Genomic DNA, 57,671 nt, shown 5'->3' with positions numbered 1-57,671 from the left:
GTAACCTGTAAACTCGCAACTTGTAATTATGTGCAGTATGTTTATTTTATTAATTAATATATTTTCAAATAGATGGAAGAAATCAAAAAGTACGTGGAAGAGAACAAGGAACGTTTCCTGAACGAGTTATTCGAGTTGATTCGCATTCCTTCAATCTCTTCATTGTCTGAGCATAAGCCAGATATGTATCGTTGTGCCGAACAATGGACGAAAATCATGTTAGCTGCCGGAGCTGACCGGGCAGAAGTGTATGAAACAGAGGGTAATCCGGTTGCTTACGGGGAGAAGATCATTGATCCGGCTCTTCCTACGGTGTTGGTGTACGGGCATATGGATGTGATGCCGGTTGACCCGATCGAGTTGTGGAACACGAAACCTTTTGAGCCGGTTATTAAAGATGGCAAAATCTGGGCTCGCGGGGCTGACGATGATAAAGGACAGGCTTTCATGCACGCGAAAGCGTTTGAATATTTAATGAAATCCGGGAAATTGAACTGTAACGTGAAGTTCATGATCGAGGGAGAAGAGGAAATCGGTTCCCCGAGTCTTCCCAAGTTCTGCCGGGATCATAAGGATATGTTGAAAGCTGATGTGATTTTGGTTTCCGATACCAGTATGATTGGCCGTGATATTCCTTCAATTACCACGGGATTGAGAGGTTTGGCTTACTGGCAGGTTGAAGTTACCGGTCCGAACGCTGATTTGCATTCCGGTATTTTCGGGGGAGCGGTGGCAAATCCGATTAACGTGTTGTGTAAGTTGATTGCCGATATGCAAGACGAGAAGGGACATATCACGATCCCCGGTTTCTATGATGACGTGTTGGAAGTAACTGCCGAGGAACGTGCGAAGATGGCCAAGGCTCCTTTCAATTTAGAAAATTACAAGAAGTCTTTAGATATTAAAGAGGTGAAAGGCGAAGAGGGATTCACGACTAATGAACGTACGGGCATTCGTCCGACATTCGATGTTTGTGGAATCTGGGGTGGTTACACGGGCGAAGGTGCCAAGACCGTATTGCCTTCTAAAGCATACGCCAAGATTAGCTGCCGTTTGGTTCCGAACCAGAAACACGAGAAGATTGCGAAATTGTTCAAGGAATATTTCGAGTCTATTGCTCCGGATTACGTGAAGGTGAAAGTGGATTACCTGCATGGCGGACCTTCTTACGTGTGTCCGATTGATCTCCCGGCTTACAAGGCTGCCGAGAAAGCATACGAGGAAGTGTATGGAAAACAACCCGTTCCGGTTCGTTCCGGTGGTAGTATTCCAATTATTGCCACTTTCGAGGAAGTGCTAGGAATCAAGTCCGTACTGATGGGCTTTGGTTTGGGTTCCGATGCGATCCACTCTCCGAACGAGAATTACCCGTTGGAGCAATTCTTTAACGGAATAACGACAATTCCATTATTCTACAAGTATTTCGGAGAGATCATGAAGAAATAAATTTTGTAGTCAATAATTTAGACTCCCCTCATTTTACGCTCGTAAGGTGAGGGGTGTTTTATTATTGTCTGGAATCCATTGTTTGGAAGACGTGAAAACGGGTTTTACGTCCTCCGCCTTCGATGGAGAATTGTTCGGTGTGCTGGGAGCCGTTTCGGGCATTTAGACGAAGTGTTAGAGTATTAGTTCCGGCTGATAAGGGCAGTCGGGTGTAGGAAATCGAGTAAGGTAGTGTTTGCCAGTTGCGGGTATCGGCTTTTTCAGTGAGGCTGTTAGCGATACCGACGGCAAAGCCTAGCCATTCGTTTTGCTTACGGGCAGAATATTCCAATCCTTTTTTGGCTGCAACCCGAAGAAGAGAATTTGAAAATTCCCGTACCATTCGGTCCCGTAAGGTTTTGAATGCAATTTCATTGATGTTTTCGGCAAGTTCTAGCGGGTACGAGTGATTGTCCGTCACGAGAGTTCCCGTGGCATAAAGCGGGGGACGTTCCATGTATTTGGGGAATGCAACACGCAGGGTTTGCAGATCGGCAATGCTTTGTTTTTCGTCGTCACTGTATCCCGAACCGAAGAAGAAAGGGAAGGTAAGCCCGAGGGATTCGTTGTGGAATACAATCGCTCCGTCTCCTCTTTTTTGTTTGATAAAATTGATGCTCCATTCTGCCTTTACCGGACCCATGCCGTTTAGCCAGAAAAACACGAGTTGCCCGTCCGCGGGTGTCGGGGTGTGGGCGTATGTCGTGTTGAACTCTTTCTCGTATTGTTTTAATTCCGTCATGAAGCCACAGTTATAAGCGGTACGCATCAAGTCCTGTTTCAATTGCTCCGGGGCTTTCACTCCGAAGTTCTTGATGTAGTCGGATTGATAGACCTCGTAGGCATTTCGGTAGGCTATAAAAGCGTTGTTGTCGTCCCCCGTGGCATCGTAGATCAAGCCCATTAGCAGATGGGCAAAAGCATCTCGTTGATAGCGATTTTTATTATCGGGATACTTGTCGTTTAGCTGGTTGAGTTTGATATTGATTTTGCGAACCTCGACCAGGGCGCCTTCCATGTCATTCAGGTCGATGTAGTTCAAGGCCTTGTAGAAGTTAATCATGATGACCTCGAAATCTTCTGGTCGGTAGGGACGGGCTTCCGGGTTGGTCACCAATGCCGCGGCTTCAGCCCCGACATTACTGTGATACTCGTCAATCAAGTTCTCGGCGGTCTCGAAGTATTGATTGCTGTTGGTGGGATTGCCGAGCATGAATTCCACGTATCCTTTGTTGAGATAATAGAGGATACGGTTTTTACCCGTGGCTTGTTTTTTATCTTTATCTAGGAGTTTGTTTGCTTTCTCGAAATTTCCCGTGTTGACGGCTGCTTGGAAATCTGCCGTTCGCTGGTACCAAGTGGCGCATCCGGAGAAAAGAAAAACGAGAAGAAGTCCTAGGAGTTTATAAGGTTTATAAAGTTTATAAGGTCCATAAGGTTTATGAATCCCGATTTTATTTCTTTTAAAGTATGGATAATGAATATTTATCATTTCTTTTTAAAATCTTAAACTTTTGGGGAAGTTACTTTATAAACCTTATAAACTTTACAAACTGATTAAAGAACCCGGTCGCTGATTTGTTTTTTGATCTTCTTGTCACCCATCCAGACAACCTCGTTGGTCTCGATGTTCGTGAGTTGCAGGTCGATCTGGTAAGTCACGACTTTTTGTTTTTTGTACGAGTCAACGATGCTGTTGATTGTCCCTTGCAAGATGAAATCGGCACCCAGTTCTTTTCCCCACTTTTTGGTGGTTTCCGGTGACGCGTAATCTTGTTGCTCGGCTCTTTCTTTTCGAAGCTCATTCCGCTTCTCTCCGGCAACAACCAAACGGATGTTACCATCCCGGATAATTGCTTTTTCTACGTCCTTAATAAAGGTTTCCGAGTTGATATGCTCATGACTTTTGTTCTCCACGAGGCCGACAACCACCACGGGGCGTTTGTCGTTTGCTTTCAAGTATCTTGGAATCCAGGCTGAAGTAAGCAGGTCTCCGATCATTTCTTCGGAAACAAGCCGTGAGTCACTATCATTCCAACGTCCGCTAAGGTCGATGGTTTCATTCGGGTCTACCCGTGTGATTTTCCGGTTAGCACATCCGTTAATTAAAGCAATGGTTAACACAACAAGTGTTCCGATAAATATTCTTCTCATATTCCGTTGTTTTAGGTTTCTATTCAATTTCCACGATCACATTTTGTGTTCTTGTAAAAGTTTATAACAATAATTCTACCAAATATACGTATTGCGCAGTTTTATGGATGTTAATTAGATTTAAAATTGATGAGACGACCGATCATTATGCCGGAATGTGACGTGATTCGTTGTAAGTAATCGGGGAGTGTTTCTGTCGTGACGGACACTTTTTTGTCGGAAACCGAGGCGTGGAGCAGGTATATTTGTCCCTCATTTTCAATGGCAATGCCCACGTGAGCCGTGTCGAGTCCTTTTTTCTTCGTGGTGATCAGTATAATATCCCCGGTTTTGATTTGTCCCGCGAAAGGGAGTACTTTTTCTTTCGGGATATAGTAATATGCCCTGCCGTTAATAGTCTTTTCAATATCAATTATTTTTGTAATGAGGGTGGAATCCTGTATTAGAGCCGGGTACTTTTTCCAGTTTTGGGAGATGAAAGATACTTTGTTGGGGAAAGGGATACCTCCTTTTTCTTTCGTGATGTCTTCCAGAAGGTTCAGGCAGGTCATCTCGTATAGCCAGTCGGAAGAGTAATGCAGGCGTGACGTGTAGTCTGCTATCTTCCCGTTCCGGTACCGAATCTCTTGTAAATTCTTTTGGAATTGGGGAATACTTTGTTCTTCGTATTTATCTAGGCGTGCCAGGGCGATGACATTATCGACGAAAGTCACGCAGTCAAATTCTCGCAGGTTGACAACCAGCTTCTCTTGGGGATTGATGTCCAATGTCCCTCCCACGTAAGGCGTTTCGAGAAAATAGCGTCCGATGGCGACAACTTTCTCGTTGATCGGGAGTTTGGCTATTTCCTTTTTATTGGCGTATTCAAAGAAATGTTTTAGCAAAGTTTGATCTTTCCGGTACACGGAATCAGCGGGAGAGTAAGCGAAAGCCCCGAATGAAAAGGTGATCAGGAATAGAAGGACTAAATTCTTCATAGCAACCGGTGTTTGAGAATAAAAAATGAGGAGTCGTGTGACCGACATCCTCATCTCTCTTGTGTTGTGTTTATATATTATTTGCCTGCGGCCGAAAACTGTTCAAGGAAACGGATGTCGTTTTCGAAAAAGAGGCGTATATCCTTAATGCCGTATTTTAGCATGGTGATACGCTCGATACCCATACCGAGTGCGAACCCAGTATATTTTTCCTTGTCTATACCATTTAATTCCAAAACATTGGGGTCAACCATTCCACACCCGAGGATTTCCAACCATCCGGTTCCTTTACAAACATTGCAACCTTTTCCGTGACATAGTGTACACGATACGTCCATTTCTGCCGATGGTTCCGTGAAGGGGAAGTATGACGGACGAAGACGAATTTGCGTGTCCGGTCCGAATAGTTCTTTCGCGAAATAGGTCAAGGTTTGCTTTAAGTCGGCGAAGGAGACGTTCTCGTCGATGTAAAGAGCTTCGATTTGGTGGAAGATACAATGTGCCCGGGCCGAGATAGCCTCGTTACGGAACACTCTTCCGGGAGTAACTAGCCGAATAGGGGGACGATGAGCCTCCATGTCTCGTACTTGCACGGATGAGGTATGCGTGTGTAGCACGATGTCCGGGTTCTTACTGATAAAGAACGTATCCTGCATATCACGTGCCGGGTGTTCTTCCGGGAAGTTCAATGCGGAGAAGTTATGCCAGTCGTCCTCGATTTCCGGTCCCTCGGAAATAGTGAATCCAAGTTTATTGAAGATGGCCAGAATCTCGTTTTTCACGATAGCTAACGGGTGACGGGTTCCTAGTTTTAAAGGATCTCCCGGCATCGTCAAGTCAATACCGCTTAAATCTTCTTCCGCATTAGAAAGTAACTCTTTCAACTCGTTGATTTTTGCCAGAGCCGTGTTCTTCAATTCATTTAATTCCTGTCCCATGGCTTTTTTCTGATCCGCGGGAACGGTTTTAAAATCATCAAAGAGAGCAGCGATCGTTCCTTTCTTGCTTAAATGCTTGATCCTGAACTGTTCTACTTCTTCTAGGCTTTTCGCCTGGAAACCGGCTATTTCAGCACTGAGTTGTTTAATCTTGTCTAACATCTTCTCAAAATTTGAAATCTTTGGTGGACAAAGTTAATAAAAAAGTCTCATACATTTCAACTCTTTTGAGAACTTCATTTTTCATCCCAAATATTTTTCATCGTATACGGTCCGTCGGGGAAAATCCAAGCCGAGCCGTCGGTCATTCGGGTGTGTGAGTTGAGGGTGGCAATTTTGGTCATATCCTCTGGCGAAATGTTGATGTCCAGTGATTTAATGTTTTCTTTGATTCGCTCCGGGTGAACTGATTTTGGGATAATTACGATCCCTCGTTGTACTCCCCAAGCAATGATAACTTGTGCCGGAGTGCAATTATATTTTTTTGCCAAATCGGTAATAATCGGTTCATTGGTCAGCCCGGGCTTGTTTTTGATGGGCAAATTACGTCCGAGAGGGGAATAAGCCGTCAAGTAAATTCCCTCGGACTGACAGAATCGGAATAATTCATTTTGTTGCAAGTAAGGATGCATTTCTACCTGGTTCATTTCGGGCTTGTTTTTCGCCACGGCGATCAGTTCTTTCAATTTCGGGATGCTGAAATTCGAAACCCCGATATGCCTGCACAGCCCTTTTGCTTGCATTTGTTCCATCGCTTTCCAAGTCTCCGTGAGGGGACATTCTTCGAGGGAAAGTAAATCGGATGCTTGTCGCGGGTATTCGATGTCATGTTTCAGCGCTATCGGCCAGTGAATCAGGTACAGGTCCAAGTAGTCCAGCCGGAGATCGTGCAACGTCTTTCGAAGAGCTTCTTCCACGTGTTCCGGGGCGTGGTTATTATTCCATAATTTGGACGTGATGAAAAGTTTTTCCCGTTTCACGAGTCCGGACGTGAATGTTTCTTGCAGGGCAGCCCCGATGATTTCTTCATTTTTATAATAGGCGGCACAGTCAATCAGCCTGTACCCGTCTTTCAGCGCGCTAATGATGGCGTCGTGTAGTTCGTTTGCCTTGGATTGATAGGTTCCTAACCCGAAGAGGGGCATGGGGTCCCCGTTTCTAAATGTAATTGTTTTCATATTTATGAATCTTTATATTCCATTTTAGTGAACGAGATTTCCCCCGGGGTGGTTATACTTCTTTCCGGCTTTTTAGTTTCTTGTATAGATAATCAACAAGCTTGTCTTTCTGTTTTTTCGCCGTGGGATATAGCAGGCAACCAGCCACTCCCCCGAGAACGTCGGCAAACAGATCCCACCAGTCTCCGCCCCGGTTGAAATATTTGAATTGCAGGACTTCGATAAGTCCCCCGTAGATGAAACTGAACCCGATGGCGATCAGGTAGATTTTTTGTAGAGACAATCGAGTCTGATAGCGGAGTTCGCTGCACAGGAATATCGACATGATAAAGAACATTCCGAAATGTACCACCTTGTCAAGGTGGGGGATATTTAATTTCGGATCAGGGATCGAGTCGGATGGAATAGCGCATAAGAAAAAGATTACTCCTGCCCAGATGATATTCCTCCATAATAAAGAGTATTTGCGTGGAATCATGTTATTCTATTATTTTTACACTGATTATTCTGACGTCTTTGAACGGGCGGTCCTGCCTGTCCGTGGGAAGAGCGGCAATTTTATCCAGAACCTCGAAACCTTCGATCAGTTCTCCGAAAACCGTGTACTCTTTATCCAAATGGTGGACCCCGCCTATCGTGGTGTATGCCTTTCTTTTTTCATCATCCATGTAGAGCTTGTCCGTGTTGTTTTCCCATTCGAAATTGATGTCCGATTTGATCTTTTCCGCGATAGCCCGGAACTCAGGTACTTTCTTTTGCGCCCTCAAAGTGTCAAGAATGGCTTTTTTTTCGGGGGTATAATATTTCTTCTGGATGGCTTTTTTAATCGGGTTGTTTATTGATTTCTCGATTTTGTCCAGTTCTTCCGGCGTGTATTTTTTACCGATCACGAAATAGAATTGGGCGATATCCGATTCTTTGAAAACATTTACCCGGTCCGGTTGGCGGGGAGCGGCTAGGGCTCCTTTTTTGTGATAATGGTGTGGTTTGATCTCTGCGTCAATCGTGACCCCTTTACCGTAGCCGATAGCTTGTCCGGCAATAGCATTTCGACTGTCGGAAGAGCCTCCCTGTACCACGAAATTTTTAACAACACGATAGAATAATGTCCCGTTATAGTGGCCGGATTTTGCCAACCGGATAAAGTTATCCCGGTGCAAGGGTGTATCGTTGTATAGTTTTGCTTTTAAGTTTCCCATATTTGTTTCGATTAAAACAACAGGCTCTTTCTCCTGACTTTTCGAGGTCAAGGGGAGTAGGGTGAGCGTTAGGGATAAAAGTGAGAGCGTTAAAAGTTTATACATAGCGTGATCCTTATTTATGATTTGACGATTTTGTTCACGAGGTATTTTACCGGGAAATGCGAGGCTAGGTAACCGATGGCAATCACCGTGATCATGATAATCAGAATATCCGATGCGATGACTTTCACCGGGTAAGCGCTGACGATGTAGCTCCCGTTGCCGAGAGTGATGAACCCGTAGTATTCTTGTAGCAGGCATAATATGGTCCCTAATGCCAGACCGATCAATGCCCCGAATCCGGTAATCAGGTTGCCTTCCAGCTTGAAAATCGAGATTATTTTTTCTTTGGTCATCCCTAGAGCTTGATAAATCCCGATGTCTTCTTTTTTGTCAATAATTAGCATCGATACGGAACCGATGATATTGAAGGAGGCGATTAACAGGATAAATAACAAGATCAGGAAGACGGCCAGTTTTTCCGATTTCATCATGGCATAAAAGGAACGGTTCAAGTCATATTTATTCTCGACTTTGTATGTCGGTTGTATTTGGACGGATAGTTTTTCTTTTAATGATTCTATCTGATTGGGGTCTTTTAATTTTATCTCTATTTTGGAGATTTGTCCCGGAACCCCGAACAACTCCCTTGCTGTTTCTATTCCGGTGATCACGTATTTACCGTCAATGTCTTGTTGTGCGGAAAATATCCCGAGCGGGTATATTTGCTGGCTGTTTAGTGCCGAGCTTGATGCGGAAGACGCTTTTCGATCCGGGTAATAGAACGTGACGGGAGAAAGCGTTCCTAATCTGATTTTTAAGGCAGCCGCGATGCCATAGCCCATGACGACGGCAGGTTTACCGTCCTTTTCGAGCGAGTAGATGCCACTAACAATGGAAGGGAGTATATTCACGTGTTCGGCATAAGTCGAGTCTACCCCCTTCACGACCACCGGGATTAATTTATCCCCGAATTTCACGAGGGAATTTTCTTCCACGACGGGATCACAGGAGGCGACTTCCGGCATTTGGGTCAGTTGGTCGATCAAAATGGAGTCTTTCGTGATGAATTTTCCTTTTGTCGGGGAAATCGTGAGATCCGGGGTGAAGCTGTCCGTTGCTTCCGTGAGGAGCGTGTCGATTCCGTTGAACACGGAGAGTACGACAATAAGAGCCGTAGTGCCAATCGCTACACCGACCATGCTAATGATGGAAATGATGTTTATGGCATTCTGTTTCTTTTTTGAAAACAGGTATCTCCGTGCAATGAATATCGACAGATTCATCGTGGATACGGGCTATTGTTTCAACAGGGAATCGATTTTGTCGATGTAATCGAGGCTGTCATCCACGAAAAATTTAAGCTCCGGAATGATTCGTGTCTGTTTGCCGATCTTTTTTCCGAGGATAAAACGGATGCTTTTGTTTTTTTCTGCCAAGCTCTCCAGTACCTTTTCCGTCAGGTTCGAAGGGAAGATACTGAGGTAAACTCTGGCGTATGACATATCCGGACTAACTCGCACTGCAGTAACGGATAACATGGCACCTGCGGTGAATTCTTTACACTCTTTCTGAAACATTTCGCTTAGGTCTCGTTGGATTAAGCGGCCAACCTTATTTTGTCTAATTGAGTCCATTCTGAAGAAAAATATTTTATACAATAAAATTTTTTACAAATATAGTGATTATAATTGATACTTTTATTATCTTTGCCCTCGCAAAACGGAAACGAGATGTAGCGCAGTTGGTAGCGCGCCACGTTCGGGACGTGGAGGCCGCTGGTTCAAGTCCAGTCATCTCGACCAAAAACAAACGCTCTGATATTCAGAGCGTTTGTTGTAAAAATAGACATAGCCTGCGAAAAGTAGACAAAAATAGACATTGGTCGTGAAATGATGGAATCTTTTACGTCGGGGGGCGTTAAAAAAGACAAAAGTCATGGAACGGATAAAAATGATAATTTTACCACAACTTAATGATTGTGCGGGGGATATAACTAAAAATTGGTTCGTGTATTATTCTGTTAGAGATCCACGAACTAATAGGATGGAACGCTTTAAAACTTATAAAGGCATAAATAAGTTTAAAAATCCTGAGCGAAGATACGCTAAAAGCGAGGAAATAATCGGAGAGATTTCTAAAAAATTGAAGGAAGGTTGGACGCCTTTTAAAGATGATTCCAAGATTATTTATGCAGATCAACTGCGATATAAAAATATTGTTGAAATCTACGGGGAGATGCGGGCTTCAAACACGAGCTTCAGGTTTTATTCTAACAAGTATCTTGAAACGCTAACGAAAGCTAGTGATGGGACTTTAGGGACATATCGATCGAAGTTGCGTATATTCTCGGAGTGGATAGAGGCTAATTACGGTGAAGTTGATATTTCAGCGGTGACGAATAGCGTTGTGTTGAAATTTTTTTCGGAACATCTTATTGGTAAGAAGAAATTGGCAGATAAAACGATTCGTTGTTTTAAACAAAATATTAGTAACGTGTTCGATTACGTGGTGGAGGTGGGGAGAGTCATGAAAAACCCTGTTTATAATATTCCCCAAGGCTATGATAAAGATGAAGCTCCACGCCCGGTTGCGGAGTTTGATATCCAAAAATTTAGAGATTTGATCAGCCGAAGGGATCCGCAGTTGTGGATGGCGATAGAGTTCGAGACGTATTGTTTCCTTCGACCAGGTAAAGAATTGCGTTTGTTGAAGATCCGGGATATTGATTTCGCCCGTGGTTTGATCAACGTGGACCGCTTCCGTTCAAAAACTAACCGGGACAGATTTGCGACAATTCCCGATCATTTCCTGATCAAGATCCGGGAGGTCTATAACTTGCACAAGTGTAACCGGGATTTTTACGTTTTTGGTAAGGGGTACAAGCCGGGGCCCGAGTGTTTGGGAAAGAATAACCTGAAGAATCGTTTTAACTCGTTCCGGGAAATCTTGAACATGCCCAGCGAGTACAAGTTGTACTCCTGGAAACATACCGGGAACTCGTTGGCGTTAGATAATAATATAAGTATGTACGCGCTGCGGGACCAGAACGGTCATAGTTCGGTTCAAGTCACGGAGATATACACGAAAAACAAGGTGGGAACAATTTCCCGGGAAATCAGGGATAAGTTTCCGGATCTTGATAACTTGTAAAAAAGAACCCGTGGCCAGATTGTCACGGGTTTTTTCAAGTATGTACAGGTGTTCAATTAAAAGCTCTTTTTAAAACTGTACGGTACTCAGTTTCTTTATTATATCATTAAATCTATTTTGTATAATAACCTTTTGTTTGTCTCCAGCGAAGGCTAATCTCTCTTTATACTTGCGCATGAGAGAGGGGTTAATCCCAACTTCCTTGGCAAAGGCCGAGACGTTGATAAACGGGAAACTTTTGAAAAAAGCCGATAGATCATATTTGTATTCAAACGTGATCTCTCCCGTTAAAGGTTCCGGGATTTCTTTGCCGGTTTCATCGAAATATTCAAGTTGGCTATCCAATGCCTCTTGAAGACTCTCTTTCGCTTCATCTTCTGTTAGGCCATAACCAAACAATCCATTCACGCTAGGGGTGTGTATCCCGTAGCCCCCGTCTTCTGATTTCTCGATAATAGCGATAATTTTTCCCATAGTTTATAATTTTAATTCGTTCAATTATGTACCACCCCGGGGGGTGGTACTTGCTACTTCTTCTTGATTCCAGCTTGTTTCATCATCTCGTTTAAAGTTCCCTTGGGAATTTCTTTCGATGGATGGCGTCCAACTGGAATAGAGTACTCGTAGTCGGGATGAACATACTTGTAATGTTTTTTCCCTTTGCTGAGTGTCCACCCTGCGGCTTCGATCAGCTTGTAAAACTCCGAAAACTTCATATCAAAGAGCGTTATAATTGAACAATACAAATGTAACAAATATGTTCCTTGTTTCAAAATATTTTGGAACAAAATTGTTCCTTTTTTTATCGTGGCTATAAAATGAAATTAATTTATCATGTGGATTGCGTTATTTTTCATGACCTACTGACCTACCTCGATTGCATGAATCTTTTTGCAATCAAGGACTATATTTAAATTATAAAGGAATCACATGTATTTGGCATATAGGACTATTGGCGGTATGTGATGACGTGTTAAAGACCTCTCCCTCCCTTCATATTTCCTACGCCACGAGGCGAAAAGTTGCGTTGCTGGATAGGGCGGGGCTCTGGGGTTAAGTTGCTGTCAAAACGGGAATTTCCCGTTTTGATAGGTGTCAATAGCTTGATATTTACGTGATTAATTAAAAATAAACCGTATTGAGGTGCTAATTTATAATGATTCTAAGATTGTGACTTTATTACAGGCAATTCCCGTAAGGATCTCGCAATTTCATGACTGAAAAAAGTAATTTTTTTCACGAGGGTAGAACGACTTTAATTGATCTTATTCGTTATTTCAAAAAGGTAAAGGTTCAAAGTATGTGTAAAAAGCCATATTTATTACACGTTGAAGCTCAGGATAATCTTCTCCCAATTTTCCATTTTTGAAAAGATATAGAATCTCCTGTAATCCCGGGATAATTGGTGTAGAGAAACGATGCTCTAATCCATGCAAACCTCGTAATCCCAAAGTTCCCATCATTTGCAATAAACGCACTAATACGATGGGATAGTACAATTCCCGGAATCCGGTAACTTCCCCCGGGGCATAGTGACCAAGTTCTTCGATATAATATTCAAGCAACTCTTCTTTTTGTTCATTCGGAATTTGTACCATTATATCATACAGTAACGAGGCTACATCGTATTGTAACGGTCCCCGACAGCCTTTCTGGTAATTGATGAAATATACCTCTCCATCCTGAATTATAATATTCCTTGGTTGAAAATCTCGGAACATAAAATAATTCATGTTTGTGCGCAATATTCTACCTACTAACCGATCGAAATCGTTCTCTAACTTATTCTCGTCCGTGTCAATTCCTGCTAATCGCAGGAAACAATATTTAAAGTAATTCAAGTCTCACCGAATGTAGCGCTCGTCAAAAGCCTGACGCTGCAAACAACATGAATAATCCAATCCCTCATGTCCAAGCACTTGGAAACGTACCAATTCTTTTAACGCCTTTTGGTACAAGTCATTCACTTGCTCTTTATCTTCGGGAAAAGGCTTCAGAACCTTCTTTATTTAAAGGCGTTTACGAATATGTTTGTGTGGTTGCATCCACTTTTGACATTTGGCACACCACTCGTCGGCATAAGGTTTTCCCGTGTAATTGGGAGTCCAGTATATCTCATCTGTATACTGTGGATTGCTGTTCCGATTTTGATTACTTCCGGGATTGCCTCCCTTTTCTGCTCTTTTAGCCTTGAGGTATGCCTCGGCTTCTCCCGGGGCAAAGTATTTAGACATGGTTTGTTGTCCTTTCCCTTGACAATATTTACATACTTTGGAGCCCATGCAGCTAGGACAGGGATTCCACGTTTTAAAATAAGCGTGCCAGTATTGCCCGGCACCATTGCAAACAGAACATCGTCCGCTACTATAACATAGGCGACATGGTGTTTCAGTTATTGTGGTCCCGGAGCCATCAGGGTATATACGCATTTTCATGGTTCCTCCCATGTATGGGAGGTTGTATTCCGTGTATTTTTCGTTGTTTCTCAAGTTATTGTTCGTGGCTAGTTGTTGGTTTGAGCCCGTGTTTGGGGTGGAAAAGTTAAAACCACCTCCGATGTAGACAATATTTCTCTGATTGTCCCATCCTTCCGAGATACAAGTTCCGGGATCGTCTGGTGAAATGTTGTAGGATTGCATGGGAGCTTTCCCGTTTTTGTAAGTACAACCAATTATAAAGTACTGTCCATTGGCGAATTCTATTAATTGAAGACAATATCCGTTTGCCCACTGCTCTTCCAGTTTGCTTTTTAATTCTGATTCCGTGGCGAAACAATAAGTCTGCTGGTCTATACCGGAGTTTTTACTCATAACGATATCCCATCCGGAAGTATGCCGGGCAGCGTGTGTAATGCGAAAGTCCTCGTTCCAGTATTTCTTTATCCATTGACTCATTTGATCCCAATCCCCGCAATTATTTATCTGGTCCGTGTATCCGGTACCTTCTGATACCACGATAAACCATTTATTGGCACTCATGCCAATAGACGTGATGTAGCGGTTATTCTTGCGATGTTCGGCGAGCCAATCGGTAGGCCAGTTGCTATCATAATGACAAGCTTGCCATGTTAATCCCGAGTTTTTGGCCATCGTGACGAACCATCCGTTAGAGGTATAAGCGGCAGACGTGATACGTCGTCCTTCGTTCCAGTGTTTTTCAATTAATTTCAAGTCGAGTTCGTTCCCAAGTCCACAATAAAACCATGTTTGTGACGAGAATCCGGTTTGCTCTTCCATTAATAATATCAGTTTGTCCTGGGCTTGTAAGGAGCCGCAGTACATTAGTAGCATGATTGATAGAAGAAACTTCACCTCGCGAATGTTTCGTTTCAGAAACGAGATCCGTTTACTTTTGACAATATTCATGATAATAACGTTTAATAGTATTTCACGTGAATTTTATTATGCAAAGTTATAGAAAAAAATATCCACTAGCATTGGAAGTTATAGATTATATTTTTATGATTTAGGCTGTGGAAGGGGATCTAAATTATTGTTGCTCGGATGTCACGTATTGGTATAATTGTAAATGTGAGAATTTACGTGATCTTTCTTGTGAGGTTTGTGATAAATTGTGTTCGATATAAATAATTTGGAGAATCTTTTCTGTATAATAATGAGCTTACAATTATTTGTTTCTGCTTGTGAAGTGTGTTGATAGTTCGTCAGCCGAATAAAAGCCTGTGTGGCGGAAGAACTCTTTGCCCTTTTTGTCAAGTAATACTTGGGTGGGAATTGTGGCGACTCCGTAGTATTCGAAGAATCTTTTGCTCTCTGGTTCCATTAAGTTCATAAAAACTACATTGACTTTCCCCTTGTATTCGGTTTTTATTTTCTCCATGACTTCTTCCATTTGGCGACAAGAGTGACAGCCTGTGGAGCCAAATTCAATGAACGTGTAATCGTAAGTTTTCCCGTTATGATGATAGTTGTATTTTTGGGCAATCGAGTCGCTGATACTTTTTTGGGAGTTGGCAGATAATTGTTCAATCTTACTTTGTGAGATGTAGGTGGCAATGTCTTTGTGAAAGATCATGAGAGAAAAAAACATCAAGATGATAAGTGCGACCGGTACGTATGTTTTGTATTCTTTCATGATTATATTTTTTTAAAGATTCTATAATGGAGACTGTCTATTCGTAAATTTACGAATAATATTCATGCGAGTCAAATGTTATTGAAATATTTTTTATGGAATGATGGGGTGTGTATTGACAACGAGGAACGGGGAAGTAAACGTTCTTTGAACGGGGATAACCACTGAACCCTTTGTTTTATGAAGAGAAAGAATTCAGTGATTGTATCTTGTCAGTTATTATTTTAAGCTTTTTGAAGCTGCACGTTTGGCTAATTTAAAACGGATGGCTTTTCTTTCCGGGAGTTGGACAACTATTTTTGAAGCTGGATTATAGCCTTTGCGTGGTTTGTAAGTTTTTACGGTAAAGCTGCCAAAGTTCATTAACCGTACCGATTCTTCTTTTTCCAGACTTTCTAAAATAGTCTCGAAAATGGAAGAAAATACTTTTGCCGTGTCTTTTCGTGATATGCCGGTTTTCTCTGTCACGGCTTTAATTATTTGTTGCCTATTCATGCTCTTTTATTTTAGATTTATAGTGTAACAAAGTTATGTATTAAAAAAACAGGAAACAAATAATTCAGTATGAATTATACCTAAATAGATAGATTAATGAATAATTGTACGGAGTGGTTCGAAATTATAGAATATTCTTCTGCAAGAAGGAATTCTTTTAGCTTGGAGTACTTTGTTTTCATTATACTTTTTTTCGTATCTTGCGTTGTGATTTTATGATATGATAGATATTCAGGTTAAGTTGCATGATCGGTACTCCGTGGAATGTAAGGTTGGCTACCATGTCGACCGGGACACGGGGGAGAACGAGTTCAGAATGAACACGTGGTTTTTCGTGCCTCATAGTTTGGATATTAATGCCTCGACTTATCCCAAGGAGGCTTTCTACCGGGATGTGAAGTCCAACGTGCGTTTGATCACCCCGATTTACACGTTGGAGGAGATTGCGAGTGGCGAATGGACGCCTTTCGTTTTCTTGGAGGATGCGTTCCAGCATTTGGTGGCGGATGGGACGAGGGATGCGTTAGCCTCTTACGAGTACCAGATCAAGATGTTTACATCCATTTTTAAAAGTGCCCTTCGGGGGATGGCGGGAGAGACGATTCATCATGAGGTGGAAAGTGGTGAACGGGAAGGGATGGTCAATCGGTATGTTGAATACGTGCAATTGATCGTGAAACGGTATCGGGATTTGAAGACCATTATTAACGTGCCGGGTATTCCCCGGGAGGCGTTGAATTATTTCTCTTTCGGGGATGAGTATCTTTCCAATCTGGTGGAATTTCATACGTTCAAGTTACTGGACGGCTTGAAGACGACGGATCCGGGATGTTATGATCGGATGGTGAAGTTATTGTTGTCTTTGGTACATTCGGAGATTGATTACAAGAAACAGAACGGTTATCTCGTGGCAGATCCGGAGAGTAAGGATCGGAATCGGACGGTGATCTATCGGCGGGGGATGCTGAAGAAATACGCGGAGAGTGATTTGTTCTTAAAGGCATCGAAGAAAAAGGATGGAGTACTGGTGGAGCAGATATATTATAGTATTGCGGCAGGACTCTCCATGATATTTGCCACGGTGGTAGCTTTTTCATTTCAGAAAAAATACGGGAATTTCACGATGCCGTTGTTCGTGGCTTTGGTGGTGAGCTATATGTTGAAGGACCGGATTAAGGAGTTGATGCGTTTTTATTTTGCCCATCGGCTGGGGAAGAATTATTTTGACCGGAAGACAACGATCAGTATGAACGAGAGAGTGGTCGGGTGGATCAAGGACGGGGTGGATTTTATCTCGGAAAGGAAAGTCCCGGAGGAGATTATCGAGCGAAGAGCCCGTCCGGATTTGTTGGAGGCGGACAATCGGAATGGCGGGGAGAAAATTATTCTTTACCGGAAATGGGTACAGCTCGATCCGGAGGCGCTAGGCGAATATAGCCAGTACGATATTGCCGGGGTGAACGAGATATTGCGTTTTAACGTGGGGAGTTTCGTTCAGAAAATGGATGAGCGGGACTACGAGTTATACGTGCCGAGGGGAGAGGCGGATTATGGCCCGATCATGGGAGACAAGATATATTACCTTAATTTCTTGATACAATTGCTACATGGGGAGCAGGTCGAGTACAAGCGTTACCGTTTGGTGATAGATCGGGACGGTATTCAGGAGATCCAGAAAATGTGAGGTCGTTTGACGGGAGTGTTATTCTGCCTGGCATGATGCCGGGGAGCATGAAATCTAATGGCTAAAATCGTGAAATCCTAGGCGATTAAGCGTATAATATTGAAAATATATTGTAGCTTTGCGGGACAATCAATCTTAATGAGCTTATAGAATAAAAATGAGAAAATGGAGTATTGACGATTCAGCAGAACTGTACAATATTAACGGTTGGGGGCTGAACTATTTTTCGATTAACGAGAAGGGACACGTTACAGTAACGCCGAAAGTCGGAGGACCGAAAATTGACATCAAGGAATTGATGGAGGAACTTCAGGTGCGGGATGTATCGGCTCCCGTGTTGTTAAGGTTCCCGGACATCCTTGATAACCGGATCGAGAAAATCTCTAGTTGTTTTCAAGCTGCGGCAACGGAATATGGTTACACGGGGAAAAATTTTATCATTTATCCTATTAAAGTGAACCAGATGCGCCCGGTGGTGGAAGAGATTGTCAGTCACGGGACCAAGTATAACATTGGTCTTGAGGCAGGCTCGAAACCGGAATTACACGCGGTGTTGTCGATTGATATTGACGACGATGCGATGATCATCTGTAACGGTTACAAGGACGAGAATTATATCGAGTTGGCTCTTTTGGCCCAGAAAATGGGACGGAATATATACTTGGTTGTAGAGAAACTGAACGAATTGAGAAATATCGCGACAATCTCCAAACGCTTGAAAATTCGCCCGAATATAGGAATTCGTATAAAATTGGCTAGTTCCGGGAGTGGCAAGTGGGAAGAGTCCGGAGGAGATGTCAGTAAGTTCGGGGTAAATTCGAGCGAGTTGCTGGAAGCCATGGACATTCTGGAAAAGAACAAGATGACGGATTGCTTGAAGTTAATCCATTTCCATATCGGTAGTCAGGTGACCAATATACGGCGTATCAAGACGGCGTTGAAGGAAGCCTCTCAGTTCTACGTGCAATTGAAGAATTTAGGATACAATATACATTTCGTGGATATTGGCGGGGGCTTGGGTGTAGACTACGATGGAACACGCTCGGCCACGAGCGGGAACAGCATGAACTACTCGATTCAGGAGTACGTGAATGATGCCGTGTCTGCGTTAGTAGATGCTTGCGAAAAGAATAATCTGGAGCAACCGAATATTATCACCGAGTCGGGACGTTCTCTGACGGCACATCACTCCGTGTTGATTTTCGAGGCACTTGCCAGTACAAGTTTGCCCGCTTTCGATGAAAACGAGGAAATCGACGAGAATGCTCACGAGCTGGTGAAAGAGTTGTATGATTTATGGGAGAACCTGAATCAGCCCCGGTTGATCGAGACATGGCATGATGCTATGCAGATTCGGGAGGATGCTCTCGGTTTGTTTAATCTTGGCTTGATTGATTTGTTCACCCGTGCGCAAGTGGAACGGTTGTTCTGGTCCGTGGCTAGAGACGTGTACGACATGGCAGTGGCCACGAAACATGCTCCGGACGAGTTGAAGAAAATCTCCAAAATGTTGCCGGATAAATATTTCTGTAATTTCTCGTTATTCCAGTCTTTGCCTGATTCATGGGCGATCGACCAGATATTCCCGATTATACCGATTTCTCGTTTGAATGAGCAACCAACTAAATCGGCAACAATTCAGGATATTACCTGTGATTCTGACGGGAAGATTGATAATTTTATCTCGACGCGTAATTTCTCGTACCATCTTCCGGTACACGAGTTAAATAATAAAGAACCGTATTATTTAGGGGTATTCCTCGTGGGTGCCTACCAAGAGATTCTTGGTGACCTGCATAACCTGTTCGGGGACACGAATGCCGTCCACATCAAAGTGAAAGGTGATGATTACGTGATCGACAAGGTGATTGAAGGAGAGACGGTGGCTGACGTGTTGGAGTACGTTCAATTTATGCCGAAAAGAATGGCTCGTACGGTAGAGGTATGGGTAACTTCTTCCGTGAAAAAGGGAATTATCTCGGCAGAAGAAGGACGGGAATTCTTGTCTAATTACCGTTCCGGACTGTACGGGTATACCTATTTGGAATAATTCGATAGATAATAACAAAATAAAGAGGTCGTGCCGAATTTGTTAAAATGAATCAGGCACGATCTTTTTTTTTGTAAATTTCCTGTCGTGCAAATGTTAACGTGATTTTTACTTGACCAGGTAATCAGCGTGTTAATAAAAATCTGATTTTTAACACTATTAAATTTTACGCAAATGTTTGCGGGTAAAAAAAGATTTGCTAGTTTAGCATCGGTGAAAGAAAAAAAGCCTCGTGCTGTCACAGCAGGAGGCAACCAATAACAAATTTATGAAAAAAAATTGAAGTCTTTTCTTGAAATCCGATACAAAGGTATCGGCTTTTCTTTATATACAAAAAAATTAGTAGTTAAATTTCTGTTATATCGATTAATTTTCGATACACACTTTTATATACGAATACAAGGAGACAAAAGTTAGGATTTATACTAAAATAAAAATGGTCCGCGCTGTCTCAGCGGGGACCCAAAATACCAATAACAAATTTATGAAAAAAAATCGAAGTCTCTTTTGAAATCCGATACAAAGGTATCGTTTTGTCATCGTAATCTTGTCACTTATGTATTAAGTTTCGGTTACACTATGATTACATTCAAAATATATGCCTATATACGGCACATGAACGTAAAGGTTTCATAATTAATCAAAATTAATTCTTAATTGTAAAGGGCCATCGGTGGTTAATTCTTCGAAAGGGTTTGATACAGAGAGACCTAGTAGGCGTATTCTAAATTGCGTAAGTTCTAAATCTTTGAGTAATTTTTTGGCTAGGGGAAGAATATCCTGTTTTGTTCGTAACTCGTGTGCCATAGTGACACTACGTGTCTTTTGGGTGAAATCGTGGAATTTGATTTTCAAGGTTAGGGTATGTCCTTTGAAATCAGACTTTTCTAGTCGGAGAATTAATTCCGTTGTCACGTGGTATAGTTCTATGATGACAGCGATATAGTTCGTCAAGTCATTCTCGAAGGTACTTTCACAGCCTACGGATTTACGGATTCGTTCGGGGGTAACCATTCTGGGATCGATGCCGTTGGCAAAATCGTGATACAAGGTACCGGCTTTCCCGAAATTGCGGGTAAGGAATGTCAGTGTACATTCCTTGAGGTCAGCCCCCGTGTGTATACCTAGTGAGTGCATTTTACGAGCCGTGACTTTGCCGATACCCCAGAATGCTTCGATCGGGAGTTTGGAGATAAAAGCGGGGGCCCGGTCAGGATGTATGGTGTAAAGCCCGTCGGGTTTCTTGTAATCGGATGCGATCTTGGCGAGGAATTTATTGTAAGAGATCCCGGCTGAGGCCACGAGTCCTAGTTTTTCTTTAATCTCTTTCTTGATTTCTCTGGCGACATCGACGGCTAACGGGATGTTTTTTTTGTTCTCGGTCACGTCTAGGAATGCCTCATCGAGAGCTAGGGGTTCGATCATGTCCGTGTATTCGTGGAATATTTCGTGAATCTGCATGGATACCGATTTATAGTATTCCATGTGAGAACCAACGAAAATGAGGTCGGGACAAAGCTGTTTGGCTTTCATGGACGACATGGCAGAACGTATGCCATAACGGCGAGCCTCGTAGCTGGCGGCAGCCACGACCCCGCGTTTCTCCGGACGCCCCACGACAAGCGGTTTTCCCCTGTATTCCGGGTGATCCCGTTGTTCGATAGAGGCGTAGAACGCGTCCATGTCGATATGAATAATTTTTCTGTTTTCCATCTCCCGTTTCGATGAGTAAATATACAACTTTCTCTTGAATTTTGATGTATATTTGCGGCCCCGAATACGAGGGGAAAATTAGGGTAGATAGTTAAATAATATGGAAAGAAAGGTTGATATTCAGGAACTCTCGAATTTCTTGATGGATTACACCACGAGTATGATGGGAGTCGGGGTACACACGGCGAGAGCCGTGAGGAGTGTTTCCCGTATTGCCGAGTCGTTGGGTATGGGATTGACGTGACGATTTTTCAGAAAAATATTACCATGACAATCAAGCATCCGGAAGATTATTCTATCCGGCGAACTTACGTGCGGAAGATTCCTGCCTTGGCGATTAACTTTCAAGTGATTTCTGAGTTAAGTGCCTTGAGCTGGGAGGCTTACGATCATCATCTGTCGTTGGGCGAGTTAACGGCTCATTACCATGAGGTGATGAACGAACCCCGCATTTCCCGTTGGGTGGTGCTGGTTTTGGTTTCCTTGGCCAACGCGGCATTCTGTCGCTTGTTCGGGGGAGACGGGATTGCCATGATGCTGGTTTGTGCTGCGACTTGCGTGGGTTTTTGGGTACGGCAGGAGATGATGAATCGCCACGTGAATCATATGGTCGTTTTCGTTGTATCGGCTTTTATTGCCTCGTTTATTGCCTCGGTCGGGACCTATTTCGGCTGGGGTAAGACCCCGGATATAGCTTTGGCTTCCAGTGTCCTTTATCTGATCCCCGGGGTACCTTTGATTAATTCGATTATTGATATTTTGGGAGGTCATGTGCTGATAGGTATGTCTCGTGCGGTGAATGCGGCGATACTTATAATTTGTATCGCATTGGGGTTGTCGGTAACATTATTAATTTTAGGATTGGATACGCTATGAACTGGGATTTAGTATTATCTGTATTGCTTGATGGAATTTTTGCGGCGATAGCGGCTATTGGTTTTGCCGTGATTTCCAATCCCCCGAGGAAAGCGATTCTTATTTCGGCTTTGTTGGCTGCCGTGGGCCACGCTCTTCGATTTTACTTGTTGAATCACACGGCCTTGGGTTTAATCCCCTCCACGTTATGTGCCTCGTTCACGATCGGTTTGTTCAGTATTTATTTTGCCCGGTTGATTCATTGCCCGGCAGAGGTTTTTTCTTTCCCTTCATTGCTACCCATGATTCCCGGAATGTATGCTTACAAGACAATCTTGGCATTGATCCGTTTCATGAGAACGGAGGATGAGGAAATTCTCCCCAACTTGATTGTAGAGATTTTCCGCAACGGATTGACAACCGCTTTTGTTTTGGCTGTGTTGGCTATCGGGGTGTCATTGCCGCTATTCATTTTCCATAAGCAAGCGATTTCAATGACTCGTTTCCTGCGAAGGAGGAAAGAGTAGAAATGCAGTGAGGTAATGACGGTTACTTGAATCGGGGTTTCTTGTGTGTCTCGTTAGTAAGTTAACGGGAAGTCAACGGATGGGATTGGTTCATTTGTGGGGATGAATCATGAATTCACGATTCAGATATTAACGAGAGTATAGTGCATTCCCGAGGCAAGTTACTGGTAATATACCTGTTTGTCGGTAAAGAGGGGAAAAAGAAAGAGGGAAACTTTCGTTTCCCTCGTGTCGTAATTATTTTTGGAATAATTTGTTCCAGTTTTTGTATTCTCTCTCTTTCCAAGGTCCGTTGTGGTAAACGTAGCTTGCGATAGCGGGAATAACGGTGGTTCCTTCAGCGTAAACCATTTGTTCGTAGGTAACGTCAACTTTACCCCAAGAGCAAGCCTCTTTCAAGGTAGAAGAAGAGCAAGCCCCGTCGCGAACATCGGCCACGGTGATCTGGATGGCGTATTTGTGCATCGGTACGTCGAATCCGAGGATTTCAGCACAAACAACAGTGTCTTGAGCGAAGTTCTTCGGGGTTCCGCCACCTACCATGAACAAGCCGGTTGTTCCTGCCTTGATCTTGATCTGGGTCAATTCGATAAAGTCTTTTACAGAGTCGATCGACACGTGTTTGTCGGGGTGTTCCCATTGGTGTTTACCAATTCCGAATCCTGCACTACAATCAGAGAATGCGGGGCAGAAGATGGGTACTCCACATTCGTAGCAAGTCTGGATCAAGCTGTCTTTCTTCACGGCGTGTCCTTCGTGTAACCATTTACCGATTTCCCAGATAAATTCACGTGATGAATAGGGACGCGGCTCCAAATTGTTAGCGATCTCGTAAGTTGTGTGGTCGCAAGCCTGTAATTCTTCTTCATCGATGAACGTATCGTAAATACGGTCAATGTAAAGTTCTCTTAATTGCATGTCAGGCACATCCTGATGTCCCTTGTAATGTTTGTAGCCAAGGGCCTCGAACAAGTCCATATCGATGATAGACGCACCGGTAGAAACTACCACGTCAACCATTTTGTTACGAACCATATCCACGTAAACCTGCATACATCCGGCAGCACTGGTACTTCCGGCAATGGTAAGAATATTAGTACACTCTTTCTCTCCGACCATCATCATCAGAATATCGGTTGCTCTGGCCGTGTCGCGAGAGGTGAATGACATATCGCGCATCGCGTCGATCAATTGGGTTGAGTCATACGACTTGATGTCGATGTGTTTGATAGTGTCTTTTAATAAATCTTTCTTTTCCATTCTATTTATCTTAAAAATATAAGGTACAATTATGAGGACCTTATTGACTCAATTTCGTCATTTAAAATTATTTCATTGGTTTTGATATTTTATGCTCAATATCTGGTAGATTAGTTTGCTAGCCAAAAAGTCAGATGATTTGTTGACTTCGTTGGGGCAAAGTTCTACCACGTCCAAACCGACAATGTTGTGACGTTCGTTGATCAATTTCAGGAAGTTCAGCACTTCTCTGTAATAGAGTCCGTCCGGTTCCGGGGTTCCTGTAGCCGGAAGGATAGCCGGGTCGAAAACGTCAAGGTCAATCGTGATATACACGTTGTCATGTAATTTTTGGGACACCATGTACATCCAGTTGTTACCTTCTTTGGCATCATGTAAATCGTGAGCATAGAAAATACGGTCCGGCATGATGTTCTCTTTTTCCTCGATAGCGGAGCTTCTGATTCCTACCTGAGCCACGGTTGCCACTTCTTTGGCACGTGCCATGACACAAGCGTGGTTGTGGGTCGATCCTTCGTATTCGCTACGCATATCGGAATGTGCATCCAACTGCAGGACAGAGAACTTTTCATAGTGTTTGGCGAAAGCCCGGAATGCACCGATACTAACGGAATGCTCTCCTCCCAGGATCACCGGGAACTTTTTGTCGGTTAATATCTTGTCAACTTGTTTTTCAACTTCCTGAGACATGGCTTCCGGAGATGAGGCCTCTGTCACCGGTTCCAAGGTTGCGATACCATGAGTATATACTTCGGAATCCGTTTCAATATCGTAGAGTTCCATGTTAGCCGATGCTTCAAGAATTGCATCGGGACCTTTATCTGCCCCTTTCAACCACGTGCTTGTCCCGTCATAAGGTACAGGTAATACTACAATCTCGGCAGTTTCGTATGCCGTAAACTCGCTGTCGAGTCCTCCATAATTTTTATTTTCCATATCTAATTGGGTTTATAGTATTTATAAACTCCTTTCTTTGTAAAAAGGTTTGCAAAACTAACGAATATAATTGAGAATTGAAAATGGAAATTCGAAAATGAAAGACTCATTTCCATGTCATCATTTTCGGTTGTCAATCTGGCTGTTAACGATGTGTTTCATGGACTCCATGGTTTCCGTTTTATTGATATTCATAAGCTCCCGGTTGCGCATAATCCATTTCCCGTTTACCATGCTGGAACGGATGTTTTTGCTGTTGGATGCATAAACGATGGCTGAATACACGTCGTAGATCGGGAGCATATTGCTGGCATCGGCATGAATCACGATCAAGTCGGCTCGTTTCCCGACCTCGAGAGAACCCGTGAGGTGATGAATACCGAGGGCTTTTGCCCCGTTGATCGTGGCCATTCGTAATGCCGTTCGGGCGTTGACGGCTTCCGGGTTGTGGAGGGAGCCTTTGGGAAGGAGGGCCGCGAAGCGCATTTCTTCCACCATATCCAGCGTGTTGTTGCTTGCCGTGCCATCGGTACCGATGCTGACGTTAATGCCCGCTTTCATGTATGTATCCGTGTCGGCGATACCACTGGCCAGTTTTAGATTACTTTTCGGACAGTGGGCAACAGACGTGCGGGTCCGGGCGTATAATTCAATTTCTTTCAGGTTCAGCCAGACGGAATGGGCTGCGATCACGTTCCTGTCCAGTAACCCGATCGAGTAAAGGTATTCGGCCGGGGCCATACCGGTTTGACTCGTGAGGTCTTCCACTTCTTTACGGGTTTCTGCCACGTGGATGTGGAGGGGAATGTTGTATTTTTCAGAGAGTATTTTGGCTTTTTGTAGCGTCTCTTTTGAACAGGTATAGGGAGAATGGGCGCAAATGGTAGGATGAATCAAGCTGTCCCCGTACCATTGTTGAACGAGAGATTCACAGCGAGCTACCCCTTCGTCGACCGTGTGAAAACTCGGTGTCGGAAAGTCGATCAGGGACTCCCCCACGACGGCCCGGATACCCGCTTTCTTGGCTTCCGAGGCGATGATGTCTTCAAAGAAGTACATGTCGTTGAAACACGTGGTTCCCGACTTGATCATCTCGATAAAAGCAAAGCGGGCGGCAACTGCCACGTTTTCCGGGGTCACCATGCGTGCCTCTGCCGGGAAAATATGTTCGTTTAGCCAAGTGTGGAGAGGGAGATCATCGGCATACCCGCGTAACATGGTCATGGGGACGTGAGTATGTGTGTTGATAAATCCGGGCATCACGATCATGCCTTCTGCATCGAAATACTCCGCGTCAGGAGATTCGATTTTTCCTTCTCGAATTTCTTTTATCTGGTTGTCTTCCACCCGGATGGAACCGTTTTTGATCACCTCCATGCCTTCATTCATGGTAATGATACAAGCGTTGAATATAATTGTAGTTGCCATAGTCTTGTTTTTATGCCAAAGTTAGTGATATTTCCGGTTTCGAGGGACAATATGACTGTTTTTCCTGGTATGGCATTTCATTTGTAATAGTGAAATCAAGAGTGATAGCTATAGGTGAGATGGATAGGAGTTTAACTTTAAAATGTGAGATATTATGAAACGTGTAAGTTTAATTTTTCTTTTGCTAGCGGGAGCGTTGTTCTGCGGGTGTAAGGATAAGGTGAAAACAAGTGATTCTGGGGTTGTTGAGGCGAAGTCCACAACAATTGCTGAATCGAGTTCTGTGGATACTTTACGTCATCCCTGTCGGGGATGTCTGGATACGATTACTGAAATCCCGTATGATATTCCGGCACAGCGATTCGATGAAACGGCACAGGCTTTGGCTCATGCCACGGGATGTTTTATCGAGACGGATTTGGCAAAGACGGGTAGCGTGAAAGTAAATGCCGTGAAAGGTAAAATGAGTATCCGGGATGCGATTCGCGTAGCAATTAAAGGTACGAAACTGCAAATCACGGAAGAAAAACCGGATCGTCTGAAAGTAGAGATTGTTGAAGAATAGGCGTTGCAAAAATCATCAGCTCCTTGTTGGGGTTCTCCGGGAGAGCTGATGAAGTCAATCAAAATTATCTTTTACCATTTGTTCTCCGAATAGCCGGACTCGTACTTCCCGGATGCGCTGGTCATAATGTGCGTGGGGGAGTCCTCCTTTTATAGCCATCTGTTTCATCGCCGAGTATTGCTTTATTTCTATTTCTCCCACCCGGCAATCCTGTAAGCTGAATCCTTCTTTTGTTGCTCTTTGGACAAACATTTTATGGGCTCTTTCGAGACAGGCAATCGCCTCGGTACATTGCTGCTGGATGGGGAACCCATCTTTTTCCAAGGTTTCGATCTCTACCAATAGATCGTGCATCCGTTGTTTGTTCTCTTCTTCTGTCATGGTGTGATATTTAATTATTCCTCAGAAAACGGTGTAAACGCTCTTGATAAGAACGCTTGTGTATTTGCTTTCCCGTTTCTATACTTTTGATGATCTGCGGACTCAAACCGGTATAATCTGCCAAATCCTGTTGAGTCAGACCAAGTAAAGCACGACGGTTCTTTAATAAGTTGATAGAAATCCATAGTGCAATATATTTCCCTTTTAGTGCAAATTTACGATAAAAACGGGATAATTCAAATGTTTTTGGACAACCCCAATTTATATCCTAATCTAACCCAGATAAAGTGGTAATCTAATCGAGATAATCTCACTTAACCAGAGCTTATTCGAAGCTTTCACAGAGCTTAAATATTGTGGAATGTGGGAGCTACGTGTAAGCTTCGAGGGTTCTTCGAATAAGTGGGATTATTTGGGAAACTTCTCCTTAGGTTCTCTTTAGATTCTCTACCCCTGCCTAATTAGAGTTTTAACCTCGTAATAACATTGTGATAATACTGTAATAATCTCACGGGACCGTTATACCGTCCTTTCAGCACCATTTCCTGTATATTGGGAATGGGTTATGAAAGGACGATGAAAGAAAGAGGAAAGGTCCAAGGGAGATTATAACTATAGTAAAAGGGGGGCTTATCCCTATTTTATCCCTGTTGATGTTTTCTAATAATAAAAACGGATGAATCATTGATTTTTGTTCACTAATTAGTTATCTTTGTAAAAGCGAAAATACTTGTTATGGCAGAAAAAAGAGAATAAAATGATGAGTAATGATGAATTGAAAGCAATAGGATGTACTCCGATTGAGGATTTAATCACGGAAGATTTTGGTGCTATCGGGACGGAAGAACGTAATGAATTTGAAAATGGTTGTGAGGCATTCATTATAGGGGAACAATTAAAAGCGGAGCGTTTGAAAGCGGGTATGACGCAGGAGCAACTTGCAGCTAAAATAGGAACAAAAAAAAGTTATATTTCCCGTATCGAAAATGGACATGCAGATATTCAGCTTTCCACGTTGTTTAAGATATTTCAAGGGCTTGGACGTAAAATTAGTTTTACTATAATGTAATTTCATAAATTCCTTGTTCCCAAACGAGGTGAGTAGTTTATTACTTCACCATATGCTTCCATAAAATAAGAATCGCCTCCCGGCGTTTGTTATAGACGGTTTGGAGGGCGAGGCCCAAAAGTATATTATCTGGTCCAAGAAAGTCTATCAATGAGCCTCTCTTTCACAACTAGATATGCCTCTTGGGGGTTGAATGAAATCTCCGGTCGCAGTAATAATTGTGAGTCACCAAGGAAATCTGGATCTTGTATTTTCTCCTCCATGTTGAGAATAAATTGTTTGTAGGTGGGTGGCTGTTGTACTGTAAACCTCATATACTTGTGATAGCAGCGAATCACGTCATCTGGATTTACATCCGTTTGTTTTAATGCAACGTACAGATCAAATAAATCACGCCCTTTTTTTCGTTGATAGAGCGCACGTAATTTCGTCCCCAATAATTCAGCAAATTGGTAGGTAGTAATCTTACAGGAACCGGAAAACCATTTATTTCCGACCGAGAAAGGAACTTCTACCAGGCCCATTTCAGTGAAATGCTCAAAGCAGTTTATCTCCAGTTTCAAACGAATCGGCATGACGGGAGGTATTTCGGATTCCATACGAAATAGCATGGTGTTATTATATCGTTTCTGTTTTGTTACTTTATTTGGCATAAAATCAAGAACTTCGCCTAGTCGGGACATGATGGATTTTATGGGGCCGGCAGTTATTTGTACCAGATCAATATCTTCACTATATCGAGGCTGGGGGGAAAGATATAATTTATGAAGAGCCGTACCTCCACGGAAAGCCAGTTGATTTCGCAGAAAGTTATCGTTAAAAATAGCCACGAGGCAACGTGAAATCAGTAAATCCTGTTCCACTTGAGCATTGTCCGTCCAAGGTACTTGTGCACCCCATTCTTGTATCGCTGATCTGTTTATCATATATCGTCTATTTCTATTGTTTGATTAATAATAATTTTCCATTTGTTGTTTCGTTTGTTTCCACGGATGGGCAGACAATGTGCAAGAGGTGTATAGCCGAGCTTTTTGTTTAGTAGACATAATTGCTGATACAGCATCTCGGCCTGTTTTGTCTCTTCCAGTATATAATCCAATATATATCCGAGTCGTTGAATCGATGTTAATGAGGCTGTCTGAAATAAAGTATTTGAGTTTTTGGAGAAGTCGATAGTTTCTACTAATTCAGAAAGAACTGTGGCGGCAACGGACAATCCTCCTACCTGATGCTCGAATTGTACGAGGTCAACAGCTGTCAATTCAGCTGATGAATAATGAATTATCCCGGTTTCGGAATTCTTGCTGCAAAGTAAATTTTCGGGAATATCTTTTCTATAATTCCAAACGATAAGGTTGTTTTTCCGTGCAGATGTTGTTACCACGGGGCGTAAAGTCGTGACAGAGAAACGTTGAGGGCGCTGGTGGGCTGCACCATGAATCTCCGCTGCACTGAGTAAACTGATATAATAAGGTTTAGCGAGATATTCCATCAGTTGGTCGATATAATAAGTGGGGGGGACGATACCACGAACTGAATATTGTATCGGAATCACGGTATAAAAGCTTTTGTAAACTGATTGGATAATTTTTTGCCTTGACAGACGGTACAACTCGTTCATGATATGTTGTTCGGGCATGTCACTAAAATTGACTTTTACATCTCGATATGAGAATGTGGGCTTACCAAGGCTTTCTTGTTGTTTTATCCAATTTCTTATAGTCATATCAATATAATTTGTTGTAAAGATAATCATTTTTTGATTAGGGTTGCAATAAATTATGGACAATTACTTCACCATATGTTTCCGTAAAATAAGAATCGCCTCCCGGCGTTTGTTGTAGACGGTTTGGAGGGCGAGGCCCAGTTTCGTGGCGATCTCTTCGGGTTTCCAGCCTTCGAGGTACATGCGGATAACCGTGGCGTGATCATCGGGCAGGAATTTTAGTGATTCATACAAGGAATGGAATAGTTCCACTTGCTCGATGTCTTCCGAAAATTCGTTTTCGACTTTACTCTCCAGTTCGAAACGTTGCTGGTATCCCAGATGCTTGATTTTATTCTTGTAGGCATTCTTCAACGCGATAAAACAGAATGTTTTGATGTAAGGGAGTGACGGGAATTGAACGGATTCCCGGAGCCATATATCGGTGAAAATATCTTGGATAACGTCTTCTGCCGGAAGATTCAACGGGTTGAAAATGTGGGTCGCGTATAGGTATAATTCTCTATATATCATTCGATAAACGATACTAAACGCTTTCGGGTTTCGCCGATTAAAAGATTCCAAAAGGATAATATCGTTCTGTTTTGACATACATCCAATATAGGTTTATTTGTGCAAATGTAAATCTTTTTTGAAAAAAATCACTTTTCTACGGTAGTTTTTCCTGTTTCAGTTTATATATGTGTAAAAAGATATAGACATGAAGACTGAAAAAGATATAGAAGAAATGCTGGATAACGTGAAAATCCCTTCGGATGAAGAGGTTGAGGCCGCAGGGGTGCGATTCGATCGGCGGCTGCGTCGTGTGAGAATGCGCCGTCGGATCATTTGGAGCGGGAGTTCCGTGGCGGCGGTGTTGTGTTGTGGGTTCGTGTTCGCCTCGTTGTGGGTACATGAAAAGGAAGAAATGCCTGAGGCGACAAAAGTAGTCAGCGTGATCAAGATGGATCACGAGTTTGCCGTGCCGACATTGATTCTGGCGGACGGGAACAGTTTGAACCTGAAAGAGAAAAAGATGGACTCCATCGTTCAGAAATCGAATATTCAAATCGCGAATAACCATATCATGTATGATACGGCAAGGACGGCTCGCGAAATTGCGTACAACACTCTGATCATTCCTGCCGGGTTCACGTATAACGTGACGCTTGCTGATGGGACAGAGGTAACGTTGAATGCCGGGAGTCGCTTGAAATACCCGGAAGAGTTTGTCGGGGATTTGCGGGAGGTGGAATTGTCGGGGGAGGCTTATTTTAACGTGACGAAGTCGGGGCAACCGTTCGAGGTCAATATTGATGGTTCTAAAATCCGGGTTTACGGGACCCGGTTTAACGTGAAGGGACGCCAGCAAAAGACGGTCGAGACCGTGTTGATCGAGGGGAAGATTGGTTTTAAATCTCCCGGTCGTGACGAGATTCAAGTTGTTCCCGGAGAGCAGGTCGCTTATAACGTGGGGTCCGGTGATATTAAAGTGGAACGTGTGGACGTGCAATATGCCACGGCGTGGCTGGATAACGTGTTCCGCTATCGGGACAAGCCTTTGGATCTCGTGCTGGAAGATATTTCAACTTGGTACGGGGTCGAGTTCGAGACCCGGACGGAATTAGCCCGGATTGAAGTAACCATGAATTTGAGTAAAGAAACTCCGATTGACGAGGTGATTCAATTCCTTGAAGAAATGACGGATTGTAAATTTATAAAAGAAAGGGGGCATTACATCGTGAAGTAAAAAACAACAAGTAAAAAAATTATCCCGCTAGGCAGGATAATTTAGGGTAAAATCGCTATCGTATAAAATTGAGCCTTTATCCATAGCGACCATCAAACAGTAAAGTGAATTTACTATTTAATTAAATTAGTACGACAAATTTATGCAAAAAAATCACATGGGCGGTATCTCTATCGCTAAAAAAATTGTGTTGTATATATTCTTGGTATTTACGACACTAGGAGCTATACCTAGGGACACGTACGGGGCGACATCTTGTGTGTTTCAGGTCATCCAGAAGAAAGTAACCATTTCGATGAAAAATGCCACGCTGGAAACCATTCTGGTCGAAATCAACCGGCAATCGGGTATTGATTACGGCTTCCAAAGCAACGGGGTGGTGGATAAAAACCGACGTTTCACGTTGGAGGTAAAAGATGTTACCGTGGACGAGGCCTTGAAGATATTGTTGAAAGACAGTCCTTATGATTATGTACTCGAAAAGAATCGGGTCGTGATCGTAGAGAGAAAGGTCAAACCGGTACAATTGATTGCCGTGACCGGGCGAGTTGTAGATGAAAAAGGAAATCCCATTCCCGGGGCTACGGTATTGATTCAGGGAACTACTCAGGGTGTGGCCACGGATACCGAGGGACGTTACATGATTAACTCGCGGCCGGAAGATGCCTTGCGTTTCTCGTTCATCGGTTACAAAACGGAAGTGGTGCCGCTTAAAGGAAAAACGAAATTAAACGTCCGTTTGAATCCCACGGCGGAGAATATCGAGGAGGTAACCGTCGTTGCTTTCGGTGAACAGAAAAAGGAAAGCGTGGTATCAGCGATTACTACCGTAGATGCAAAAACCTTGAAATCTTCAAGTAGTGACCTGACCTCTCAATTTGCCGGAAAAATTGCCGGTATTGTGGGATGGCAGACGGGGGGTATTCCCGGTGCGTTGACGGAAGAGGAAATGAATACCAAATTCTACATCCGGGGTATTACCTCTTTCCAGACCAATGCCAACATTGACCCTTTAATCCTGATTGACGGGGTGGAGTCATCCAAGTTGGACCTTTCCCGCATGACACCGGAGGACATTGAAACCTTCAGTGTAATGAAAGATGCATCGGCAACTGCCATGTATGGAGCCCGCGGTGCGAACGGGGTTATCCTGATCACCACGAAAAAAGGACAGGAAGGTAGCGTGTATACATCCGTTCGTTACGAGGCGGTGTTAAGTATGCCGACAAAAGAAATCGAGGTGGTGGATCCTATCAATTACATGAAGATGTACAACCAGGCGTTGTTGGCTCGTAATCCGGATGCCACTCCGCAGTATAGCGTGGAGCGTATCGAGCGTACAGGGTCAGATAAATATCCCTCTTGGGTATATCCGGCGAATGACTGGTATGATATTATGTTCCATGATTATTCCATCAACCACCGTGCCGGGTTAAATATCCGGGGAGGTTCCCGTTTGGTACAATATTACACATCCGTGAATTACGTGCGTGACGAGGGTATGTTGAAAACCGATCGTCTGAACCAGTTTAAATGTAATATTGAAAATAGTACTTTCTCTTTCCGTACAAATTTGAATATCGATTTGAGTGCTGGGATTCGTTTGAATATTAATACTTCGGCGAATTTGGATAAATACCGGGGGCCTTATGCCGATGTGTCCAGGGCTTATTACTTGGCTTTTAATGCCTCTCCGGTAGATTTTGCACCGACTTATCCGGCGGACGAGGCTTCGAATTGGCCGCATATCCGTTTCGGCGGGGTGAACACGGAAACGGTTAACCCTTATATGACATTACATCAAGGGTACAAGGACCGTCGTCGTTACTCGGCTGTTGCCCGTGCGGAGTATATACACAACCTTTCAACCCTTCTTAAAGGGCTGGAGTTACGGGCTTCCGTTTCCATGAACCAGACAGGGTATTACGTGAATGCTTATAAAACAACGCCTTACATGTATGCCTTGAAAGATTATGATTTTGAAACCGGAGTACATCAATTGGATGCCCTGAACAGCAACAAGGCTTCAAGAACATTGGAAAAGGATAACGATGAATCCAAAGCTTCGCAATCCACACAAATGAGTTACGAGGTGAGGGGATTGCACGTAGCGGCATGGGGAGAACATCAGACCAGTTTGACGCTTGTGCTTAACGCTCAGGAGACAACCACGTCTGCAACAGCCACCGTGTTGGATGGTATTCCGAATAGGAACTTGGGCTTGTCCATGCGTGGGACCTACGGGTTTAGGGACAAATATTTTGCGGAGGCCAGTTTCGGGTATAACGGGTCTGAACGTTTTGCTAAAGATCACCAATTCGGTTTTTTCCCCGCATTAGGTGGTGCTTGGATTGCTTCCAAGGAGAGATTTCTTGCCGATCATACAGCACATTGGCTTTCTTTCTTGAAATTCCGTTTCTCATGGGGTAAGGTCGGGAATGACGGTGTTATTAAGAATCCGCGTTTCACCCATCTGCCATTATTGGATTATGATAGTACGGTAGACCCGTCTCCAAGTGGACAATCCTTGACAAGGCCTTTTGTGGCTTCTTATCCTAACGAGAAACTCACGTGGGAAATTGCCGAACAGAGTAATATTGGTATTGAAACCAGATTTTTCGGTGGTATCGTGGAGATCAATGCCGATATCTATCAGGAAGTCCGACATAATATTTTGGATTACCGTTACACGATGCCATCGACTACCGGTTTGGAGAAACCGCAAATTGGAAACGTGGGTAAGGCCCGTTCTCGCGGTATCGACCTTTCGGGTAAGATACAACACGCCTTTACCCCGGATTTGTGGATGATTCTGAACGGAACTTTCACGTATAGCAAGGCAACTTATAGGAAGATTGAGGAAGCCACGAGCAAACCGGTATGGCAGCGGAGAGAAGGGCATGAATTATCACAGCAAATCGGTTATATTGCCGAAGGCCTTTTCCGCGATCAGGCGGAAATCGACAACTCCCCTACCCAAGGAGGAGATATTATGCCGGGAGACATCCGTTATCGCGATATAAACGGTGATGGTGTGATTGACGTGAATGATGCCACGTACATCGGGTTCCCGACGACTCCCCGTGTGATTTATGGATTCAGCGGTTTCTTTAATTTCAAGAATATCGAGTTCAGTTTCGCTTTCCAAGGATCCGGGAAACGGGCTTTCTTTATGAACCCCACGAGTATCAGTCCTTTTGTGAATAACCGGGCGATGCTGAAAGCCATTTATGACGATCATTGGAGTTCCGATAATATGACGGAACGTCCTTTCTGGCCTCGTCTTTCCACGCAATCTATCTCCGTACACAACCCGCAGGAAGCATGGAGTGGAGCGGAAGAACGCAGATCGACTTATTTTATGCGCGAATGTAGTTTCTTGCGTTGTACTTCCATCGAATTGGCTTACAATCTTCCGCGGGAGTTTTTGCAAAGGCTGAAGATGCAGACTGTAAAATTTTACGCTCGTGTCAATAATCCCTTCCTGATCACGAACTTCAAGGTATGGGACGTGGAATTGGGGGATAACGGTTTTAACTACCCGATCCAGCGTACCTGGTCGATAGGCTTGAACGTGAGTTTCTAATTTAAACCTATATATAACAATGAAAAAATATTTATTATCAATACTTTGTGGTATTCTTCTGCTCCCCGGGTGTAACTACCTCGATATGGTGCCGGAGAAAGACATTGAAACGATAGAATCGATTTTTGAACAACGTACGAAAGTCGAGAGTTGGTGGAAAGGGCTTTATGGCCAATTGAATTTGTTGTTTTCCGGTTTTGAGGATAATATTGCTTATTTGGGAGCGGATGAGTTTGTTACCTGTCAGGAATTGTATTCTTCGACTCTCTATCATCTTGATGGGTTAAAGGTGGCTGACGGTCTTCAGATGTCTCAAAATCCTTACGGTTCAATATGGTACAAAATGTATGTTATCATCCGGAATTGTAACATATTTCTTGAGAACATAGACCATACCTACAATATGAGTGACGACGACCGGAATTGGTGGAAGGCTGATGTGAAAGCAATAAAAGCCTATATTTATTTTGAACTGGTACGCCATTATGGACCCATTTGTCTGATTCCCCAGAATATGCCGGTGAATTTACCGGTGAAAGATTATCAGTTACCTCGCCAGCATGTGGATACCTGTTTTAAGGAAATCATTAATTTACTGGACGAAGCGATGGAATATGTGCCTAAACGCGGTCAGAGAATATCCAATTACGAGCATACGTTCTGCCTCGAAGCGCTGTATGCACTAAAAGCTAAAACGTTGCTTTATGCTGCTTCTCCTCTTTTCAACGGGAATGCATTTTATTCCGACTTTAAAAATAAAGACGGAGAGTTATTGTTTAACGCCACTTATGACAAAAACAAATGGTTATTGGCCGCCGAGGCTGCCGACAAAGCGGCGGAAATGTGTGTCGAGGGCGGTTTGACCTTAATCTCGGGTGCATCTGGGAAAAGTACCAAACTGTTGAATACGATGTTGGATATCGAGAATATGACATTTTCTCGCTTTAACAACGATGAGTACCTGTTAGAATGGAAATATACGACTTCGCATTATAAATATTTTCTGCCGCGTTTGATTGGCGATGAGGATAATTACGATTCTCAGGCGTTAGGTTGTCTTTCACCCTCCATGAAGATGGTGGAGATGTACTACACGGAAAACGGATTGCCCATAGATGCTGATATTACATGGAACTATGCTAATCGTTACAAATTAGGTTCCGAAAGTAGCCCGGCGTATGAAGGGGTGATCCCGATGAATACCGCGGTGGTGAATCTTCATCTTCGTCGCGAACCTCGTTTCTATGCCTCCATTGCGGGAGACCGAATGTACTGGCAGCGTGGAACCAACACGGCGAATAAAGACTACAACCTGCTTGTGAAAGCCCATAAAGGAGAAGAGCCGTGGGGTACGCAATATGATTTCATTGTCAGCAATTCATGGCAGAATATTAACGGATACTGGTTGAAGAAGCATTTATTCTCATGGTTTAATACTCTAGGATATGCCAATAACCTGCAAAATAACGAAACGGCAGCCATTATTCGCCTTGCCGAAGTATATCTTATGCAAGCGGAGGCGTGGAACGAGTATCTTGATGCTCCGGACAGCCGGGTGTACGACCCGCTTGACAAGGTGCGCGAACGTGCCGGGATTCTGCCCGTAAGGGAAGCTTGGGGAAGTTATTCCAATAATCCGACTAAGGTGACCACGAAAGTCGGCATGCGGGATATTATCCGTCAGGAGTATAATGTAGAATTTGCTTTCGAGGGACATCGCTATTGGAATCTTCGCCGCTGGTTGATTGCCCACCAGACGATGAATGAAAAACAATACGGTTGGAATGTTATCGGGACGACGGACCAGGCATTCTATAACTATGAAACCGGGCCGGTTGTCGTGTGGAGCAGTAATAAGTTTGTTGCCCCGCGGGATTATCTAGCTCCTTTCGATGCAGAAGAAATACTGATTTCCGGTATGGTTCAGAATCCGGGATGGGGTGGTAAGTAAATGATGGATTTACGATTATGGATTGTAAATTTTAATCTTTAAAAAGACAGAACGATGAAAAATACGATTTTCTTATTATTATTTGTATTCGGCTTGTTTGCCTGTGAGGACGATGATTCGATTTTCGAATTATCCACGGACGGGTTGGAGGTCAAATTCACTCCGGTAGCCGGAGGGGCGATGATGTATTATAAATTGCCGAATAACAGCGATATCTTTGCCGTGAATGTCCGTTATAAAAACTGGCAGGGACAGGATGTATTAAAAACCAGTGGTTATAGCGGAGACTCGCTCCTGCTGGATGGGTTTACCCGAGGTCTGGAAGGGATAAATGCCCGGATTTCTTTTGTCAATCATCACAACGAAGAATCGGAGGCATTGGACTACCAGTTTACGACGTTGGACAGTGCGCCTTGGTCTTTCTTTGACGATCTGATCGTCAGATCATCGTGGAACGGTTTTCAAGTGATTTACAAAAGTCCTTCGGTGGTTACCGGGATGGTACATATCTTTTATTTAGGAATTAATCCGTTGACACAGAAAGAGGATACGATCCTAATGCAGAGCTTGCCATTGTCTCAGCAGGGGGATACTCTTAATTTTATACAACAACAGGAAAGATCGAGTAATACGATTATTGTCCGTACGGAGGATTTTCAAGGCTACCGTGTAAGACAGGAAATTTACCCGGACATCGATGCCTTCCGGGCAGAGCAGTGGCCGATGTCTGCAAGTGACTTTAATGACTTCGGTATGTCGAGGGACAGTGATAAGGCTAAGACTGGAGTGGAATATCTGTTTGATGGGGAGTTGAAAGGATTGGAACGCTTGATCGCCTCTGCTTATGAAGACAAGGATGCACGTACAGGGACGGAAGTTTATGGAGCTTATCTTGCCGGTCCTTATTCTTACGGAAAACCGATTATTCTTGATATGAGGGAACAGAAGACTCCCGCTTGGATTCGTTTGTATTGTCTCTATCCGATACGTGCCAATCATGCCGTTTATCCTGCAACATGGGGAAATGTGTGGGTCGGTTCTTATGAAGACAAAGTGCCGTGCAGGGTGGCTGTATATGGAAACAGCACTTCCGATGATCCGGACAACGAAGGATGGGTATACTTGGGAGAGTTGAATCAGAAGCCCGAGCGTAAGTACGTGACTGAAAGATGGTCATATCTTACGACAGACTTCTACTCAGCCCCGAAAGATGTGAATGAGCTGGAAACGAAAGATCCGATTTACGTGGATATTCTGTTTCCTCCCGAGAACAACACGTATCGTTACCTGAAGGTGTTGGTGCTCGACACGTTCGACACATCGAAAACGGACGATATAAATCGTAATCTGCAGGAATATTTTACGTTACAGGAACTAGAAGTTTATGTGAAAAAGAATTAAGTTATGAGAAAGAGAAAGTATATCATAAACCTATTTGCGGCAGCAGCGTTGTTGGTGGGGTGTGGAGAAAGCCTTGAAGACACGTATAGCGATTATGCCGGAGACGGAAAAATCCGTTACGTGGCAAAATGTACTGAATTTCATGCCACTCCCGGTTGGGAACGTTTGCTTCTGGAATGGACAAACGGCACGGATGCGACCGTTGATAAGATTAAAATGATCTGGTCGTGTGAAGATTTAAAAGATTCTGTTTTACTCCCCGGTACGGCGGAGTCCTATGAGTTGGTAAACTTGGTGAACGGCACGTATCGTTTCGACGTGAGTGCCGTGGATGCTGCGGGGAACGAGTCTTTGGTGGAAACCACCTATGGGCGTCCTTACACGAGGGAACATGAGATTATGTTGGCATTTACCAGAGGGGTCGTGAAACCGTATTTCCTGAACAACAAATTGATTTTCTTTTCCGACCAGTGGAATGAGAATATCGATGAGATTAAACTGCAATACAAAAATACACAGGGTGAAACTCAGTATTACACGTTTGAAAAGGAGACGAGTTACAGTTCTTTTATTACGATTGATGATGTGAGTATGAATCCGACGGACACGATCTATATACTTCGGAAAGGAAGAATTGAAGGGTGTCCGGATTTGATAGAGTTTGACCCGTTAGCATTGAGTCGTACGAAGATTTTTAGTTCCGGTTTCGTGAATGCCATTGAGCGGCGTTATGGTTACTCTACCAATTCGAAAGAGCAAGAGGCGGAATTCGAAACGTTTGTAGAAAATGTGACAGAATTGGAATTTGATTACGACTTGGAAACTTTCGAAGATGTACTGTACTGCCCGAAGTTGAAAAAACTGATATTTGCTAAGAATCGTTATCTGGACTCGAAGTACCAGAATACAACGGAAAATGATGTCCCCGTGTTACGGAGTGACATAGATAGAAATCTTACCGTTTTGGATAAGGCAAGCGAACAAGATGTGTTGGGGTTGGAAATAGATTGGTACGGTAATAAGTGGAATAATCGTCCTTATCTCGTGGATGATACTGACTATATGAATTATAAGGGATTTTCACCCCTTCCCGAAATGGAGATTATTCAACCGGAAGCATTGAAAACTTATGATAACGGTTTTAAGGTGAATTGTTCGCCTACGGACCTTTATGCTAAATTGGATGCTTTGTTGGATGATAATTACCAGACCACGTGGACAACGACGTCCAATACGTTACCCCGTACCTATGAAATGTCGATGGAATTGTTGGAGGAAGCGGAGATTAGCGGGATAAAAGTGACTCAACCCCTGTTTAACCCGATGGGAGACAGACGTACGCAATATTTGGTTCCTTCCCAAATTACCATACAGGTATCCACGGACGGAGGTAACTGGCAGAACGTGACTTATTTTGAAACGAATGAACTGGGACGGGGTTCAGGTGAATCTACCTTATTGAAATTCCCGGAAGGTTCCCGGCGGGTACGTTATATCAAGTTTACTTTGAAGGACGGAACGGATCCGGGAGGGAATAGTGCGATCTCTTTGGGTGATATTGTTCTTTTTAAATTGAAATAAAGAAAGGTATCTCGATATGCTCGCTTGAGCAACTTTGATGAGTAATTAAAAAGGGGGAGTCTGGAAAGTTGTTTTTTAACTCCCTCCCCCCTTCGGGGTACTCCCTCTATAAACAGAGGGAGAGTTGGGTTACTTACCGTCTTTGGTAAGAGTTACCAGCTCCTCCTCTGTTTATAGAGGAGGTGGCCGAAGGCCGGAGGAGTTCGTTTCGTGACAGATAGAACTTTTTGGATGGCCCCTACAAATAGATCGATATGCTAAAAATCAATCATTTTACCAAACTCTTTTTTAGCGGGATACTCTTATTGTGTTTTTCCGGGGCTTTCGCTCAAGAGCAGGAGGATCGTCTCCTGCAACTGATGAAACGGGAGCTGGCGTATAGCATGGAGCAACTGAAAAAACAGGAAAGTGTTCCCTATTACATGAACTTGCGGGCGATGGACGACCGCACGATAACGGTCGTGAGTTCATTCGGGGCCGTGACTACCTCTAACGAGAATCGTATGAGGACGTTGGTGCCACAAGTCCGGTTGGGCAGTCCGGATTTGGATAATTTCAAGTATAATATGCAAGGAGGGTTTGCCGGACCTAACGCACAAGGAGCGCGAGGGGTTGTTTTGCCCTTGGATGATGATGCCACGGAGGCAATTCGGGAAGTGATTTGGCGGGAAACGTTGAAACGTTACGAGTTCGCCCGTAATATGTACGATCAGGCGAAAACCCGGGCCACGGTGAGCGTGGCGGACGAGGATAAAGCCCCGTGTTTCTCTGATGCTCCCGTGGAACATTACTACGAGGCTCCCTTGGCTGCCGGGAGGCAGAAAATGGATATTAAACGGGCTTGGGAACAGCGTTTGAACGAGGTTTCCGCTGTATTCAAGGCTTGCCCCGAGTTAAGCGAGGGATCAGCCAGTTTTAGTTTTCAAGTATTGCGCACCTATTTTGTGAATAGCGAGGGGAGCGTGGTGGTGCAGAACCGGATTGCTACCCGGGTGATGTTGATGGCCTCCCTGAAAGCGGTTGACGGGATGGAACTGCCCTTGAACAGAGACTATTTTGCTTACACGCCCGATGACTTACCGGATAATGATCGGATGATCGCGGATGCACGGGACATGATCAAACGCTTGCTGGCGTTGCGTGATGCCCCGGTGGCCGATCCTTACACGGGTCCCGCCGTCCTGTCCGGCCCTGCCAGTGGGGTGTTTTTTCACGAGATCTTTGGTCACCGTCTGGAAGGCCATCGCTTGAAATCGGGCGGTCAAACCTTCAAGAAGATGGTGGGAGAGCAAGTGTTGCCTGTTGAATTTCAAGTGTATTGTGCGCCTTTGTTGAAAAGCTATGCCGATACCGATTTGTATGGTCATTACGTGTATGATGACGAGGGAGTGAAAGCTCGCCGGGTAGATAACGTGGTGAATGGTGTGTTGAAAGAGTTCTTGATGAGTCGGGTTCCGCTGGATGGTTTCCCGTCAAGTAACGGCCACGGTCGTACTTCCGGCGGGGGAGACCCTGTTTCCCGGCAATCCAACCTGATCATAGAGACCACTCACCCTTACACGGAGGATGAACTTCGAGCCATGTTGGTGGCAGAGGCTCAAAAGCAGGGAAAGGAGTACGGTTACTATTTCCGGACCGTGACAAGCGGTTTCACGTACACGGGTGAGGGCGGAAGTCTGAACTCCTTCAACGTGACTCCCTTGGAAGTGTACCGGGTGTTCGTGGACGGTCGGCCGGACCAGTTGGTGCGGGGTGTGGATTTGATCGGTACCCCGTTGTCCATGTTCTCCAATATCGCGGCTGCCGGAGACAAGCCCAGCGTTTTCACGGGTGTTTGCGGTGCGGAGTCGGGATGGGTACCCGTAACGGCATCTTCTCCCACGATATTCGTGAGCAAGATCGAAACGCAACGTCGGGCGCAGGCTCGTGATATTGCCCCGATCCTGCCTTCCCCGAAACCGGAAGTGGTGAAAGAGAATAATCCGGATGATGTTATTTTTGCCGCGATGCGCTCCGAACAGGAACGTAACAAGGCGGCTTTAGTTCTTCCTAACGGGCCGAAACCTTATTATATCTCGTACACGATAGCCCGCTATCGTCATTTTCAAATAGCGGCCTCGTTGGGAGGGTTAATGCTTTCGAACGTGTCCCCGTGGCAAATGAGTGGCGGTACGCAGGTGTTGCTTGGTGATTACCAGAGAAACAGTGACGTGCAGTATCAGGAACAGATCGCTCCCATACAATTACCCTCAGAGGTGGACTATGACGTGATTCGCCGCGGGTTGTGGGAATCGTCCGATATGATGTACAAGTACGCCTTGGGTATGATGGCGCAGAAAATGAATTACCTGCAACAGAACCCACTTCCCTCGGAAGAGGCGGCGTTGGCAGATATGCAACCGCTCCCGGCGGTTACCCGTGTACAAGAGCGTCCGGAGGCCTACAAGATTGATCAGGGTGTTTTGGAACGGCTTGTGACCGAGGTGTCTGCCGTGTTCAACGAGTACAAGGAGATTTATAATTCCAGCGTGGCGATCAACGGGATGGAGATGGATATGTACCGACTGACGACGGAAGGGGTACAATTGAAAGAGCCGGGTGGTTATGTGAGTGTCATGGTTTCAGCCGAAGTCCGAGGTGACGACGGTTCGAACTTGGGTGATTCGTTCTCTCTTTCCCTGTTGAATCCGGCAGAGATTCCTTCAGTGGAGGAGTTGAAAGAGCGGGTGAAAGCGTTTGCCGAGGGATTGATGCAGTTGAAAGCGGCTCCTCCCGTGGCGGAATATTACAATGGCCCGATCATGTTCGAGGGAGGTGCCGTGGCAACCATCCTAGCCAATAACTTGCTTTATCGTGGCGGGTTGATTGCGGCCCGTTCTCTCATGCCTATGGGGCGGGGATTGGCGGATCAGTTCGGCCAGAAGATCATGGACGAGCGCCTGACGGTGAAGAACTACACGAACAAGAAGGAATATAACGGAACCCCGCTATACGGTTATTACGAGATGGACGGGGACGGTGTCACGCCGGAAGCGGAAATGGTGTTGGTGGAAAAGGGCGTGTTTAAGAAAATGCTGAACGGGCGTGTTCCGGCATTGAAAGCCCCGGAGACCACGGGTAGTTCTCGTTTCATGATGTCACCACAAAGCCCGACGTTAGTGACGGGTACGGGAACGATCCACGTGCAGGCGGAGAAGGGCATTGCTCACGAGAAGATGAAGAAGTTGCTGATCAAGACGGCGAAAGGGGCCGGGCAATCCTGTGCCTACATCGTGAGAGGTATTGCCGGGTCGGCACTTGTCGTGTACCGGGTGGACTTGAAGGACGGGAAAGAGACCCGTGTCCGTACCACGGGTTTCCACATGCCGGAGTTGACAAAATTGTTGAAGTTGGTTGCCATATCCTCGAAGGAGGAGGTGATGAATTACTTGCCGAACGCTTATCCAGCCTCGATGATTTATCCTGCGGGGATGATCGTGGACGGCATGGTGATCGAGAAGGCTAACCCGAAGACGGAGAAGGAACCGGCGTTGAAACTCCCGAGACAACGGGATTAGAACATGAATATCGGAAGTGCTGGAAAGTCCCGTTTGTCACGGCGAACGGGCTTTCAGCCACTTCTCTTGAATAAAAAGTGAAAAAGATGAAAAGGATTTTATTTACAGTATGTATGTTGTTAGGTTGTGTCCTCTTCACGATGGCACAGGATAAGGGCTACAAAATTGAGGGACGTTTGGCCAACACGGTTAATGGTAAGTTGCTGTTGGTTGTCAAAATGGATAAAGGAACGATTGATATTAGCGAAGCTGATGTTACGAACGGGGTTTTCGAATTTACAGGTCGGATGCCTGAGATGACATTGGTTTATCTGATGCCGGTAAAAAAGAATGCCGTGTTGGCTTCTTTCATGCTGGAAAATGCCAACTACACGATCACGATGGGCGCAAACGAATTGATCGTGGAGAGCGATGGGGAGGCGCAGAAAGTATGGAAGGAATTTTATGATTTGGACAAGTACCTGCAACAAAGCCAACAACAGTTGGATATGCAAGCCCGGGCAAATCCCCCTCAATTACAGAGATTGCAACAGGAGTTTAAGAAAATAGCGGTGAAAGTCGAGGCTGACGAGTTGGCCTTAATAAAGAAGCATAACGACTCTCCCGTGTCTGCATTTGTAATCGCTTCGAAGTTGCCGCAGAGTCTGGACGAGGTGAAATTAGCCGAACGTTACGATGCTCTGAGTGAAAAGGCGAAAGCAACTTCCTACGGTAAACAGATTGCAGCTGATCTGGAAATGATGAAAAAAGTCGCTGTGGGGGAAATCGCTCCCAACTTCAGCGCCCCGTTGGCGGATGGCGGTGTGCTTTCTCTGCACGAGACGAAAGCCAAAGTGAAAGTCGTTGACTTTTGGGCTTCTTGGTGTGGTCCCTGCCGGGCGGAGAACGTGAACCTGATAAAAATCTATAAGCGTTATCGCCCGAAAGGGTTGGAGATCATCAGTGTTTCCATTGATGATAACAGGCAGGCTTGGTTGTCGGCAATCGGTCAGGATGGCAGCGATTGGAAAAACGTGTCCGACTTGAAAGGCGGACAATCTGAGATTGCTACTGCGTATAGCGTGAAGGGAATTCCCTGCACCTTTATCCTCGATGACGAAAACCGTATTGTGGCTAAAAATCTCCGGGGCAAAGACTTGGAGAAGAAGATCGACGAGATGCTGAAAAAGAAGAAATAGCAAGTGTGAGGAGTACGTTGAACCGGGACCGCCTCTAAACTCATCCAAGGGGCGGTCCTTTTTTTATAATCTAAATACATATAAACTTATGAAAACAAAATTATTTAGAGACATTGGTTATTTAGTATTCATCCTATTAGCACTTAGTAGTTGTGTCAACGAGATGGATATGGTAGAAGACGAACAAGAATTGGAAACGGGCATTAGCCGGTCGTATCCGGCAGACACTTGGACAAAGTATCTCATAAATTACGAGGGATCTACACAAGACAAGTATGCTCTTGCTAAGGTCGAGAACTGTCTTGAATATCTATATCGTTTTATCCCCGACATACAATACGTTGTTGATCATTTAATAACGAGAGGGTTAAAAGTTCGCATAAAAGTAAGTAATGTTCCTGGAGGTTCAAACGAATCTTGGTATAATCCTTCCTATCCTCCCGAAATCGGATTTAATGGAGAAATAAATATTACAATGGGAAGAGTGTTACACGAGTTATTACATATGTTTTCTTTCAATACATATGATTCATATCGACAAGAATTAGATCTTGCTTGTGAAGAATACGAGATAAGAGTTTTAACAGATTTATATATGCGTCGTTATTTTAGGAGTTACAGCCATAAATATCAAGGAATGCATTCATTAAATCATGATTATAATTCTTATATAGCTTGGTTAGATGAGATTATTAATGATAGTGATTATAGTGTTGATAATTTTGTTCCTAAATTTAAAGAATTTGGGGTATCCTGGATACTTGATCTTAAGGATGCAAAAATGCATCTTGTAGATGTACTAGGATATAAACCGCTGTTGGTACGTACATTATGGTTTTATAAAGAAAAAAAATAATAGGATTTTAATTATATTCATCTAAAATAATAAGAAAAATGAAAAAAATAATTTTAACACTATACGTATGTTTATCATGTATCATGATAGCAAATGCACGATGGAATCCAAGTGTTGTGGATACGTTATCGAAAAGAGTCATTAGTGGCTTGGAAGTGATTCCAATAAGAACGACTTACGAGTCGGGAGGGGTTTATTGGAAATTGAGAGCCTCTGATTTCAAGGACTATTTTGTACGATTTGAAAGTAAATACCCGGGAGCAATTAATTACAATCTAAATTCTGATAAAGTGAACGAGGTTATTGCTGATTGGGAGGATGAAATTTGGGAGACAATAGTTCCTGCCGAGATAAAAGCTTTAGAGGAGTTTGATGTTGGGCTTTTTATTGATAAAGATGGACGAGTTTTCACGGCTGAATTTTCTATGCCGGATGAAACGTTTCAGAAATTAGAAAAACTCTCGAAAAACACACTGAAAAACCTTTACCGTAATTTGATAAAAGAAAGATGTAAAGCAATTAAGGAGGTAGATTTCCAAATTTTGGATACAGATAGTGATTTTGACAGGCGGATTCTTTTAGATGTATGTGGTTCGTTTGGAATTGGAAATGAGTACACAACTATTTTTTTGAATAAGACTGGTTATGATATGTTCGGTACATTTAGCCCATGGAGATTGCCGAAAGACGAGTTTAATAGATTACTCAAAAAGAATGAGGCAGAGATGAACAGCCGGAAGCAAGACGAGTAAATAAGTAAACGAGAGAAACGTATGGAATGGGGACCGCCTTTTGGATGAGTTTAGGGGGCGGTCCAATCTTTTATCTTTTAAAATTTGCGGTATGATGAAAAAATTGAAGTTTGTTTCATGGATATTTTTAGCTTGTTTTCGTGTTTTTGTTCCGATGGAAGTTTCCGGGCAGAGCATGGTACTTATCGAGAGGGATACTTTCCGGATGTATTCCAATCCTTTAAACGCAGATTCAACATTGGCGACCAAGGTGTACGATCGGGTGTATTCTCCTCCTTATATTCGGGATGTGTCAGCGTATTATGGGTGGTGGCGTTTACAGGGGGATTCCTTATTTTTGGAGAAGATCGAAGATACCTATGGTACGATGCGTTCATGTTGATTTGGAATAGTTTTAAGTGACACGTTGACTTGGACAATGTCTGTTTGGTCTTTTGTTTTCCGGGTTTATTCGCGAATGTCAATAATCGCTACAGCCGCCGGGGCAGATTTTACGAGGTGTAAAATCAATCATTTATGGAAAACAAAAAGACCAACACGTTAATACATTCAAGCGAACCCCGTTACGGCGAGGGACATATATTTCTTTGGTGGGAGAATTATTGCCGGCGGCTTTTGTACGCTGACATTCTTTACGTCGAGGGATCGGGCAGTTATAGCGAGTTTCACGCGATCGACGGGAGTCGAGTGACGATTTCTTATCGTTTGGGGGTGATGGAACGCTCTTTGCCGGACGATACGTTTATCCGGGTACACCAGAGTTTCATCTTGAACTGGCATTATATCGATACATTTGTAGGCAACAGCGTTAAAATCGGTGACCGATGGTTCCCGATCGGGCGGGCCTATCGTCCCCGCCTACTGCAAGTGCTACACTTCCCGGAACTTCCCCGGCAAAATAGTAAACAGGAGTTATAATTATCATCTTTAATCATCAATCGGCCTGGTGAATCGGCCATCGGCGGCTTTATTAGTGGATATTTTTGTAGTATATTATCCAATATAGTGAAATATAAGATCATTTTTTACTGCTTAGGATAGATAAAAATATTATATTTGTATTTATTCAAATAATTGAAAATGAATATAAATAATTTCGGTGTAATAAAATCGTTGATAACCGGTTTGGAAAGTTCTCAGATTGAATTTAAGGAAACTACAGGACAATTGGAACGTGGGATGGAAACAATTTGTGCCTTTCTCAATGGAGAAGGTGGTACAGTTCTATTTGGTGTTACTGATAAAGGGAAAGTTATCGGGCAAGATATAGCAGATAATACTAAAAGAAATATAGCAGAAGCTATTAATCGATTGGAACCATTGGCTGAAGTTCAGTTATCCTATGTGGCAATCCCTGGTAGTGATAAAAAGGTCATAGCACTTCATGTGGAGGATTCGAGATTTGAACGCCCTTTTACATATAAGGGCCGTCCTTATTATCGTGTAGAGAGTATGACAACCACGATGCCTCAATCTATATACAATGAATTTTTAATGTTTCGTGATGGTTCAAAATATCGTTGGGAGTTATTTGAGAATGGAGATATTTCTTTACAGGATATAGATGATAATGAAGTTTTAAAAACAGTACGACTTGGAATTGAGTGTGGTCGTTTGCCGGAAAATATAGGAAATAATATTCCTATGATTTTGGAAAAATTTGGCCTTATTAGGAATGGAATACTTAATCATGCAGCTGCTATTTTGTTTGCAAATAAAGAACTTGTAGAATATCCGCAATGTTTGTTAAGATTGGCGCGTTTTAGAGGAACGGATAAGATGGAATTTTTAGATAATCAGCGAATACAAGGTAATATTTTTAAATTACTTGATGCCGCAATGGCTTTTATATTCAAACATCTTTCTCTATCGGGTAAAATCGAGGGTTTAGAAAGAGAGGAACAATTGACTATTCCATATAAAGCGGTACGGGAGGGAATTATTAATAGCCTATGCCATAGACAATACCGTACGATTAGAGGATCTGTCGGAATTGCGATATATGATGATCGAGTGGAAATAGAGAATCCTGGGGTATTTCCTCCCGCTTGGGATTTGGAAAAAATGAAGTCAGAGCATCGTTCTGAACCACAAAATCCATTGATTGCCAATGTCCTTTATAAACGTAAATTACTGGAAAGTTGGGGGCGTGGTATTATTTTAATGATTGAAGAATGTAAAAAAGCTAATTTGCAGGAGCCAGAATATAAATCGGAAGATGGTTTTATTGTTCTTACATTTAGGTATGAACCAGTTGCAGGACAAGTAACAGGACAAGTAACAGGGCAAGTAATGGGACAAGTAACAGGACAAGTAAGGATGCTCGTGTCATGTTTGGATAGGCAAGAATTATCGGTGAAAGAGATTATGGAAGTATTGTCTTTGAAGGGGAGAGATAATTTTCTTAATGGGTATTTGAATCCTGCAATGAAGGATGGATTTGTGGAACAAACTCATCCTGAAAATTCTAGGCATAGAAATCAAAAGTATCGTTTAACCGAGAAAGGTCGATTGCTATTATCTTCTATTTCTAATATTTCAATGTAATGGTTCCAGTTTAATTGTCCAGACAGTGTTTAGATGAAAAGTTTAATAGAATTAGACGTATTAGGACTGCTGTATGACTATGAATTACGTAGTGTAACTTTATTTTGGACTTTGGCAAAAATTCTTTTGTAATAATCGCATCTAGATTATAATGTTTGGTTTTTTTTTGATTGTTGGTATTTATAGCTTTATCTCTAGAAATTTCGTTTGGGTATCTTTTTAATCTAGGTATGTTGCTTGATATTCTATCGGGCAATATCCATTCTTCTTCCGTTGAGAATCCAATGTAGTTAGGGATTAATGACGTATCATTTTCGAATCAAAGACGAATCAAAGACGTTCAGCGGGTGTCTTTGATGTGGGAGAAAGGGGAGATTGTCTCCTCTTTACCGGGGATGTTTTTCGGTTGTTCATTGCTTTGTTCTACGGTCTGTTTAGGGATTTTCTTTTATCGGGAGAGTTGTGTGTTCACGAGTGAGGGATTTGGATTTATGGCAAATATGAAACGTAAAAGGTTATTTGTGAAAACATCCTGTCGCTTGTGAATTAGAGTTTTATGTCGAAGATGCAGGCTCTATCTTTGCATCAGAAAACAAAGAAAAACTTTAAAAACGAACGAGTGATGGCAATAACAGAAGAGAATATTCGAGGAAAGATCGGGAATTCGATTTTCTACCGGGTGGGATCGGTGACACGGGTGAGGAGTGTGGCGGCACAGTATGCGGATGCGAACACGTCAAAACAACGGGAAAGCCGTTCCCGCTTGAGGGTGGCAATACGTTTTTACCGACGTTTGGCGGAGACGGAATTACGAAAGGTGTGGTATTTAGCAGCAAAGGGAACGGGGAAAAGCGGGTATAATTTATTTTTGAAGTTGAACATGATGATTTTTAAGCCTGACGGGAAGATTGGGGATTTTGCCCGGTTGCAGTTGACGGTCGGTCGGTTACAAAAAGTGAATCATCTCGTGGTGCGTGTTGATGAGGGGGATGTGGTTTCTGTGGCGTGGGAACGGGAGGAAGATCTTCCTTCCGCGGGAAAAGAGGATAAGTTCATGGTTGCCGTGCTTTATGCCGATCGTTCGTTTTCCCCGGAGTTTGTCAAGACGAGCGGGGAGACAAGGGGTGACGGGAAAGCCACTTTCCGTTTGCAGCGTAAACGGGGAACGGCAGCCCATTTGTATTGTTTCTTTCGGGAAAAGGATGGGAAGGCTTATTCGCCGAGCCAACACGTAAGAATTTAATGATTTTAGATTTATGATTTTAGATTCCAGCCGCACGGGGCCTTACTGATTTTAGATTTTAAATTTTAGATTTAAAAATTCAGGGATTGGGTGATTTCCGGTTGAAGGATTACTTTATGAACCTTATAAACTTTCGAACTTTATAAACTAACAAAAGACGAGGCGTTTAGCTGTTCCGGGCGTGTCGTTACGGGGAGGTGTGTGGGGGGAAAGGGAACGGGGTAACTTTAATAATAAAAACATGGCAAGAAAAGAGACAAGTAAAAGGGAAGAAACGGCGAACGTGTCCGTGCAAGTACTTGAGGAGTTAAAAGAATTACGCCAAGAGGTAGGGTTGGCGATCGAGGCGGCATCAAACGCTTCCTACAGGTTGATGGATGCCGAGGAGTTGTGCCGGGCTATGCAAATATCCAGGCAGACATTACGGCGTTACGAGAAACAACTCCTTATCCCGGAGAGGAAGGTGGGTAACAAGAAGTTTTACCTTGCGGCAGAGGTGAAGAATTGTATCGTCACGGCTTTACGACTTTGGAAGGAGTGAAGAACGTGGTCGGGGCGGTTGGCGAGGTGATCGACCGCCTGACGCTCCCGGTGAGGGAGAAGCGACAACTGGAAGTGGACCTGCTGGGATTGCTGGCAGAACACGAGAAAGAGATGGCCCGCTCTCGCTCGGCAGCCGTGGTGGAGGAGGCCCGGGGGAACTGGTTGCAGCGATCGTGGCGGCCGCTGGTGATGCTGGTGTTCGCCTTGATCGTCCTCGTGGGGACGTTCACGACGCTACCCATCCTTTCCGATACTTCCCGCTTTTGGGATTTGCTGGAAATCGGCCTGGGCGGTTACGTGGTGGGGCGGAGTGGGGAAAAAATGGCGGAGGCGATTTTTAAGGTAAAAGCTAAAAAGTAAAAACTAAAAGTTGGAAAAAGTAAAAGGTAAAAACTTGATTAATTAAATTTTTATTCATGGGAATTTCAATTTTCAATTCTCCATTTTCAATTGTCAACCATCGTTTGATGGGTGGCGGGGTGGTTCACCTGGTGAGCGCAAAGAACGCCCGGCGTTTGGAGGGGCCGGACATGATCGTGCTGCACTACACGGCGGGAACGAGTGCCGAGAGTTCCGCACTTTTCCTGACCCGCCCGGACGTTTCGGCCTCGGCTCACGTGGTGATCGGTCGGGAGGGGGAGGTGTTCCAGCTGGTTCCTTTCAACATCGAGGCGTGGCACGCGGGGAAGAGCTGGTATGCCGGGCGTGGCGGGTTGAACCGTTACTCGATCGGGATAGAGCTGGATAACCTCGGGAAACTCCGGTTCTCGGGCGGGTTGTTTATCGCGGAGTGCGGGCGGGTGGTATCGCCGGAGGAGGTGTACACGGACTGTTCCGGCGATCGCCCGACGTACTGGCATCGCTACACGGCAAGGCAGGTCCGGGTGTTACGGGAGATCTGTACCCTACTGGAAGAGACCTACCCGATCCGTGACGTGGTGGGTCACTCGGTGATCACGCCGAGAAAGATCGACCCGGGGCCGGCGTTGGAATTCGCCTTTAGCGAATTTCAAGATAGGAACTAGAAGTTAGAAACTAAAAATTTACCTTCTTGGGGCAGGGCCCGCCCCGGGCATGTAAAGTTCATTTTCAATTTTCAATTTTCAATTTTTAATTTTTAATTTTTAATTGTAAAGTTATGGCAGAATTTAACTCGTATTTACTGGGAAAAGCAAGAAAATCAGTGGGAAACATCACGTTGTGTTACACGAGAGGGAAGAACATCGCCAAGGCGAAGGTGTTTTCCCGGAAGGACAACCCGACGCCGGAAATCCTGGCCCAACGGGCGAGAATGAAAGCGCTGGTACAGTTATCCCGGCAGTTGTTACCGGTGATCCGGAAAGGTTTTGCCGGGATCGGTAAAGGTTCGGCGGCGAACGCTTTCGTGAAGGTGAACATGTCCCGGATATCGGTGGACGAGGCGAACGTGGCGACGGTGGATCTCGACCGTTTGCTTTGTGCTTCCGGGATGTTGTACCCGCCGAAAGTGGAAGTAACTTACTCGGAAGAGAACAAGATGTATTCTTTCATGCAGGAGATGCAGGACGAGGAGAACGGTTACGCCTTCAGCGACGATCAGGTGTATGCGGTGTTATACGAGAGCGTGCTTGGGCGAGCCCGTCTAGTGACGTTGCGAGTCCGTGGGGAGAACGGTAACACGAGCTACGCTCTCCCGGAGGAGTGGAGTCACGAGAACGTGAAACTGTATTGTTTCGCCACGTTGAAGAACGGGAAGAGCGCTTCGGATAGCTGGGTGATGACGCTGTAAATTTTATGGTTCCTGATCGAGTGATTTCGCGAGAGGAACGAGTTCTCACGTCTCCGGCAGAGGATCCATGCCGGGGATGTGAATCCCATTCTAAATTCTAAACTTTAAATTTTAAATTATCAAAATGGGTAATTATTTTTTGATCGGTATGTTTTCGACGTTGAGTTTTAACGCCGTGTTGTCGCAGATGGCGGACAACTTGTTGGCAGGAGTTTTTAGTATCGTTGGTGGGGTGATTAGTTCGCTGGCGGTGGCGTGGGTGAAACGACGGTGGGAGAGGAGGGGATAGGGAGCTGTCCAAAAAAGTCTTATCCAGTATCTATAAACTACCCCCTCCAGCTCCCCCTTACACAGGGGGAGGGCTGATTACCAAGCGGTTTCTCCCCCTGTGTAAGGGGGAGTTAGAGGGGGTAGTTGTTTAAAATAGACTTTTGGCAGCCCTCTCACTTTTGGGATATTAAATGTTTTATTATATATTGATTTCCAGTTACAAATATATTAAATTGTTTCAAAACCTAAGCAAGTTGATTTTGTATGTACCAGCATTGCAAAGCGGGGAAAGTTGTGATTTTTTGGGTATTTACCTAACCGTGTAATTTTTCAATAATCTAGGAAAGAATCAAAATTTTTGAGTAAATTCGCCTAAATAATCTTATGAAAATGAAAGTATTTGGCGGGATGTTATGTTTCCTGTTTGTTTTATCCTTAAACGTGAAGGCACAGGATTCGGTGAGGGTGGCGCTTGTACAGGCGCACTTGATATGGGGGGATGTGAAATCCAATCTATGGGCTTTTGATAAGCGGGTGCCTTTGTGTAAGGGTGCCGATGTGATTGTATTTCCGGAGCTTTTCACTTCCGGGTGTGAGATGAAGAAACGGGATAAAGAAGAGGCAATGCGTTCGAAAGATGAGGTGGCTTCCTATTACCCGACAGTGATCAAGCGGATGAAGAAATGGGCGAGACGCTCCGGGGCATTGGTGATCGGTTCCACGATTTACAAAGAGAACGGGAAATATTATAACCGGTTATTGGCTGTTTATCCGGATGGGAAATACGAATATTACGACAAGCATAATTGTTTTAAAAAAGGTAGTTTCTCGCCCGGAGGCCGTCATCTGACACTGGAATGGAAAGGGATACGTTTCTCAACTTATATCTGTTATGATTTGCGCTTCCCGGAGTGGAGTAGGAATCAGGGTGAATATGATGTTGCCATTTACATTGCGAACTGGCCGGAATCCCGACGGGACGATTGGAATCAACTTCTACGGGAACGAGCTATTGAAAACGAGGCGTACGTTGTGGCCGTTAATTGTGCCGGGACAGACTTAACAGGACTTGTTTACCGGGGAGAGAGTTGCGTGATCGCTCCTGACGGGGAAGTAAGGGCGAAATGCAGGGATTATTGGGATGACGTTGTGGTTCATAAGGTTTGTAAAGTTCATAAGGTTATAAAGTAGCTTAAGGGGCATACAAATAAAGCGTCCTTGGGGGACGCTTACTTTATAAACTTTACAAACCTTACAAACTTTATGAACTAATCCAATTTCAGCACGGCAAGGAATGCTTTTTGCGGGACTTCAACGTTCCCGATTTGTTTCATTCGTTTCTTTCCTTTTTTCTGTTTTTCCAGTAGTTTACGTTTACGGGAAATATCACCACCGTAACATTTTGCGGTTACATCCTTGCGAACAGCTTTGATGGTTTCGCGGGAAATAATCTTCGCACCGATGGCAGCTTGGATTGCAATGTCGAATTGCTGACGGGGAATCAGTTCTTTTAATTTTTCGCAAATGCGTTTCCCGAAAGAATAAGCGTTATCAAAGTGAATTAAAGCAGAGAGGGCATCCACGGATTCGCCATTCAGCAGTATATCCAATTTCACAAGATTTGCCCGACGATAACCGATCTGGAAATAGTCAAAAGAGGCATATCCCTTCGTGATACTCTTTAATTTGTCGTAGAAGTCAAACACGATTTCGGCCAGTGGCATCTCGTAGTTCAACTCGATCCGGTTTCCTGTCAGGTAGTGTTGCTTTATCAGTACGCCTCGCTTGCCGAGACAGAGGGTCATGATCTGACCGATGTAGTCGGTAGGCGTGATGATCTGTGCTTTTATATAAGGCTCCTCGATATAGTCCATTACCGTGGGAGAGGGCATATCGGAGGGGTTGTGCATTTCGAAAACTTCGCCTTTCGTGGTGTGGGCGATGTACATAACGTTGGGAACGGTGGTGATCACGTTCATGTCGAACTCCCGATCCAGACGTTCCTGCACGATTTCCATATGGAGCATTCCGAGGAACCCGCAGCGGAATCCAAATCCGAGGGCGGCTGAAGATTCCGGCTCGAAGGTTAGGGAGGCATCGTTTAGCTGTAATTTCTCGATGGAGGTACGCAGGTCCTCGTAATCCTCCGAATCAATCGGGTAGATTCCGGCAAAGACCATGGGTTTTACTTCCTCGAATCCCTCGATGGCGGCGGCGCATGGACGTTCCACGTGCGTGATCGTATCCCCGACTTTTACCTCGGATGAAGTTTTAATACCGGAAATAATGTAGCCCACATCTCCCGTTTTCAGTTCGTTGCGGGGTTCTTGTTCTAGGCGTAATACTCCAATTTCATCTGCATCGTATTCCTTGCCCGTGCTCACGAATTTCACGATGTCACCTTTTTTCAGACTACCGTTCATGATACGGCAATAGGTGATGATTCCGCGGAAAGAGTTAAATTCCGAGTCGAACACCAAAGCCTGAAGTGGCGCATCGGGATCACCCGTAGGTGCGGGAATTCGTTCTACAACCGCTTCCAGTATTTTATCCACGCCCAAACCAGTTTTTCCACTGGCTTCAATAATATCATCCCGCTCGCATCCGATCAGTTCTTCAATCTGGTCCTTCACTTCCTCAGGCATGGCATTGGGCATATCCATCTTGTTCAAAACGGGAATGATTTCCAAGTTATTGTCAATGGCAAGATAAAGGTTCGAGATGGTTTGTGCCTGAATACCTTGCGTGGCATCGACAATCAGTAGCGCACCCTCGCAGGCAGCAATGGAACGTGATACCTCGTACGAGAAATCCACGTGTCCCGGGGTGTCTATCAAGTTTAGAACATATTTCTCTCCCTTGTAATGATAATCCATCTGTATGGCGTGACTCTTGATCGTGATGCCTCGCTCTCGTTCCAGATCCATATCGTCAAGCACCTGTGCTTGTAAATCTTTCCCTACTACAGTTCCGGTCGTTTCCAGTAAACGGTCGGCAAGTGTACTCTTACCGTGGTCAATATGTGCGATTATACAGAAATTCCTAATGTTCTTCATCTACGAAATTTTAGATTTAAGTTGCAAAAATATGGATAAAGCGGAAAATTTCAAACGAAAAGGAACTGTTTGTTTAATAATTCATTCCGAAATGCCAGAGCGGGATAATATTGGCATATCCACTTTCGATGTCATCTTTTACAATATATCCTTTTGGGAGACCTTCTATTTGTTTTTGTCCTTTGTTTTTCCCTCCTATTTCAAATGTTCTTTCTCCTATCTGAAAATCTGAAATTTTTGAGGATGTGATTTCTTGTTTCACGCGCATCTGGTTGTAAAAGAATGTTTCACGAATGTTTCCTATATTTGGACTTTCTCGTCCTAAAGCATAAATGAGGTTCGTATTATCTATATATATTTTTTCTACTTTGCCTAATCCCCTGATCCCCCCTGTATCATCACGAAGTTGAGCTATCATGCCTGCTTTTTCAATGTAAAGTAGGTAATCGGCTAAATAATTCCGACTTACACCAATCATATCTGCCAGTTTTTGTAGGACTGGCTTAAATGGAACACTTTGAGAAATGATCATTAGAAGTTGTTTTAATTTGCGTCCAGTGGAGACATTCATGTTTGCATATTGTGGGATATCGATCTCCATGGTCTGGTTTATCACTTGGTCCAATTCAATCTCGAAAGTTTTGTCTTTACCAAACGGGTAATAGCCTTGCTGAAGGTACTCTATGAAGAGGGGGAGAGGATGCGTTATTTGGGGTATTTCTACTTTGTGTTCTAATATTTCATCTATTGTATAAACAGGAATATTCATGTGATGAAACATGTTTAAATATTCGCGGAAAGAGAGGCCTTGCATATCGTAGATAGGAGCTCGTCGGCTTAGGTCTGCAGTTCCTTTATAGATGTCTAGAATGGATGATCCGGTAAATCGTATCTGCACATCTGGATAGGTGTCGTATATTTGTTTTAATTCACGTGACCAATTAGGGTATTTATGTATTTCGTCGATAAACAAGTGTTTCCCTCCTTGTTTACTAAATTTGTCTGTTAGATCGATCAAAGAATTCTCTGTAAAATATATGTTGTCTGCTGAAACATACAACGTATCTTTCGGGTGTAGGTTTTGTTTAATATGTTGGAGAAACATTGTTGTTTTACCAATACCCCGTGGACCAACAAGTCCTAACATATGGCTGTCCCAATTAATTTCGGCATATTTATAGCGAATAAAATCGGTGTTTGTAATTTTTAATAGTTTGTTGAAACTTTCGTAAAGTTTATCCATGATTAGTATGTATTTCTGCAAATATACGCAAATTGCACTATAAAAGTGCAGAAAATTGCTGTTTTCTGCACTTTTATAGTGCAATTTGGAGTTTGTAGTTTTTTGAATAATGTGTATACTTGATTATTTCAACACGGGTTGCCCGTTGTAAGTGACTGATTTTAGTAACGCTTTTGCATTTTTTACTGCCTTTTCCGGGAGCGGGGAGTAGTTTACTTTTGTGGTTAAGGCTTGGGCCTCTGCGTCCAGCATCCAGTTCAATAGTTTCAATGTTTCTTCGGCTTGAGCTTGATTTCTATCGGCATAGGCTTGCTCTTTGTATAAGATGATCCATGTGAAACAACTGATCGGGTATGCATCCGGAGCGGCCGAGTTGGTGATCATTGTACGGGTATCGGCGGGCATATCTCCTTTCGCTGCGGCTGAGATGCTTTCCGTGTTTGGGGTAATAAAGTTACCGGCCACATTTTTCATCTGGGCGAATTGGATTTTCATGGCAA

54 protein-coding genes, 1 tRNA gene and 1 pseudogene (1 of these 56 running past the window's edge) are annotated in these 57,671 nt (G+C 43.9%); 28 read left to right on the top strand and 28 right to left on the bottom strand.

What is annotated here, in order from left to right:
* The first annotated feature begins 72 nt into the window (after positions 1–72).
* Complete coding sequence (locus F1644_RS11690) at positions 73–1,446, top strand: dipeptidase (protein ID WP_118304581.1); 1,374 nt, start codon at positions 73–75, stop codon at positions 1,444–1,446.
* Between the two features lie 61 nt (positions 1,447–1,507).
* On the opposite strand, the gene F1644_RS11685 is transcribed toward F1644_RS11690, so the two are convergent.
* From F1644_RS11685 to rbfA, 9 genes are all read right to left on the bottom strand, one after another.
* Complete coding sequence (locus F1644_RS11685) at positions 1,508–2,977, bottom strand: COG3014 family protein (RefSeq protein ID WP_118304580.1); 1,470 nt, start codon at positions 2,975–2,977, stop codon at positions 1,508–1,510.
* 65 nt (positions 2,978–3,042) lie between these two features.
* Entirely contained in the window at positions 3,043–3,639 is a 597-nt protein-coding gene (locus F1644_RS11680) for a penicillin-binding protein activator LpoB (protein WP_087419101.1), read from the bottom strand.
* A 110-nt stretch (positions 3,640–3,749) separates the two neighbouring features.
* Positions 3,750–4,616, bottom strand: a complete 867-nt coding sequence (locus F1644_RS11675; RefSeq protein ID WP_118304579.1) for an N-acetylmuramoyl-L-alanine amidase-like domain-containing protein — start codon at positions 4,614–4,616, stop codon at positions 3,750–3,752.
* Between the two features lie 77 nt (positions 4,617–4,693).
* Positions 4,694–5,716, bottom strand: a complete 1,023-nt coding sequence (gene pheS / locus F1644_RS11670) for a phenylalanine--tRNA ligase subunit alpha (protein ID WP_027201321.1) — start codon at positions 5,714–5,716, stop codon at positions 4,694–4,696.
* Positions 5,717–5,790: 74 nt separating this feature from the next.
* Positions 5,791–6,732, bottom strand: a complete 942-nt coding sequence (locus tag F1644_RS11665) for an aldo/keto reductase (RefSeq protein WP_118304578.1) — start codon at positions 6,730–6,732, stop codon at positions 5,791–5,793.
* Between the two features lie 52 nt (positions 6,733–6,784).
* Entirely contained in the window at positions 6,785–7,210 is a 426-nt protein-coding gene (locus F1644_RS11660; RefSeq protein ID WP_118304577.1) for a VanZ family protein, read from the bottom strand.
* Position 7,211: 1 nt separating this feature from the next.
* Positions 7,212–8,036: a peptidylprolyl isomerase gene (locus F1644_RS11655; RefSeq protein ID WP_118304576.1), complete on the bottom strand. Its 825-nt coding sequence runs from the start codon at positions 8,034–8,036 to the stop codon at positions 7,212–7,214.
* Positions 8,037–8,050: 14 nt separating this feature from the next.
* Positions 8,051–9,259, bottom strand: a complete 1,209-nt coding sequence (locus tag F1644_RS11650; RefSeq protein WP_118304575.1) for an ABC transporter permease — start codon at positions 9,257–9,259, stop codon at positions 8,051–8,053.
* 12 nt (positions 9,260–9,271) lie between these two features.
* A complete protein-coding gene (gene rbfA, locus F1644_RS11645; protein ID WP_087419095.1) occupies positions 9,272–9,610 on the bottom strand; it encodes a 30S ribosome-binding factor RbfA in 339 nt (112 codons plus the stop codon).
* Positions 9,611–9,702: 92 nt separating this feature from the next.
* Here rbfA and F1644_RS11640 point away from each other — a divergent pair.
* Positions 9,703–9,778: transfer RNA gene (locus F1644_RS11640), tRNA-Pro, on the top strand.
* A 133-nt stretch (positions 9,779–9,911) separates the two neighbouring features.
* Positions 9,912–11,126, top strand: coding sequence for a tyrosine-type recombinase/integrase (locus tag F1644_RS11635; protein WP_118304574.1), 1,215 nt, complete (start codon positions 9,912–9,914; stop codon positions 11,124–11,126).
* A gap of 69 nt (positions 11,127–11,195) precedes the next feature.
* Here F1644_RS11635 and F1644_RS11630 read toward each other — a convergent pair whose 3' ends face one another.
* The 7 genes from F1644_RS11630 to F1644_RS11600 form a co-directional block, all read right to left on the bottom strand.
* On the bottom strand, positions 11,196–11,600 hold the full coding sequence (locus F1644_RS11630) for a type II toxin-antitoxin system HicB family antitoxin (protein ID WP_118304573.1): 405 nt from the start codon (positions 11,598–11,600) through the stop codon (positions 11,196–11,198).
* Between the two features lie 53 nt (positions 11,601–11,653).
* Complete coding sequence (locus tag F1644_RS11625) at positions 11,654–11,842, bottom strand: type II toxin-antitoxin system HicA family toxin (protein WP_118304682.1); 189 nt, start codon at positions 11,840–11,842, stop codon at positions 11,654–11,656.
* A 561-nt stretch (positions 11,843–12,403) separates the two neighbouring features.
* On the bottom strand, positions 12,404–12,967 hold the full coding sequence (locus F1644_RS11620; RefSeq protein WP_147344469.1) for a phosphotransferase: 564 nt from the start codon (positions 12,965–12,967) through the stop codon (positions 12,404–12,406).
* A 3-nt stretch (positions 12,968–12,970) separates the two neighbouring features.
* Positions 12,971–13,093 carry a hypothetical protein gene (locus F1644_RS11615; protein ID WP_262889265.1) on the bottom strand — a complete coding sequence of 41 codons (123 nt, stop codon included), beginning with the start codon at positions 13,091–13,093 and terminating at the stop codon, positions 12,971–12,973.
* A 42-nt stretch (positions 13,094–13,135) separates the two neighbouring features.
* Positions 13,136–14,491: a DUF7477 domain-containing protein gene (locus tag F1644_RS11610; RefSeq protein ID WP_118304571.1), complete on the bottom strand. Its 1,356-nt coding sequence runs from the start codon at positions 14,489–14,491 to the stop codon at positions 13,136–13,138.
* A 262-nt stretch (positions 14,492–14,753) separates the two neighbouring features.
* A complete protein-coding gene (locus F1644_RS11605; protein ID WP_118304570.1) occupies positions 14,754–15,221 on the bottom strand; it encodes a thioredoxin family protein in 468 nt (155 codons plus the stop codon).
* A gap of 219 nt (positions 15,222–15,440) precedes the next feature.
* A complete protein-coding gene (locus tag F1644_RS11600) occupies positions 15,441–15,716 on the bottom strand; it encodes an HU family DNA-binding protein (RefSeq protein ID WP_087419090.1) in 276 nt (91 codons plus the stop codon).
* A 220-nt stretch (positions 15,717–15,936) separates the two neighbouring features.
* Between F1644_RS11600 and F1644_RS11595 the strand changes: the two genes are divergently transcribed.
* Both F1644_RS11595 and speA read left to right on the top strand, forming a co-directional pair.
* A complete protein-coding gene (locus tag F1644_RS11595) occupies positions 15,937–17,400 on the top strand; it encodes a hypothetical protein (protein WP_087419089.1) in 1,464 nt (487 codons plus the stop codon).
* A gap of 157 nt (positions 17,401–17,557) precedes the next feature.
* A complete protein-coding gene (gene speA, locus F1644_RS11590) occupies positions 17,558–19,450 on the top strand; it encodes a biosynthetic arginine decarboxylase (RefSeq protein ID WP_087419088.1) in 1,893 nt (630 codons plus the stop codon).
* A 636-nt stretch (positions 19,451–20,086) separates the two neighbouring features.
* On the opposite strand, the gene dinB is transcribed toward speA, so the two are convergent.
* Positions 20,087–21,163, bottom strand: coding sequence for a DNA polymerase IV (gene dinB / locus F1644_RS11585; protein ID WP_087419752.1), 1,077 nt, complete (start codon positions 21,161–21,163; stop codon positions 20,087–20,089).
* 100 nt (positions 21,164–21,263) lie between these two features.
* On the opposite strand from dinB, the pseudogene F1644_RS11580 reads away from it, so the two are divergent.
* Both F1644_RS11580 and F1644_RS11575 read left to right on the top strand, forming a co-directional pair.
* Positions 21,264–22,039: pseudogene (locus tag F1644_RS11580) on the top strand (threonine/serine exporter family protein).
* A complete protein-coding gene (locus F1644_RS11575) occupies positions 22,036–22,545 on the top strand; it encodes a threonine/serine exporter family protein (protein WP_087419086.1) in 510 nt (169 codons plus the stop codon). Before F1644_RS11580 ends, F1644_RS11575 begins: the two are co-directional and overlap by 4 nt.
* A 237-nt stretch (positions 22,546–22,782) precedes the next feature.
* On the opposite strand, the gene F1644_RS11570 is transcribed toward F1644_RS11575, so the two are convergent.
* The 3 genes from F1644_RS11570 to F1644_RS11560 form a co-directional block, all read right to left on the bottom strand.
* Positions 22,783–23,805: a 1,9-bis(guanidino)-5-aza-nonane synthase gene (locus F1644_RS11570; protein ID WP_087419085.1), complete on the bottom strand. Its 1,023-nt coding sequence runs from the start codon at positions 23,803–23,805 to the stop codon at positions 22,783–22,785.
* Positions 23,806–23,877: 72 nt separating this feature from the next.
* On the bottom strand, positions 23,878–24,741 hold the full coding sequence (gene speB, locus F1644_RS11565) for an agmatinase (protein WP_087419084.1): 864 nt from the start codon (positions 24,739–24,741) through the stop codon (positions 23,878–23,880).
* Between the two features lie 120 nt (positions 24,742–24,861).
* Positions 24,862–26,169: an amidohydrolase family protein gene (locus tag F1644_RS11560; RefSeq protein ID WP_229128142.1), complete on the bottom strand. Its 1,308-nt coding sequence runs from the start codon at positions 26,167–26,169 to the stop codon at positions 24,862–24,864.
* Positions 26,170–26,323: 154 nt separating this feature from the next.
* Here F1644_RS11560 and F1644_RS11555 point away from each other — a divergent pair, with 154 nt between their 5' ends.
* Positions 26,324–26,734, top strand: coding sequence for a hypothetical protein (locus F1644_RS11555; RefSeq protein WP_118304568.1), 411 nt, complete (start codon positions 26,324–26,326; stop codon positions 26,732–26,734).
* A 54-nt stretch (positions 26,735–26,788) separates the two neighbouring features.
* Here the strand turns inward: F1644_RS11555 and F1644_RS11550 are convergent, their stop codons facing one another.
* Both F1644_RS11550 and F1644_RS22735 read right to left on the bottom strand, forming a co-directional pair.
* Complete coding sequence (locus F1644_RS11550; protein WP_087419083.1) at positions 26,789–27,115, bottom strand: hypothetical protein; 327 nt, start codon at positions 27,113–27,115, stop codon at positions 26,789–26,791.
* 10 nt (positions 27,116–27,125) lie between these two features.
* On the bottom strand, positions 27,126–27,290 hold the full coding sequence (locus tag F1644_RS22735) for a helix-turn-helix transcriptional regulator (protein ID WP_368660536.1): 165 nt from the start codon (positions 27,288–27,290) through the stop codon (positions 27,126–27,128).
* 582 nt (positions 27,291–27,872) lie between these two features.
* On the opposite strand from F1644_RS22735, the gene F1644_RS11545 reads away from it, so the two are divergent.
* Positions 27,873–28,184 (top strand): helix-turn-helix domain-containing protein, encoded by a 312-nt coding sequence (locus F1644_RS11545; protein WP_229128141.1) that lies wholly within the window; start codon positions 27,873–27,875, stop codon positions 28,182–28,184.
* Positions 28,185–28,309: 125 nt separating this feature from the next.
* Here the strand turns inward: F1644_RS11545 and F1644_RS11540 are convergent, their stop codons facing one another.
* The 3 genes from F1644_RS11540 to F1644_RS11530 form a co-directional block, all read right to left on the bottom strand.
* Positions 28,310–29,110 (bottom strand): nucleotidyl transferase AbiEii/AbiGii toxin family protein, encoded by an 801-nt coding sequence (locus tag F1644_RS11540; protein WP_087419081.1) that lies wholly within the window; start codon positions 29,108–29,110, stop codon positions 28,310–28,312.
* Positions 29,107–29,910, bottom strand: coding sequence for a type IV toxin-antitoxin system AbiEi family antitoxin domain-containing protein (locus tag F1644_RS11535; protein ID WP_118304680.1), 804 nt, complete (start codon positions 29,908–29,910; stop codon positions 29,107–29,109). The genes F1644_RS11540 and F1644_RS11535 overlap by 4 nt, the downstream gene beginning before the upstream one ends.
* A gap of 63 nt (positions 29,911–29,973) precedes the next feature.
* Complete coding sequence (locus F1644_RS11530) at positions 29,974–30,501, bottom strand: RNA polymerase sigma factor (protein WP_118304566.1); 528 nt, start codon at positions 30,499–30,501, stop codon at positions 29,974–29,976.
* Positions 30,502–30,610: 109 nt separating this feature from the next.
* Here F1644_RS11530 and F1644_RS11525 point away from each other — a divergent pair, with 109 nt between their 5' ends.
* From F1644_RS11525 to F1644_RS11435, 19 genes are all read left to right on the top strand, one after another.
* Complete coding sequence (locus F1644_RS11525) at positions 30,611–31,639, top strand: FecR family protein (protein ID WP_118304565.1); 1,029 nt, start codon at positions 30,611–30,613, stop codon at positions 31,637–31,639.
* Positions 31,640–31,781: 142 nt separating this feature from the next.
* Positions 31,782–35,225, top strand: coding sequence for a SusC/RagA family TonB-linked outer membrane protein (locus F1644_RS11520; RefSeq protein WP_229782350.1), 3,444 nt, complete (start codon positions 31,782–31,784; stop codon positions 35,223–35,225).
* A gap of 19 nt (positions 35,226–35,244) precedes the next feature.
* Complete coding sequence (locus tag F1644_RS11515; protein ID WP_118304564.1) at positions 35,245–37,176, top strand: RagB/SusD family nutrient uptake outer membrane protein; 1,932 nt, start codon at positions 35,245–35,247, stop codon at positions 37,174–37,176.
* Positions 37,177–37,230: 54 nt separating this feature from the next.
* The gene (locus F1644_RS11510) at positions 37,231–38,577 is read left to right on the top strand and encodes a DUF4959 domain-containing protein (protein WP_118304563.1); all 1,347 of its coding nucleotides are present in this window, start codon (positions 37,231–37,233) and stop codon (positions 38,575–38,577) included.
* Between the two features lie 3 nt (positions 38,578–38,580).
* Positions 38,581–40,158: a DUF4998 domain-containing protein gene (locus tag F1644_RS11505; RefSeq protein ID WP_118304562.1), complete on the top strand. Its 1,578-nt coding sequence runs from the start codon at positions 38,581–38,583 to the stop codon at positions 40,156–40,158.
* Positions 40,159–40,412: 254 nt separating this feature from the next.
* Positions 40,413–43,715 carry a metallopeptidase TldD-related protein gene (locus tag F1644_RS11500; RefSeq protein ID WP_118304561.1) on the top strand — a complete coding sequence of 1,101 codons (3,303 nt, stop codon included), beginning with the start codon at positions 40,413–40,415 and terminating at the stop codon, positions 43,713–43,715.
* A gap of 86 nt (positions 43,716–43,801) precedes the next feature.
* Positions 43,802–44,893 (top strand): TlpA disulfide reductase family protein, encoded by a 1,092-nt coding sequence (locus F1644_RS11495; protein WP_118304560.1) that lies wholly within the window; start codon positions 43,802–43,804, stop codon positions 44,891–44,893.
* Between the two features lie 88 nt (positions 44,894–44,981).
* Positions 44,982–45,749, top strand: a complete 768-nt coding sequence (locus F1644_RS11490) for a hypothetical protein (RefSeq protein WP_118304559.1) — start codon at positions 44,982–44,984, stop codon at positions 45,747–45,749.
* Positions 45,750–45,787: 38 nt separating this feature from the next.
* On the top strand, positions 45,788–46,501 hold the full coding sequence (locus tag F1644_RS11485; protein WP_118304558.1) for a hypothetical protein: 714 nt from the start codon (positions 45,788–45,790) through the stop codon (positions 46,499–46,501).
* Positions 46,502–46,592: 91 nt separating this feature from the next.
* On the top strand, positions 46,593–46,883 hold the full coding sequence (locus F1644_RS11480; RefSeq protein WP_118304557.1) for a hypothetical protein: 291 nt from the start codon (positions 46,593–46,595) through the stop codon (positions 46,881–46,883).
* A 134-nt stretch (positions 46,884–47,017) separates the two neighbouring features.
* On the top strand, positions 47,018–47,419 hold the full coding sequence (locus tag F1644_RS11475; RefSeq protein ID WP_087419070.1) for a LytR/AlgR family response regulator transcription factor: 402 nt from the start codon (positions 47,018–47,020) through the stop codon (positions 47,417–47,419).
* Between the two features lie 162 nt (positions 47,420–47,581).
* Positions 47,582–49,048, top strand: a complete 1,467-nt coding sequence (locus F1644_RS11470; RefSeq protein ID WP_118304556.1) for an ATP-binding protein — start codon at positions 47,582–47,584, stop codon at positions 49,046–49,048.
* Between the two features lie 622 nt (positions 49,049–49,670).
* Positions 49,671–50,291, top strand: a complete 621-nt coding sequence (locus tag F1644_RS11465; RefSeq protein WP_118304678.1) for a DUF6266 family protein — start codon at positions 49,671–49,673, stop codon at positions 50,289–50,291.
* A 241-nt stretch (positions 50,292–50,532) separates the two neighbouring features.
* Entirely contained in the window at positions 50,533–50,832 is a 300-nt protein-coding gene (locus F1644_RS11460) for a MerR family transcriptional regulator (RefSeq protein WP_118594282.1), read from the top strand.
* Positions 50,796–51,194, top strand: coding sequence for a 3TM-type holin (locus F1644_RS11455; protein ID WP_229782349.1), 399 nt, complete (start codon positions 50,796–50,798; stop codon positions 51,192–51,194). Before F1644_RS11460 ends, F1644_RS11455 begins: the two co-directional genes overlap by 37 nt.
* A gap of 56 nt (positions 51,195–51,250) precedes the next feature.
* The gene (locus F1644_RS11450; protein WP_118304552.1) at positions 51,251–51,859 is read left to right on the top strand and encodes an N-acetylmuramoyl-L-alanine amidase; all 609 of its coding nucleotides are present in this window, start codon (positions 51,251–51,253) and stop codon (positions 51,857–51,859) included.
* A gap of 113 nt (positions 51,860–51,972) precedes the next feature.
* Entirely contained in the window at positions 51,973–52,602 is a 630-nt protein-coding gene (locus F1644_RS11445) for a hypothetical protein (RefSeq protein ID WP_118304551.1), read from the top strand.
* 124 nt (positions 52,603–52,726) lie between these two features.
* On the top strand, positions 52,727–52,891 hold the full coding sequence (locus F1644_RS11440) for a hypothetical protein (protein ID WP_158571875.1): 165 nt from the start codon (positions 52,727–52,729) through the stop codon (positions 52,889–52,891).
* Positions 52,892–53,256: 365 nt separating this feature from the next.
* On the top strand, positions 53,257–54,063 hold the full coding sequence (locus F1644_RS11435) for a nitrilase-related carbon-nitrogen hydrolase (RefSeq protein ID WP_229782348.1): 807 nt from the start codon (positions 53,257–53,259) through the stop codon (positions 54,061–54,063).
* A 77-nt stretch (positions 54,064–54,140) separates the two neighbouring features.
* On the opposite strand, the gene lepA is transcribed toward F1644_RS11435, so the two are convergent.
* The 3 genes from lepA to pstS all read right to left on the bottom strand — a co-directional run.
* Complete coding sequence (gene lepA, locus F1644_RS11430) at positions 54,141–55,928, bottom strand: translation elongation factor 4 (protein WP_087419063.1); 1,788 nt, start codon at positions 55,926–55,928, stop codon at positions 54,141–54,143.
* Between the two features lie 73 nt (positions 55,929–56,001).
* On the bottom strand, positions 56,002–57,171 hold the full coding sequence (locus tag F1644_RS11425; RefSeq protein ID WP_087419062.1) for an ATP-binding protein: 1,170 nt from the start codon (positions 57,169–57,171) through the stop codon (positions 56,002–56,004).
* Between the two features lie 123 nt (positions 57,172–57,294).
* A protein-coding gene (gene pstS / locus F1644_RS11420) for a phosphate ABC transporter substrate-binding protein PstS (RefSeq protein WP_229782347.1) crosses the window boundary here: on the bottom strand, positions 57,295–57,671 show its final stretch. It continues 685 nt past the right edge of the window; only the last 377 of its 1,062 coding nucleotides appear in the window; the start codon falls outside the window, past its right edge; it ends in the stop codon at positions 57,295–57,297.

This window comes from Butyricimonas paravirosa (genome assembly GCF_032878955.1).
GTDB lineage: Bacteria > Bacteroidota > Bacteroidia > Bacteroidales > Marinifilaceae > Butyricimonas > Butyricimonas paravirosa.
Note: the sequence above shows the minus strand (reverse complement) of the source record. Positions and strands in the feature narration are given on the sequence as shown.

What these genes read in the sequence shown, in the direction of transcription:
- F1644_RS11680 (WP_087419101.1), bottom strand. Translation starts at nt 3,639, where the DNA reads ATGAGAAGAATATTTATCGGAACACTTGTTGTGTTAACCATTGCTTTA.
- F1644_RS11490 (WP_118304559.1), top strand. Translation starts at nt 44,982, where the DNA reads ATGAAAACAAAATTATTTAGAGACATTGGTTATTTAGTATTCATCCTA.
- F1644_RS11570 (WP_087419085.1), bottom strand. Translation starts at nt 23,805, where the DNA reads ATGGAAAAGAAAGATTTATTAAAAGACACTATCAAACACATCGACATC.
- F1644_RS11530 (WP_118304566.1), bottom strand. Translation starts at nt 30,501, where the DNA reads ATGTCAAAACAGAACGATATTATCCTTTTGGAATCTTTTAATCGGCGA.
- F1644_RS11495 (WP_118304560.1), top strand. Translation starts at nt 43,802, where the DNA reads ATGAAAAGGATTTTATTTACAGTATGTATGTTGTTAGGTTGTGTCCTC.
- F1644_RS11660 (WP_118304577.1), bottom strand. Translation starts at nt 7,210, where the DNA reads ATGATTCCACGCAAATACTCTTTATTATGGAGGAATATCATCTGGGCA.
- F1644_RS11500 (WP_118304561.1), top strand. Translation starts at nt 40,413, where the DNA reads ATGCTAAAAATCAATCATTTTACCAAACTCTTTTTTAGCGGGATACTC.
- F1644_RS11550 (WP_087419083.1), bottom strand. Translation starts at nt 27,115, where the DNA reads ATGACAGAAGAAGAGAACAAACAACGGATGCACGATCTATTGGTAGAG.
- lepA (WP_087419063.1), bottom strand. Translation starts at nt 55,928, where the DNA reads ATGAAGAACATTAGGAATTTCTGTATAATCGCACATATTGACCACGGT.
- F1644_RS11635 (WP_118304574.1), top strand. Translation starts at nt 9,912, where the DNA reads ATGGAACGGATAAAAATGATAATTTTACCACAACTTAATGATTGTGCG.
- F1644_RS11480 (WP_118304557.1), top strand. Translation starts at nt 46,593, where the DNA reads ATGATGAAAAAATTGAAGTTTGTTTCATGGATATTTTTAGCTTGTTTT.
- F1644_RS11515 (WP_118304564.1), top strand. Translation starts at nt 35,245, where the DNA reads ATGAAAAAATATTTATTATCAATACTTTGTGGTATTCTTCTGCTCCCC.
- pheS (WP_027201321.1), bottom strand. Translation starts at nt 5,716, where the DNA reads ATGTTAGACAAGATTAAACAACTCAGTGCTGAAATAGCCGGTTTCCAG.
- F1644_RS11625 (WP_118304682.1), bottom strand. Translation starts at nt 11,842, where the DNA reads ATGAAGTTTTCGGAGTTTTACAAGCTGATCGAAGCCGCAGGGTGGACA.
- F1644_RS11595 (WP_087419089.1), top strand. Translation starts at nt 15,937, where the DNA reads ATGATAGATATTCAGGTTAAGTTGCATGATCGGTACTCCGTGGAATGT.
- F1644_RS11510 (WP_118304563.1), top strand. Translation starts at nt 37,231, where the DNA reads ATGAAAAATACGATTTTCTTATTATTATTTGTATTCGGCTTGTTTGCC.
- F1644_RS11475 (WP_087419070.1), top strand. Translation starts at nt 47,018, where the DNA reads ATGGAAAACAAAAAGACCAACACGTTAATACATTCAAGCGAACCCCGT.
- F1644_RS11445 (WP_118304551.1), top strand. Translation starts at nt 51,973, where the DNA reads ATGGCAGAATTTAACTCGTATTTACTGGGAAAAGCAAGAAAATCAGTG.
- F1644_RS11600 (WP_087419090.1), bottom strand. Translation starts at nt 15,716, where the DNA reads ATGAATAGGCAACAAATAATTAAAGCCGTGACAGAGAAAACCGGCATA.
- F1644_RS11655 (WP_118304576.1), bottom strand. Translation starts at nt 8,036, where the DNA reads ATGTATAAACTTTTAACGCTCTCACTTTTATCCCTAACGCTCACCCTA.
- F1644_RS11450 (WP_118304552.1), top strand. Translation starts at nt 51,251, where the DNA reads ATGGGAATTTCAATTTTCAATTCTCCATTTTCAATTGTCAACCATCGT.
- F1644_RS11560 (WP_229128142.1), bottom strand. Translation starts at nt 26,169, where the DNA reads ATGGCAACTACAATTATATTCAACGCTTGTATCATTACCATGAATGAA.
- F1644_RS11465 (WP_118304678.1), top strand. Translation starts at nt 49,671, where the DNA reads ATGGCAATAACAGAAGAGAATATTCGAGGAAAGATCGGGAATTCGATT.
- F1644_RS11630 (WP_118304573.1), bottom strand. Translation starts at nt 11,600, where the DNA reads ATGGGAAAAATTATCGCTATTATCGAGAAATCAGAAGACGGGGGCTAC.
- F1644_RS11650 (WP_118304575.1), bottom strand. Translation starts at nt 9,259, where the DNA reads ATGAATCTGTCGATATTCATTGCACGGAGATACCTGTTTTCAAAAAAG.
- F1644_RS11440 (WP_158571875.1), top strand. Translation starts at nt 52,727, where the DNA reads ATGGGTAATTATTTTTTGATCGGTATGTTTTCGACGTTGAGTTTTAAC.
- F1644_RS11575 (WP_087419086.1), top strand. Translation starts at nt 22,036, where the DNA reads ATGAACTGGGATTTAGTATTATCTGTATTGCTTGATGGAATTTTTGCG.
- F1644_RS11675 (WP_118304579.1), bottom strand. Translation starts at nt 4,616, where the DNA reads ATGAAGAATTTAGTCCTTCTATTCCTGATCACCTTTTCATTCGGGGCT.
- F1644_RS11665 (WP_118304578.1), bottom strand. Translation starts at nt 6,732, where the DNA reads ATGAAAACAATTACATTTAGAAACGGGGACCCCATGCCCCTCTTCGGG.
- F1644_RS11545 (WP_229128141.1), top strand. Translation starts at nt 27,873, where the DNA reads ATGATGAGTAATGATGAATTGAAAGCAATAGGATGTACTCCGATTGAG.
- F1644_RS11505 (WP_118304562.1), top strand. Translation starts at nt 38,581, where the DNA reads ATGAGAAAGAGAAAGTATATCATAAACCTATTTGCGGCAGCAGCGTTG.
- dinB (WP_087419752.1), bottom strand. Translation starts at nt 21,163, where the DNA reads ATGGAAAACAGAAAAATTATTCATATCGACATGGACGCGTTCTACGCC.
- F1644_RS11460 (WP_118594282.1), top strand. Translation starts at nt 50,533, where the DNA reads ATGGCAAGAAAAGAGACAAGTAAAAGGGAAGAAACGGCGAACGTGTCC.
- F1644_RS11470 (WP_118304556.1), top strand. Translation starts at nt 47,582, where the DNA reads ATGAATATAAATAATTTCGGTGTAATAAAATCGTTGATAACCGGTTTG.
- F1644_RS11525 (WP_118304565.1), top strand. Translation starts at nt 30,611, where the DNA reads ATGAAGACTGAAAAAGATATAGAAGAAATGCTGGATAACGTGAAAATC.
- F1644_RS11690 (WP_118304581.1), top strand. Translation starts at nt 73, where the DNA reads ATGGAAGAAATCAAAAAGTACGTGGAAGAGAACAAGGAACGTTTCCTG.
- F1644_RS11685 (WP_118304580.1), bottom strand. Translation starts at nt 2,977, where the DNA reads ATGATAAATATTCATTATCCATACTTTAAAAGAAATAAAATCGGGATT.
- F1644_RS11605 (WP_118304570.1), bottom strand. Translation starts at nt 15,221, where the DNA reads ATGAAAGAATACAAAACATACGTACCGGTCGCACTTATCATCTTGATG.
- F1644_RS11520 (WP_229782350.1), top strand. Translation starts at nt 31,782, where the DNA reads ATGCAAAAAAATCACATGGGCGGTATCTCTATCGCTAAAAAAATTGTG.
- F1644_RS11555 (WP_118304568.1), top strand. Translation starts at nt 26,324, where the DNA reads ATGAAACGTGTAAGTTTAATTTTTCTTTTGCTAGCGGGAGCGTTGTTC.
- F1644_RS11535 (WP_118304680.1), bottom strand. Translation starts at nt 29,910, where the DNA reads ATGACTATAAGAAATTGGATAAAACAACAAGAAAGCCTTGGTAAGCCC.
- F1644_RS11435 (WP_229782348.1), top strand. Translation starts at nt 53,257, where the DNA reads ATGAAAATGAAAGTATTTGGCGGGATGTTATGTTTCCTGTTTGTTTTA.
- F1644_RS11425 (WP_087419062.1), bottom strand. Translation starts at nt 57,171, where the DNA reads ATGGATAAACTTTACGAAAGTTTCAACAAACTATTAAAAATTACAAAC.
- rbfA (WP_087419095.1), bottom strand. Translation starts at nt 9,610, where the DNA reads ATGGACTCAATTAGACAAAATAAGGTTGGCCGCTTAATCCAACGAGAC.
- speA (WP_087419088.1), top strand. Translation starts at nt 17,558, where the DNA reads ATGAGAAAATGGAGTATTGACGATTCAGCAGAACTGTACAATATTAAC.
- speB (WP_087419084.1), bottom strand. Translation starts at nt 24,741, where the DNA reads ATGGAAAATAAAAATTATGGAGGACTCGACAGCGAGTTTACGGCATAC.
- F1644_RS11485 (WP_118304558.1), top strand. Translation starts at nt 45,788, where the DNA reads ATGAAAAAAATAATTTTAACACTATACGTATGTTTATCATGTATCATG.
- F1644_RS11540 (WP_087419081.1), bottom strand. Translation starts at nt 29,110, where the DNA reads ATGATAAACAGATCAGCGATACAAGAATGGGGTGCACAAGTACCTTGG.
- F1644_RS11610 (WP_118304571.1), bottom strand. Translation starts at nt 14,491, where the DNA reads ATGAATATTGTCAAAAGTAAACGGATCTCGTTTCTGAAACGAAACATT.